Origin of the sequence: Planktothrix agardhii, from assembly GCF_904830935.1 — a bacterium.
In the GTDB taxonomy this organism is placed as follows: Bacteria; Cyanobacteriota; Cyanobacteriia; order Cyanobacteriales; family Microcoleaceae; genus Planktothrix; species Planktothrix agardhii.
Window position 1 is genome coordinate 1 of sequence record NZ_LR882956.1, and the last position, 57432, is coordinate 57432.

Annotated in this window: 60 protein-coding genes and 2 pseudogenes (1 of these 62 only partly in view); 28 read left to right on the forward strand and 34 right to left on the reverse strand. The window is 40.1% G+C overall.

Translation table 11 applies throughout. The annotated features are described in order from the left end of the window. The 7 genes from NMG88_RS22055 to NMG88_RS22085 form a co-directional block, all read right to left on the reverse strand. A partial coding sequence (locus NMG88_RS22055; protein ID WP_254035873.1) for a GIY-YIG nuclease family protein occupies positions 1 to 622 on the reverse strand: 622 nt, incomplete at its 3' end. Positions 623 to 649: 27 nt separating this feature from the next. After that, positions 650 to 2023, reverse strand: a complete 1374-nt coding sequence (locus NMG88_RS22060) for a hypothetical protein (RefSeq protein WP_254035874.1) — start codon at positions 2021 to 2023, stop codon at positions 650 to 652. Then, positions 2011 to 2283, reverse strand: coding sequence for a hypothetical protein (locus NMG88_RS22065; RefSeq protein WP_235758613.1), 273 nt, complete (start codon positions 2281 to 2283; stop codon positions 2011 to 2013). Before NMG88_RS22065 ends, NMG88_RS22060 begins: the two co-directional genes overlap by 13 nt. After that, on the reverse strand, positions 2283 to 2816 hold the full coding sequence (locus tag NMG88_RS22070; RefSeq protein WP_254035875.1) for a hypothetical protein: 534 nt from the start codon (positions 2814 to 2816) through the stop codon (positions 2283 to 2285). The genes NMG88_RS22065 and NMG88_RS22070 overlap by 1 nt, the downstream gene beginning before the upstream one ends. A 3-nt stretch (positions 2817 to 2819) precedes the next feature. Then, complete coding sequence (locus NMG88_RS22075) at positions 2820 to 3026, reverse strand: hypothetical protein (RefSeq protein ID WP_235758617.1); 207 nt, start codon at positions 3024 to 3026, stop codon at positions 2820 to 2822. Positions 3027 to 3198: 172 nt separating this feature from the next. Further along, complete coding sequence (locus NMG88_RS22080; RefSeq protein WP_227373526.1) at positions 3199 to 3981, reverse strand: hypothetical protein; 783 nt, start codon at positions 3979 to 3981, stop codon at positions 3199 to 3201. Beyond that, positions 3902 to 4369 (reverse strand): hypothetical protein, encoded by a 468-nt coding sequence (locus tag NMG88_RS22085; RefSeq protein WP_158442925.1) that lies wholly within the window; start codon positions 4367 to 4369, stop codon positions 3902 to 3904. The genes NMG88_RS22080 and NMG88_RS22085 overlap by 80 nt, the downstream gene beginning before the upstream one ends. 226 nt (positions 4370 to 4595) lie before the next feature. On the opposite strand from NMG88_RS22085, the gene NMG88_RS22090 reads away from it, so the two are divergent. Next, entirely contained in the window at positions 4596 to 4874 is a 279-nt protein-coding gene (locus NMG88_RS22090; protein WP_254035876.1) for a hypothetical protein, read from the forward strand. Positions 4875 to 4890: 16 nt separating this feature from the next. Here the strand turns inward: NMG88_RS22090 and NMG88_RS22095 are convergent, their stop codons facing one another. Then, positions 4891 to 5244: an excalibur calcium-binding domain-containing protein gene (locus tag NMG88_RS22095; protein WP_254035877.1), complete on the reverse strand. Its 354-nt coding sequence runs from the start codon at positions 5242 to 5244 to the stop codon at positions 4891 to 4893. 25 nt (positions 5245 to 5269) lie between these two features. On the opposite strand from NMG88_RS22095, the gene NMG88_RS22100 reads away from it, so the two are divergent. From NMG88_RS22100 to NMG88_RS22120, 5 genes are all read left to right on the forward strand, one after another. Beyond that, the gene (locus NMG88_RS22100; protein WP_254035878.1) at positions 5270 to 6247 is read left to right on the forward strand and encodes a hypothetical protein; all 978 of its coding nucleotides are present in this window, start codon (positions 5270 to 5272) and stop codon (positions 6245 to 6247) included. A gap of 157 nt (positions 6248 to 6404) precedes the next feature. Then, complete coding sequence (locus NMG88_RS22105; RefSeq protein WP_254035879.1) at positions 6405 to 8459, forward strand: class I SAM-dependent DNA methyltransferase; 2055 nt, start codon at positions 6405 to 6407, stop codon at positions 8457 to 8459. A 12-nt stretch (positions 8460 to 8471) separates the two neighbouring features. Further along, positions 8472 to 8696 carry a hypothetical protein gene (locus NMG88_RS22110; RefSeq protein ID WP_235759594.1) on the forward strand — a complete coding sequence of 75 codons (225 nt, stop codon included), beginning with the start codon at positions 8472 to 8474 and terminating at the stop codon, positions 8694 to 8696. Next, complete coding sequence (locus tag NMG88_RS22115) at positions 8693 to 9037, forward strand: type II toxin-antitoxin system PemK/MazF family toxin (RefSeq protein WP_235759596.1); 345 nt, start codon at positions 8693 to 8695, stop codon at positions 9035 to 9037. Before NMG88_RS22110 ends, NMG88_RS22115 begins: the two co-directional genes overlap by 4 nt. 2 nt (positions 9038 to 9039) lie before the next feature. Further along, positions 9040 to 10305: a restriction endonuclease subunit S gene (locus tag NMG88_RS22120; RefSeq protein ID WP_254035880.1), complete on the forward strand. Its 1266-nt coding sequence runs from the start codon at positions 9040 to 9042 to the stop codon at positions 10303 to 10305. A 49-nt stretch (positions 10306 to 10354) separates the two neighbouring features. Here the strand turns inward: NMG88_RS22120 and NMG88_RS22125 are convergent, their stop codons facing one another. Further along, the gene (locus tag NMG88_RS22125) at positions 10355 to 10573 is read right to left on the reverse strand and encodes a DUF2281 domain-containing protein (RefSeq protein ID WP_254035881.1); all 219 of its coding nucleotides are present in this window, start codon (positions 10571 to 10573) and stop codon (positions 10355 to 10357) included. 64 nt (positions 10574 to 10637) lie between these two features. Here NMG88_RS22125 and NMG88_RS22130 point away from each other — a divergent pair, with 64 nt between their 5' ends. Continuing rightward, positions 10638 to 13865, forward strand: coding sequence for a DEAD/DEAH box helicase family protein (locus tag NMG88_RS22130; protein ID WP_254035882.1), 3228 nt, complete (start codon positions 10638 to 10640; stop codon positions 13863 to 13865). A 194-nt stretch (positions 13866 to 14059) separates the two neighbouring features. On the opposite strand, the gene NMG88_RS22135 is transcribed toward NMG88_RS22130, so the two are convergent. From NMG88_RS22135 to NMG88_RS22150, 4 genes are all read right to left on the reverse strand, one after another. Next, positions 14060 to 15304, reverse strand: coding sequence for a tetratricopeptide repeat protein (locus tag NMG88_RS22135; RefSeq protein ID WP_254035883.1), 1245 nt, complete (start codon positions 15302 to 15304; stop codon positions 14060 to 14062). A 39-nt stretch (positions 15305 to 15343) separates the two neighbouring features. Continuing rightward, positions 15344 to 15595, reverse strand: coding sequence for a hypothetical protein (locus tag NMG88_RS22140; RefSeq protein ID WP_254035884.1), 252 nt, complete (start codon positions 15593 to 15595; stop codon positions 15344 to 15346). Beyond that, a complete protein-coding gene (locus tag NMG88_RS22145) occupies positions 15592 to 16185 on the reverse strand; it encodes a ParA family protein (protein WP_254035885.1) in 594 nt (197 codons plus the stop codon). Before NMG88_RS22145 ends, NMG88_RS22140 begins: the two co-directional genes overlap by 4 nt. Positions 16186 to 16398: 213 nt before the next feature. After that, positions 16399 to 17256 (reverse strand): tyrosine-type recombinase/integrase, encoded by an 858-nt coding sequence (locus NMG88_RS22150; RefSeq protein ID WP_254035886.1) that lies wholly within the window; start codon positions 17254 to 17256, stop codon positions 16399 to 16401. Positions 17257 to 18064: 808 nt separating this feature from the next. Between NMG88_RS22150 and NMG88_RS22155 the strand changes: the two genes are divergently transcribed. Continuing rightward, entirely contained in the window at positions 18065 to 19417 is a 1353-nt protein-coding gene (locus NMG88_RS22155) for a site-specific integrase (protein WP_254035887.1), read from the forward strand. A 171-nt stretch (positions 19418 to 19588) separates the two neighbouring features. Here NMG88_RS22155 and NMG88_RS22160 read toward each other — a convergent pair whose 3' ends face one another. The 4 genes from NMG88_RS22160 to NMG88_RS22175 form a co-directional block, all read right to left on the reverse strand. Further along, on the reverse strand, positions 19589 to 20302 hold the full coding sequence (locus NMG88_RS22160) for a hypothetical protein (protein WP_254035888.1): 714 nt from the start codon (positions 20300 to 20302) through the stop codon (positions 19589 to 19591). 74 nt (positions 20303 to 20376) lie between these two features. Then, entirely contained in the window at positions 20377 to 20880 is a 504-nt protein-coding gene (locus NMG88_RS22165) for a hypothetical protein (RefSeq protein ID WP_254035889.1), read from the reverse strand. A 69-nt stretch (positions 20881 to 20949) separates the two neighbouring features. Continuing rightward, positions 20950 to 21375, reverse strand: coding sequence for a hypothetical protein (locus tag NMG88_RS22170; RefSeq protein ID WP_254035890.1), 426 nt, complete (start codon positions 21373 to 21375; stop codon positions 20950 to 20952). 305 nt (positions 21376 to 21680) lie between these two features. Continuing rightward, the gene (locus tag NMG88_RS22175; protein WP_254035891.1) at positions 21681 to 22124 is read right to left on the reverse strand and encodes a hypothetical protein; all 444 of its coding nucleotides are present in this window, start codon (positions 22122 to 22124) and stop codon (positions 21681 to 21683) included. A gap of 240 nt (positions 22125 to 22364) precedes the next feature. Between NMG88_RS22175 and NMG88_RS22180 the strand changes: the two genes are divergently transcribed. The 3 genes from NMG88_RS22180 to NMG88_RS22190 all read left to right on the forward strand — a co-directional run bounded on the left by NMG88_RS22180 (position 22365) and on the right by NMG88_RS22190 (position 23975). Further along, the gene (locus NMG88_RS22180) at positions 22365 to 22709 is read left to right on the forward strand and encodes a hypothetical protein (protein WP_254035892.1); all 345 of its coding nucleotides are present in this window, start codon (positions 22365 to 22367) and stop codon (positions 22707 to 22709) included. A gap of 26 nt (positions 22710 to 22735) precedes the next feature. Continuing rightward, complete coding sequence (locus NMG88_RS22185) at positions 22736 to 23224, forward strand: hypothetical protein (RefSeq protein ID WP_254035893.1); 489 nt, start codon at positions 22736 to 22738, stop codon at positions 23222 to 23224. A 187-nt stretch (positions 23225 to 23411) separates the two neighbouring features. Continuing rightward, on the forward strand, positions 23412 to 23975 hold the full coding sequence (locus NMG88_RS22190; RefSeq protein WP_254035894.1) for a hypothetical protein: 564 nt from the start codon (positions 23412 to 23414) through the stop codon (positions 23973 to 23975). Between the two features lie 283 nt (positions 23976 to 24258). Here NMG88_RS22190 and NMG88_RS22195 read toward each other — a convergent pair whose 3' ends face one another. The 9 genes from NMG88_RS22195 to NMG88_RS22235 form a co-directional block, all read right to left on the reverse strand. After that, on the reverse strand, positions 24259 to 27435 hold the full coding sequence (locus NMG88_RS22195) for a DUF3987 domain-containing protein (protein ID WP_254035895.1): 3177 nt from the start codon (positions 27433 to 27435) through the stop codon (positions 24259 to 24261). 38 nt (positions 27436 to 27473) lie between these two features. Then, positions 27474 to 27737, reverse strand: a complete 264-nt coding sequence (locus tag NMG88_RS22200; protein WP_254035896.1) for a hypothetical protein — start codon at positions 27735 to 27737, stop codon at positions 27474 to 27476. A gap of 726 nt (positions 27738 to 28463) precedes the next feature. After that, positions 28464 to 28934 carry a hypothetical protein gene (locus NMG88_RS22205; protein ID WP_235759228.1) on the reverse strand — a complete coding sequence of 157 codons (471 nt, stop codon included), beginning with the start codon at positions 28932 to 28934 and terminating at the stop codon, positions 28464 to 28466. 109 nt (positions 28935 to 29043) lie between these two features. Continuing rightward, on the reverse strand, positions 29044 to 30492 hold the full coding sequence (locus NMG88_RS22210) for a hypothetical protein (RefSeq protein ID WP_254035897.1): 1449 nt from the start codon (positions 30490 to 30492) through the stop codon (positions 29044 to 29046). After that, positions 30480 to 30752 (reverse strand): hypothetical protein, encoded by a 273-nt coding sequence (locus NMG88_RS22215; RefSeq protein ID WP_235758613.1) that lies wholly within the window; start codon positions 30750 to 30752, stop codon positions 30480 to 30482. The genes NMG88_RS22210 and NMG88_RS22215 overlap by 13 nt, the downstream gene beginning before the upstream one ends. Beyond that, positions 30752 to 31285, reverse strand: coding sequence for a hypothetical protein (locus NMG88_RS22220; RefSeq protein WP_254035875.1), 534 nt, complete (start codon positions 31283 to 31285; stop codon positions 30752 to 30754). The genes NMG88_RS22215 and NMG88_RS22220 overlap by 1 nt, the downstream gene beginning before the upstream one ends. Before the next feature lie 3 nt (positions 31286 to 31288). Further along, positions 31289 to 31495 carry a hypothetical protein gene (locus NMG88_RS22225; RefSeq protein ID WP_235758617.1) on the reverse strand — a complete coding sequence of 69 codons (207 nt, stop codon included), beginning with the start codon at positions 31493 to 31495 and terminating at the stop codon, positions 31289 to 31291. A 172-nt stretch (positions 31496 to 31667) separates the two neighbouring features. Continuing rightward, positions 31668 to 32450: a hypothetical protein gene (locus tag NMG88_RS22230; RefSeq protein ID WP_227373526.1), complete on the reverse strand. Its 783-nt coding sequence runs from the start codon at positions 32448 to 32450 to the stop codon at positions 31668 to 31670. Next, positions 32371 to 32838: a hypothetical protein gene (locus tag NMG88_RS22235; protein WP_158442925.1), complete on the reverse strand. Its 468-nt coding sequence runs from the start codon at positions 32836 to 32838 to the stop codon at positions 32371 to 32373. The genes NMG88_RS22230 and NMG88_RS22235 overlap by 80 nt, the downstream gene beginning before the upstream one ends. A gap of 274 nt (positions 32839 to 33112) precedes the next feature. Here NMG88_RS22235 and NMG88_RS22240 point away from each other — a divergent pair, with 274 nt between their 5' ends. After that, the gene (locus NMG88_RS22240) at positions 33113 to 33382 is read left to right on the forward strand and encodes a hypothetical protein (protein WP_144018203.1); all 270 of its coding nucleotides are present in this window, start codon (positions 33113 to 33115) and stop codon (positions 33380 to 33382) included. Positions 33383 to 33463: 81 nt separating this feature from the next. Further along, positions 33464 to 34033: a hypothetical protein gene (locus tag NMG88_RS22245; protein WP_042158707.1), complete on the forward strand. Its 570-nt coding sequence runs from the start codon at positions 33464 to 33466 to the stop codon at positions 34031 to 34033. A 155-nt stretch (positions 34034 to 34188) separates the two neighbouring features. Here the strand turns inward: NMG88_RS22245 and NMG88_RS22250 are convergent, their stop codons facing one another. The 5 genes from NMG88_RS22250 to NMG88_RS22270 all read right to left on the reverse strand — a co-directional run bounded on the left by NMG88_RS22250 (position 34189) and on the right by NMG88_RS22270 (position 39960). Continuing rightward, positions 34189 to 34860 (reverse strand): hypothetical protein, encoded by a 672-nt coding sequence (locus tag NMG88_RS22250; protein WP_042158705.1) that lies wholly within the window; start codon positions 34858 to 34860, stop codon positions 34189 to 34191. Between the two features lie 187 nt (positions 34861 to 35047). Next, positions 35048 to 35413 carry a hypothetical protein gene (locus NMG88_RS22255; RefSeq protein WP_042158703.1) on the reverse strand — a complete coding sequence of 122 codons (366 nt, stop codon included), beginning with the start codon at positions 35411 to 35413 and terminating at the stop codon, positions 35048 to 35050. Between the two features lie 32 nt (positions 35414 to 35445). After that, complete coding sequence (locus NMG88_RS22260; RefSeq protein ID WP_227398366.1) at positions 35446 to 35622, reverse strand: hypothetical protein; 177 nt, start codon at positions 35620 to 35622, stop codon at positions 35446 to 35448. Between the two features lie 197 nt (positions 35623 to 35819). After that, on the reverse strand, positions 35820 to 36488 hold the full coding sequence (locus NMG88_RS22265) for a tyrosine-type recombinase/integrase (RefSeq protein WP_254035898.1): 669 nt from the start codon (positions 36486 to 36488) through the stop codon (positions 35820 to 35822). 61 nt (positions 36489 to 36549) lie between these two features. Then, on the reverse strand, positions 36550 to 39960 hold the full coding sequence (locus NMG88_RS22270; protein ID WP_254035899.1) for a hypothetical protein: 3411 nt from the start codon (positions 39958 to 39960) through the stop codon (positions 36550 to 36552). 1204 nt (positions 39961 to 41164) lie between these two features. Here NMG88_RS22270 and NMG88_RS22275 point away from each other — a divergent pair. Further along, positions 41165 to 41461, forward strand: coding sequence for an HNH endonuclease (locus tag NMG88_RS22275; protein ID WP_042158747.1), 297 nt, complete (start codon positions 41165 to 41167; stop codon positions 41459 to 41461). A gap of 57 nt (positions 41462 to 41518) precedes the next feature. On the opposite strand, the gene psb34 is transcribed toward NMG88_RS22275, so the two are convergent. Further along, a complete protein-coding gene (gene psb34 / locus NMG88_RS22280; RefSeq protein ID WP_042158745.1) occupies positions 41519 to 41683 on the reverse strand; it encodes a photosystem II assembly protein Psb34 in 165 nt (54 codons plus the stop codon). Positions 41684 to 42025: 342 nt separating this feature from the next. Here psb34 and NMG88_RS22285 point away from each other — a divergent pair, with 342 nt between their 5' ends. From NMG88_RS22285 to NMG88_RS22325, 9 genes are all read left to right on the forward strand, one after another. Beyond that, positions 42026 to 45508 (forward strand): helicase-related protein, encoded by a 3483-nt coding sequence (locus tag NMG88_RS22285; protein WP_254035900.1) that lies wholly within the window; start codon positions 42026 to 42028, stop codon positions 45506 to 45508. A gap of 40 nt (positions 45509 to 45548) precedes the next feature. Next, a complete protein-coding gene (locus tag NMG88_RS22290) occupies positions 45549 to 45779 on the forward strand; it encodes a hypothetical protein (protein ID WP_254035901.1) in 231 nt (76 codons plus the stop codon). After that, a complete protein-coding gene (locus tag NMG88_RS22295) occupies positions 45776 to 46012 on the forward strand; it encodes a PIN domain-containing protein (RefSeq protein ID WP_254035902.1) in 237 nt (78 codons plus the stop codon). The genes NMG88_RS22290 and NMG88_RS22295 overlap by 4 nt, the downstream gene beginning before the upstream one ends. Before the next feature lie 260 nt (positions 46013 to 46272). Continuing rightward, positions 46273 to 46455, forward strand: a complete 183-nt coding sequence (locus NMG88_RS22300; RefSeq protein ID WP_254035903.1) for a PIN domain-containing protein — start codon at positions 46273 to 46275, stop codon at positions 46453 to 46455. A 3-nt stretch (positions 46456 to 46458) separates the two neighbouring features. After that, complete coding sequence (locus tag NMG88_RS22305) at positions 46459 to 49461, forward strand: DUF1156 domain-containing protein (RefSeq protein ID WP_254035904.1); 3003 nt, start codon at positions 46459 to 46461, stop codon at positions 49459 to 49461. A gap of 24 nt (positions 49462 to 49485) precedes the next feature. Then, on the forward strand, positions 49486 to 50106 hold the full coding sequence (locus NMG88_RS22310; RefSeq protein WP_254035905.1) for a type I restriction enzyme HsdR N-terminal domain-containing protein: 621 nt from the start codon (positions 49486 to 49488) through the stop codon (positions 50104 to 50106). Positions 50107 to 50113: 7 nt separating this feature from the next. Beyond that, positions 50114 to 50719 carry a Uma2 family endonuclease gene (locus tag NMG88_RS22315; protein ID WP_254035906.1) on the forward strand — a complete coding sequence of 202 codons (606 nt, stop codon included), beginning with the start codon at positions 50114 to 50116 and terminating at the stop codon, positions 50717 to 50719. Continuing rightward, entirely contained in the window at positions 50709 to 51311 is a 603-nt protein-coding gene (locus NMG88_RS22320) for a hypothetical protein (protein ID WP_254035907.1), read from the forward strand. The genes NMG88_RS22315 and NMG88_RS22320 overlap by 11 nt, the downstream gene beginning before the upstream one ends. 47 nt (positions 51312 to 51358) lie before the next feature. Continuing rightward, complete coding sequence (locus NMG88_RS22325) at positions 51359 to 54358, forward strand: ATP-binding protein (protein WP_254035908.1); 3000 nt, start codon at positions 51359 to 51361, stop codon at positions 54356 to 54358. A gap of 274 nt (positions 54359 to 54632) precedes the next feature. Here the strand turns inward: NMG88_RS22325 and NMG88_RS22330 are convergent, their stop codons facing one another. Beyond that, positions 54633 to 54935 carry a fertility inhibition FinO-like protein gene (locus tag NMG88_RS22330; RefSeq protein WP_254035909.1) on the reverse strand — a complete coding sequence of 101 codons (303 nt, stop codon included), beginning with the start codon at positions 54933 to 54935 and terminating at the stop codon, positions 54633 to 54635. Between the two features lie 313 nt (positions 54936 to 55248). Here NMG88_RS22330 and NMG88_RS22335 point away from each other — a divergent pair, with 313 nt between their 5' ends. From NMG88_RS22335 to NMG88_RS22355, 5 genes and pseudogenes are all read left to right on the forward strand, one after another. Further along, positions 55249 to 55512, forward strand: a complete 264-nt coding sequence (locus NMG88_RS22335) for a hypothetical protein (protein ID WP_052369771.1) — start codon at positions 55249 to 55251, stop codon at positions 55510 to 55512. Continuing rightward, positions 55502 to 55849: a type II toxin-antitoxin system PemK/MazF family toxin gene (locus tag NMG88_RS22340; protein WP_081846502.1), complete on the forward strand. Its 348-nt coding sequence runs from the start codon at positions 55502 to 55504 to the stop codon at positions 55847 to 55849. The genes NMG88_RS22335 and NMG88_RS22340 overlap by 11 nt, the downstream gene beginning before the upstream one ends. Positions 55850 to 55852: 3 nt before the next feature. Next, positions 55853 to 56230: pseudogene (locus NMG88_RS22345) on the forward strand (transposase); the annotation flags it as partial. A gap of 187 nt (positions 56231 to 56417) precedes the next feature. Next, positions 56418 to 57078, forward strand: a pseudogene (locus NMG88_RS22350) (AAA family ATPase). Continuing rightward, positions 57075 to 57389, forward strand: coding sequence for a ribbon-helix-helix domain-containing protein (locus NMG88_RS22355; protein WP_087882304.1), 315 nt, complete (start codon positions 57075 to 57077; stop codon positions 57387 to 57389). Before NMG88_RS22350 ends, NMG88_RS22355 begins: the two are co-directional and overlap by 4 nt. Positions 57390 to 57392: 3 nt before the next feature. Here NMG88_RS22355 and NMG88_RS22360 read toward each other — a convergent pair whose 3' ends face one another. Beyond that, a protein-coding gene (locus tag NMG88_RS22360; protein WP_254035910.1) for a plasmid replication protein, CyRepA1 family crosses the window boundary here: on the reverse strand, positions 57393 to 57432 show its final stretch. Its footprint extends 1907 nt past the window's final position; the window shows 40 of its 1947 coding nt (coding positions 1908–1947); its start codon lies beyond the right edge, outside the window — the gene reads right to left on this strand; the stop codon is at positions 57393 to 57395.

Sequence of the window (57432 nt, forward strand, 5' to 3'; positions counted from 1 at the left end):
GCTCATCAAAGATCTGTTCCGTCATTTCCGCATTCAACCCGTACTGAGTTCTCAGTGAGGATTTCCGATAACATTCACGGGCGGGAATCGGAAATCCGGTGAAGGTTTCGCACACGAAACAATAGACGGCATAAGCTGCTTCTGATGGCTTTTTACCTGATGGGAATTGACCAATAATTTCATCCCCAAGTTTTTTAATTTTTGTTTGGAGTTCAGATTCTAAAAGCGTTCGTTCGTCCTTTTCCGGTTCATTAGGGTATTGTGATAGGTTGCTATCTTTATTCCATCGACTATTAACCTTAGTTGATAGCAATAGTTCTGTATTTTTAGCTACTAATTTAATTTCAAAAAACTCGTCAATCAATCCTTTTATATGTTCCACAGAATCGAAAAAAAACCACTCTCCGTGTACCCTTCGATGATTAAACATTTTATGTAGCTTTTGTTCGTCTCTATAAGCATCATCTGAAGGGTAGTAATGGATTAACTTAATAGGAAATGGCGACTGTTGATTGATATCTTGACACCTGTTTTGAGGCTTTGCCGAATATCCAATCTTAAAGCGATTAGTACCCTCGGCGTGTAGGATGTAAACGAAGCCAGATTGTTGAATATTGTTCATATTTTTAATGGTTATTTTTTTTCTAGTTTATGTTAAATTGAGATAATTTTGCTTAGTCCATCTCTCACCATCACTTGAAATTGTTAAACCTTTTAACATCTCGTTTAACTTAACCTTCCCCCCTTGCTTGATGACCCATCGAACTATTTTGGTTTGTTCTATAGATAGATTGGGATACTCAGGGTCTAAGGGTGCTTTCTCAAAATTAAAGCGGGGTAAATGTGGTTCAGGTTTTGAAGGTTGACGGGGTTGATAATCCTCATCAAAGTCTTCTGATTGTTCCACTGATTCAAAGACCGGAATTGATGATTTATCAAGGAATCTAGGCTGAATTAAATTAGCGGGAGCATTACCTTTTTTCTTGTATTGAACATGGTGCTTATGGGTGGTGGGATGTTCTGCTATCTGGAGAGGGTTTGAACCGCTAATTACAACCGGGTAAGCTGCATTTTTGATGTACTGAAACCCTGGAGTGTCGTGCTTCCAAACATTCTGAATTTCTCCCCTAGCAGAAGCACCACAGAGCACCAATAGAAAGTTATTCCTAAACTTCCCGTCAATGCCTATGGCTTCTGTGTTGTGGGACTGCATGAAGCCTATTAAACAGATGTCAAATTTACGGGCGTTGCTGAGTTTACGGATGGCATAAATAAAAGTATTTCTGCGTTTTTGTTTACCAGGCAAGGGGCTAATGGTATCCAGTTGTTCCAATTCGCTCAGAGTATCGTTGATTTCGTCAAGGCAGACAATCAGAGGGTGTCCATCCTCTTGCTTTCGGCGCTCTACCTCGTCAATTAACCAGCAGAGAACTTGATAAATTACCTCAACATCGGACTCGACACGGGGGAAATTCATCTGTTTCCAGATGATATTTTTTCGTTGGTGAATGTCAAGTACAATCACTTCCGCAGGGGTAACGGCCGTAAGTTTGCCAACAATAAACCCGGCTCCTAAACTTGTTTTAGCTGAACCGGAGTTACCCCCAACCAAGATTCCCGATGCCTCATCAGCAAGTCCATCCCAGTTGTAGAAATCGAGTTCACTGGGTAACTGGTTAAATGCCATCTGATAGTAGGTGTTCATTACCCCCGGCGGTGTTGGCATGGGAGAAGGGGGAAACAGAACATTTTGAACAGTTTGGATTTCCGCCGCTTGATAAAGTCCAAATATTTCCTCTTGAGTGTCCCGTCGGATAATTGACCTTTCCTCCTCCTTTAATCCTTTAATTGCAGTGGCGATCGCCCCCACCCCAAACAAACCCGCACAACCTGAAGCATAAAACCGACTGGGATTAATGCCGGGGTTTACAACTGACCAACTCAGGGCTACAACACCACCCCCGCAACAAATCAGGGAACTAACTGCCGATTCATGATCCTCTAGCCACGCTAAAAACCCCATCCCCAAATCACCCCCAGAAAGGAACTAATTAAAATAATTACGATTACGGTTAACCATGTTGGCGATGACGTTGCAAACTGTCCCGAATAAACCTGTCTAGCAACTGCGGTACAGGCAATAATTGACCCGACAATGATAATAAAAAAACCTGACCAATATAGCCAGGTAAAGTTAGGAACAGAGCGAGTTATCAAGGTAAGAAATTGCCAAACTCCAATACTTAATAAACCTGTCCCAAAGTAGAGACTAAATCGACTCATTAGCCACCTCTCAAGCGTTCCTTACGCTCTTGTATTCGTGCTTTTTGTTGTTCTAGTTGTTGTTGCAGTTGTTGGGCTTCTGCTTGTCTTAAAGCGATGTTTTTCTGATACTCAACAGCTATCTTGTCCATATCTGAATTAAGCCGTTGATTAGCTGCATATTGGGCAAAATTCCCCCCGGCAACCTTGGGAATAGTTTTAGTTACAGTCCCGACTAATTTGGCTTCTGTGCGGCTAAAAGCTCCTAATTCCTTGCCATATTCCTTGCTGATTTTTTCGTAACCTTCAAGGGTTTTGTGCATGGCTTTGAGCTTGTCTAAATCATCTTTAGAAATCATCCATCCCCTTGATTCCCACTCTCTTAAAATGTCGGCAGAAGTGCCAATATAAACCCCGTTCTGAGGTCTATAATCGGGGGTGATTAGGTTTTGTGGGATAGGACTGATATCACCCTTAACCGCTATTTTTGGGTCAATGGTAGAATCATTTTTACCACCGCCAAAAATTTTACCAATAGCATCAAATATTCCCATTATTTAACCTCTGTTATTACGGTCAAGAATTAATACCATTGATACCGATGCAGTAGAAGTGATTAGTCCGATTAATGCCCCATATCGTGCCATTTTAGTTTGGGATATTTCCGGTTCAAAAATTGATAGAAACACCCCACAAATAGCACCCAAGGCAGTGCCAAGTAAAATACAGTTAAGGGTTTGGGGTAGGTTTAGTTTTATATACACAACCCTAAACATTCCATACTTTGAACATCGTAGTGATTGGGTGATATGCCCTCAAGTTGTCTCAGAACACCCTTGAGTCGTGTTAAAATTGCTTTCATAATTAATCCTTCGTAATGGGTGGATTGATTGGAGAGACGGCTTTCTAGCAGGATGACCGTCTCTTTTAATTGGTTTATTTGCTGTTGGAGGCTTTCGATTTCAGTCCGACTAAATCCAGGGTTTTGTGCCGTACTGTTGTTGTTTTCTCGCTTGATTGCCGTTGGACAGTTGCCTTTTTTCCCAAGTCCTTTATCAGTTCGTTTGGGCGTTCCTTTCCCCGTTTTCCTAGTTCCTCAATCCGTTGGTGAATTAAGTTTTGGAAGTCACCCGCTAACAAATTTTGCAACCCTACAACTTGATTAATTCCCTCGATTTGACCCTGTAATAAAGTTTTTGCAAACTCGATATTTCCGGCATCTGCAAGGGCTTGAGCATTGTCTCGTTGTTGTCGGATATATTCATCAATCAAGCCACCGGATAAACCCCCAACGGCCCCAATATGGTTCACCATGTCTTCTGCCACAGGGTTACTGAGAGCGAGTTCCTTGAGCGCTGCAAAATCACTACGGGTCACAGCTTCTCGTTCTAGTCCCAACTCCTGAACAAGTGCTAAGGCGGTTTCTCCTAATTCATCCTCAATTTCATCCCAGTCCACAAAGTCTGAGTCCTCAATGCTGAATGATTCCGGTGTTTCGGATTTTGGGGATGTTCCGTTTAACTTTTGGGGCGCGGTTCCGGTTAGGTGGTTTGCGATCGCAGGTTCCCAAGACTCATGAATATCGTTAATATCATAGTCCATCTGTTTTATAGCAATTAAGATTTCTGATTCAGAAACATTAAGCGATTTTGACAAGTTTTTCAGAATCAAAAACTGTACTTTTTGCAGCGTTGGCTCGGACTTCTGTTTCGTATTCATTTTGCAGTTCCTCGGTGAATGTTTTGAAGGTGTAAAGTGTTGCGTTTAACTTAACGTAATCTTCTATGATTTCCGGTCTAGGTGCGCTGGCAGGTTCCGATAAATCATAAGAGTTGATTCGGGTTAGCCACTCTACTATATAGGGGTTGTAAGCCTTCTTAGGTCGATAATGTTGGAACATATCGGGAGAATAAATCAACAATAATTTAATCCATTCTCTTAGAGTTTGTGGCTTGCGTTTAAGCTGTTTTGCTAGTTTCCCAACGGGTGTATAGGTTGCCTTGCGTTCATCTAGTTTGAACAACTTAACCCGCCTCCCTTCTGGGATGATTTCAGGTTCAATAATCATTGTTTTCTGTTGATAAATATGGTTTATCGTGCTTTCCACAGTTGAGCCTCTGATTTTGAGGATGTGGCTAGGCTGTTTAGTTTTCAAGGTTCAGGGTTGGGAGAAGCTAAAAGCCGTCTTAGGGTAGGTGCTAGACCCTTTGAGAGAAGCATCAGGGGATGTTCTGGGGGTCTATTATTTGATAATAGCATCAACTAGCTGCAAATTGCAACAAATCTTAGCTAGGTTTTTCTGTTTGAATGGAAGTGATGCTATTGAAAAAACTATGGCTAAACGGATAAGTGTTGACGTTGAAGGGTTTGAGAATGCCCTTGAGGAGTTAGCGGAACATGAGGAGCGGAAAATCGCCCAACTTGCGCGGGTACTCTTAAAAGAGGCAGTCGAGGCAAAAATGCCTAAAAAGGACAATTCACCTGCGGCTGAATTTCTCAGAAGGCTCGAACAGAAAGATTTACCCAAAAATGATGAACTGGTGATAGTGGCTCATGAGATTGGGGTCAGTGTTGAACTACTCAAAAAGCTGTGTGACTGTCTGACTGTGTGACAAAGCGATCGCTGATTTACTTTTCACAGCCAATGCCGTCTTGATCTCGATCTAAACCGTGAGGATCTGAACCAATGACTTTGAAACGACGATAAGGAATATCTGAACAGTTTAAATCTGGGGGGGGTGGGGCGAGACAAATATCAGGATAGGAGGGGTGACATGGGGACGATTGGGGAGAATTATTGGATACTAAATCAGTATTTTCTGGGGTGATAATTGGGACAATGCGATTTTCAATCCTCTGGAGATCTGAGGGGCTTAAGGAGTGAGGGTTCGTGGGGAAGATCATTAAAACAGTTAAAATAAAACTGAGGATAATTTCTGGAATTCTTGCATGAAATCTTGAAGTAATTTTTAATGGGGTCATATTTTCAATTCAACGATAAACAATTATGAATAACAACGAGTCACAATCCTCAAGAGAATTATTAAAAGATTATCAAACCTCTAATATTAAGGATGTTTTTGATTCAAGTGTAAAAGCCGTGATATCCGTACTTCCTGGAGTATCCCTACTTCCTGCCGTATCACAATTCTATAATGATTTTGTTAGCTCTCCTTCGCAGAAACGATTAAATAAATTTTTAGAAGCTTTAGTTGCAGATTTAGAACGGTTAAAGGCGGAAACTGGGGGTCAGGTTAATTTAGATAACCCTTCATTTCAAACAACCTTAATGAATGCTCTCCAAATTGTCATGAAGAATCATCAAGAAGAAAAAATCCTTGCTCTCAAAAATGCTGTTCTTAATTCTAGTTTTATTCATCCAATAGATGATGATTTACAATTCATGTTTTTGCACTGGATTGATGAATTTACTCCTTCGCATTTAAAAGTATTAATTTCACTTAAAAGCCTTAATGACTATGCTGAAACAATAAATACTAGAATAAATAATGGATTTAATACACTAGAACAAAGTTCGGATAGCAATGAGGAAAGTAATGGAATTTGTTTTTTAGAAGAACTAAATTCTAATCCTAATTTTTATAATCAAATCTTAAAAGATTTAGAAGATAGGGGATTGGTAGATTTCGATGATTGTAGGACACTTATAAACGATCCTTTTTTCAAAGTAAAAGCTAACAAAAATATGAGTATGATAAGAACTAAATATCGTCCATCAAACAAAGAAATAAGCCAAAAAGATTTATCTCTTATATTGGAAAATTTTTATCAAATTTCACAAAATTTTGTGAATTGTTTTGAACGAGCAGAATTGGGAAAATTAAATTATGTATCTGAAATTAATGAAATTTATCCTATAAAGGATATTAAGATATTATTCTCCGTAAGTAAATTTTTAAAAAATAGAGTTACAGAAACAGGTGAATGTTTTTTGGGTTTTATAGAATCCCCCCTTGCTTCATAAGTTTAACAAAAATCTGTGATTGATTAATTGACCTTGATGCCTTAAAGTACAAATTGAGTCCCTACCACAAAAACAACTTAACAATTCCTCTGAAACCTCCCCTGCGGAATTCTGGGGGGTTTACTGGCGAGATCGCCAAACTCAGTTCTTTCACTGTATGACCACAAGCAACATCCTCCAATACGAATCAAAAATCTGGGCAACAGCCGACCTCCTGCGGGGTTGTGGCATCAAGGAATCGGAATGGCCATCCTATATGATGCCGTTTTTTGCCTTGGTAATGATTGAAAGCCGACTGCTGAGAATGTTGGATGAATATAAAGCGGAAATTGGCGAGGAAGATTGGGCGGAAATTGATAAAGAAGACCAAATTGAGTTAATTCGGGATAAAGGTCAAGGTTATAACACCTATATTTTTGAGAAAAACCAAACCCTAAAGGATATTTGCAGAAACGATAAATCTTTTAATATTGATTTTGAAGCCTATTTACACGGCTTTGACAGCGAAACTAAAGACCTTTTAGGGGTTGATGCGACGGACGGAGAGAAGTTTTTAGATATTAAAGGGGTAATAACTAAGCTCAATGCGAAAAAGGTTTTATTGGGCTATACAAAAGAATGGAGTGGCATTGATTTAAAACCCTTTAATAACTCAGATATTACTACCTTAGAAGAACATATTAAACGCCGTTGGGCAGATATTTCGGCAGAAACCGCAGGGGAACAATATACCCCCGATGATGTTATCGGGTTGATTGCAGAAATTATCACGTCTAAAATTAAAGAATCCGACCGCCTTTTGAAAATTTATGACTGCACCTGTGGCGGGGGGAATTTACTGTTTGGGGTGGAAGATAGGATTAATGAAAAGTTTAAACGCTTTACCCAAACCTACGGACAAGACTGGAACGATGCCCTTTATGCTTTAGCTAGAATTGAAAGTCGATTTCGTCCGGGTTCAAAGATTGAACACGGCAACACTTTAACCAATGACAAATTCTACAACGATGACTTTGATATCGTGGTGGCAAATCCCCCTTATGGGGTGAGTTGGAAGGGCTACCAAAAGGATATTGAAAATGATAAAACAGGGCGGTTTAAATATGAACCCTCGATTTCTGATGGTCAACTGTTATTTATGCAGCATTTGATCTCAAAAATGGATACAAACGGCATTGGAGTCGTGGTTCATAATGGTTCGGCGTTGTTTTCTGGGGATGCGGGTTCGGCTGAAAGTAATATCCGTAAATGGATGCTAGATTCAGATTTTGTAGAGGCAATTATTCAGTTACCAACAGATGAATTCTTTAATACCGGAATTTACACTTATCTTTGGGTTTTGAATCAGAATAAAGATGCTGACTGCCAAGATAAGGTGATGTTGATTAATGCCAGTGAAAAGTTTAAAGCGTTGAAAAAAAACAAGGGAGCTAAACGAAAAGAAATTGATGAAACTCAGCGTTTAGAAATTGTAGAAACTCTGCGTAATTTTACAGACAATGACTATGCACGGGTGTTTGATAAGGAATTTTTCTATTTTAATAAACAAGCCATCATGCTCACGAATATAGATGAGAATGGTAAAAGTTTTGTTGAGCAATTGAAACCGGGAGAAACGAGCAAAAAACTAACGGCGATTAAGTTGGAAAATGAAGAACGGACTTTAACAGAATTTACGATTACCGAGTATAATTCGGGGCAGTGTAATTCATTAATAGAGAGGTTTGAGCAGGATATTAAACCTTTTATTGATTCATTGGATTATAAGGATAAACCGTTAATTATTACCACAGAAAAGGCTGAGTATAAGTTTGATAGCGATAGGGAAACTATTGTTAAATTTGTCAAGGGCAAATATGAAGAATTAGGCTGTGGTAAAATTGTGGTGAAAGCGGCTTTTAAAAAGGTAACTAAAAAATCACCTGAACGGATTGAAATTACAGTGGAACTGACCCCAGATTATCAAAAGGATTATGAGATTATTCCGTTTCATCGGGATGGGGTAGAGAACCAAAAAGCAATCGAGGCTTTTATGGCAAAGTATATTACTAAGCCCTTTGAATATTTAGAAAATGTTGTCGGGGTGGAGATTAATTTTAATAAGGTGTTTTATAAGCCGGAGAAGTTGAGGAGTGTTGAGGAAATTTTAGAGGATATAGCCGTGATTGATGAACAGTTAAAGCAGCTTGAACAACTAATGATTAATAATTAATGAGGAGTTATTATGGCCCTGAGCATTGATGAAATTTACGATCAAATTATTGACAATTTTTTACCAGCAGAACGATTGCGGTTAGCGACCCTTATTCTTAATAATTTGGTAGAACAAAATGCTGGTGTTATAGATAAAGGTCATACCTGGACTGAGGAAGATATATCTGATTTAACAGATTTTTCTTTACAGTATGCTGCAACAGCTTACAATCATAACGAGGAATTAGCAGAATGACATTTAATGGTGGTGATGTTGTAACGGTTGATTTTCCAGGAGTAAAAGGAATAAAACGTCGTCCTGCTGTGGTTTTGTCTTCAGAGATTTACCATCAAAATCGCCCTGATGTGATTGTAGGGTTGATTACAAGTCAAACAGATGTTTTAGGAGTAACAGATTATCTCCTTCAGGATTGGCAGGCGGCTGGGTTGCGGGTTGCCTCTGTTTTCCGATGTTTTATTGTGACGTTACCCCCCTCTGCAAATTTGGTTCGCATTGGGCATTTATCAGAACGCGATTGGCAAGGCGTTTGCGCTTGTGTAAAGCTGTCTTTTGCCTCATTAATTGTGGAGAATTAATAATGAATAGAAAATTTTTAATTAGTCGTTATCCAGCTTATAAAGATAGTGGGATTGAGTGGTTAGGGGCAGTGCCTGAGCATTGGAGTATTGTTCGGAATAAGAAAATATTTAAGGAAAGAAATAGTCTAAGCACTACAGGCAAAGAAACATTACTTACAGTGTCTCATATTACAGGTGTTACTCCTCGTAGCGAAAAAAATGTAAATATGTTTATGGCAGAAACAATGGAAGGTTATAAAATCTGCCATCATGGTGATCTGATTATTAATACGATGTGGGCTTGGATGGGAGCTTTAGGGACGAGCAACGAACTCGGTATTTGCAGCCCATCTTATAACGTTTATATGCCAATTAAGGGAATTCAATATAATCATAGATACTTTGATTATCTTTTTAGAATTCCTAATGCAATTGTTGAGATGGCAAGAAACTCAAAAGGTATTGTTTCATCTCGTCTTCGTTTGTATGCAAAAGAATTTTTTCAAATTGAAACTGTTTTACCCTCTCTGGAAGAACAAAAAGCGATCGCCAACTACCTCGACAATAAAACCGCCCAAATAGACCGAAAAATTGACCTACTCACCGAGAAAGCGAAACTATACAACAACTTAAAACAATCTCTAATCAATGAAACTGTAACACGCGGACTTGATAAAACTGTACCGATGAAAGATAGCGGTATTGAGTGGATAGGTGAAATTCCTGAGCATTGGGAAGTTAGGAGGGTTAAAGATGAGCTTGTCAGCCTAGATTACAAACGAATTCCACTTAGTGGAGAAGTTAGAAGTCTGATGTTGAATCCTCTTTATGATTATTATGGAGCATCAGGAATTATAGACAAAGTTGACAACTATATATTTGACGAACCTCTAATTCTTATTGGTGAAGATGGTGCTAATTTATTAATGCGTGGAAGTCCTTTAGCTTTTATCGCTCGCGGAAAATATTGGGTTAATAATCATGCTCATATACTTAAACCCAAGAAAGGAAATTTAGAATATTTCTGCTATTTACTTGAGTCTTTTGACTATACAAAATTAGTGTCAGGTTCAGCACAGCCTAAATTAACTGCTGGAGAATTAAATAATTTCTTTTTAATGGTTGCTCCTCTGTCCGAACAAAAAGAAATCGCCGACTACCTCGACACCGAAACCAGCCAAATAGATAAAATTATCGAAACCATTAACACCAAAATCGAGAAACTAAAAGAATTGCGTAAAACCCTAATTAACGATGTTGTCACCGGAAAAATTAAAGTTGTGTAATTGCCATTTTTACCATAATCTTTCTAGGTCATAACCATCAAAATTCTCATCAATCTTCCCCCAACCAAAACTCATCAGATAAAGGAGCATTAAAATCATCGCTCATCCAGATTTCCCCTTGATGTAACCCCGGTGTTCGTGGCGAATTAGATAAATTAGATACTAACGTATTATCTTCTTTCGCAGACTGGATTAAATTGAACACCTGCAATAGCAAAGCTTCTGGTGCTGATGACAATTCGCGTATAATGGTTTCTAAGATAGTCATTTTCGTAACCCCTAAAACCTATGCTTCTAATTAGGCATAACTACATCCATTATCCATTAAAACCATGCACGAAACCCAACTACAAGATAAATTCATCATACCTTTCTTTCGGGATACCCTGGGCTATCAAGAAGTCAAAGCCAACACCGTCAGCAACTCCCTAATTATAGAAGAAGACTTAGAAACCTTTATCTCCACCACTGAACTCAATCAAAAACCCTACGAAACCCTCCTCAAGAAATATAACGGTAATAAACAACAATTACTCGCAGACCTGATCACATTAATTCAAGAACGCATCGCCAGCAGCCGCAACATGGCACTTTTCATTAATGCCAATAAATCTGTCACCTTAGAAGGCATTAAACTTTATTTATTCTATACCAGTGATAGTGTTATTCACGATAATAAACTCTTTGAGCAAAATATATTTTCAGTCGTTCAAGAACTCCCTTATCAATATAAATATCAACAAAAACAAATATTTTCCTTCCGTCCCGATATATGCTTATTTGTCAATGGAATTTACCTGGGATACAGCGAATTAAAAGCCAACTTCAGTAACCAAACTGCCCGGAAAAAAGGACGAAAAAAAGTAATAGGAGATTACTTTGAAGCAGTTCAATCTTATTACGAAACCTTTGATAACAACCAATTCCTGAGTGATAGAGAAAAAGACCAATACCGCAAAGACTTCTTAAAAATATTTGAAAAAGCCATTCATATCACCACCACCGACCTCGGCGAAACCTATATTATTCGCACCCTTTCCGACTTCTTTGAAGAAATCCTCACCACCTGTCGCGAAGGTAAATTTGACCGCCAAGACTATGAAAAAAACGTTACTCAAGTCTTTAAACCCTATCCCCTCCTCAACCCCAACGCCGAAAAAAAAGAAAAACTCAGAGAACTTTTTACCTATCACTACGGTAAAACCTTTATGGAAAAAGAAATCCTTTATTACAACTTTATTGAACGAGATGTTTATGCCATCAATGGTAAAAAAGAACTCAAGGACGAAAAAGGATACTTAATTTCACCACGACCTAAACAGAAATTTGGGACAGATAAAATTCTCGCTAAAATTGATGAGTTTTTAGCTCATGAAACCGATGATAACTACTTTGTTCAAAAACTAGAACAACAACTCGCAACCGTTTCCGAACCCAAACGTCAAGAATTAATTGAAAAACGCAAATCCTACGCCAATAATAAAAATATTTATTCCTTATTAATGCAGTATGCGGCTGGGTTTGGCAAATCTAATATTATCGGCTGGACTGCTTTACAATTAAAAGATTTACGTCGCCACGGTGAATACATTTACGACAAAATTATGATCGTCGTAGACCGCTTGCAACTTCGCAGTCAAATTGATTCCAAAATGCTCAACATGAATATTGATAACCGGATGTATGTTGAAGCATCTAACAAAAAAACCTTTCAAGATGCTCTCAAATCTGACACCCGCTTAGTTATTGTTAACCTGCAAAAATTTGGGTCAGTGAGAGAAATGTTAGACGCAGAAACCCTGCAAAAACTCGCTAAATTACGGATTGTTTTTTTAATTGATGAAATTCACCGTTCCAATAGTGGCGACCAACATGATGAAATGGTGAATATTTTTGACGAACTGCAAACCCCCTTTGACGAACAAAACCAATATAACCAAACTCGGACTAAAAAAAATCTAATTATCGGGTTTACGGCTACCCCAGACGACCACACCCTCGCCCGTTTTGGTGAATTTAGCGGCTATGCTGAAGGCGAAAAACTCTGGGTTCCCTTCGACTCCTACACCATGAAAGAAGCCATTGAAGACGGGTTTATTCTTAACCCCCTGAAAAATATTGTCCCTGTGGCTTCTAAAATGCTGTTTGACCTACCTAGTAACACCCTGGAGGGATTTACCGAACCTGACTACAAAGATGCCTCCAAAGACCAGATTTACGCAAATCGAGAGCGTATTCATGCCATTTCTAAATACATTGCAGATTTACTGGTAAAAGACGTATATCGGCAAATTCGCGGTACAGGTAAAGCCATGTTAGCTGTATATTCTATCAAAGCTGCAATTGCTTATAAACAAGCTATTAATCAACATTTTCAAGAAGTCATCAAACAACCCAAATATGCTAAATATGCCGAGGCTCCTATTCATGTTGTTTATTCTAGTAGTCAAGGAGAACAAAGCGCAACAGGTCTAAATGATGGATTAACGGAAGAAAAAGTATTAGAAAACTTTGCCCTCAAAAAAAATGGCTTAATTATTGTCGTTGCCAAATTACAAACCGGATTTGATGAGAAAAAACTTCATACTTTATTTTTAGATAAAGAGATCAAAGGCATTGGTGCAATTCAAGCGATTTCACGGGTTAATCGCACTGCTAAATATAAAAATGACTGTAAAATTGTTGATTTTTCCTATAACAATATTAACGTCCAAAATATTAAAGATGCCTTTGAGTATTTTTCCGATGTAGTGGTGAGTGATTTCGACCCCTTTAGCGATAAACGGGTTTTAGATATCCTGTTCAATGATTTAAAAAAATCCGATGTTTACGAGCAGTTTTTTGATGAATTTGTGGATATCTTCAACAATGAAGCCAAACGAGATGATCCAGAAAACTACCTTGACTTAGAAAGTAACATCGAAAGATATATTGATGCTAACCCCAAACCCGCCGCCGACACCAAAGCCAAAGCTGCCCAATATTTTACAATTCTAAACCGCATTGAATATGTAATTGCTATTGATGAAAAATACAGTGACCCCAGTTTTTTAACCTTCTTTCGTAAGTTCAATACCCTCTACAATATCCTGCACCGTTCTGATGAGGTCAAAGACGCGATTGAAGTTTATTTTGATGATCAAATTGGTATTATTGAGGTAGAAACCAAAGAACCAGAGCCGAATAAAAAGAAAGCCCCCAAAGTTGCACAGGGAAAAGAACCGGGCAAAGTACATCAATTTGATATTCTGGCAATTATTGAAGCCCGCAACGAGCAAGAAGATTTGGTAGGAACCCGGATTCAAGAATTTAAAGAAAAAATTGCCGATTTTTTTGAATATGTGCGAAATTCAACAGAAGGTAAACGCCTGATTGTCAAGATTAACTCCCATGTTTCAGAAGATGAAATTTACGACGAATTTGCTATAATCTATCGCAAGTATAAAGCCTTAAACCGGAAGAAAATTGGGGAGTATTTTTTCAAAGAAACAGAAGATCTCTTGGATAAACTCTGTGATGATTTTGAAGCCACGATCCAGAATTCGACTGAACCGGATTAAAATGGTAAAGGTGAAGTTTAATTTTGTTGAATGCAACCTCTCCCCAATTTATACTCCTAACTGTTCAAATAACAAAACAGTATTAAGTAGTTGCACAAAATAAATTACCTAGTTGTGAGAGGGAACAGGGAACAGGGAACAGGGTAGAGGATGTGTAATTAATTTTGTTTAGGTACTTAAGATGAGAACAATTTTTAATTTTCAGGCTGTTCTCGCAATTTCCAAAACTGGATCACCATTTTCAAAACAGGATCAATATTTGCTTGTTCCTTGTCTTCAGGATTAAGAAGTTTAATCGCTTGCTTCAAATTTTTCAGCGCCAAGGATAATTCTCCTTGTAATCCATAGATCCTGGCTTTTTTATACAAGGCACCATAATCATCAGGTTTATAATGTAAAACTTGATCGTAGGAAGCAAGTGCTTCTTCGTTTTTTCCTAATTCACTTAAAGCATTTCCTCTGTTTCTCCAGGCACTATAATCATCAGGTTTGTATTTTATAGCTTCATCGTAAGAAGAAATAGCTTCTTTATATTTTCCTAAATTATCAAGAACTAATCCTCGATTATAATATGCAATAGAATAACGAGAGTTCCTTTTTAGACATTCGTTTAAATCTTTTAGTGCGTTCTGGTTATCTTCTAAATAATAGAAAGCCAAACCTCTATTATTATAAGCAACATATTCTTGGTTTTTAACATCTAATTGAATAACTTTAGTAGAATCTTCAATTACTCCTTTATAATCCTTAACATAAGATTTTGCATATCCCCTTTGAGTGTAGGCATCTAAATATTGAGGATTCAAGCTGATGGCTTCAGAAAAATCTTTAATTGCCTCTTTATGTTTTTCCAAGTGTAAATAAACAGAACCTCTACTAAAATACGCATCATAATAATTTTTATTAACAGTAATTGCTAAATCAAAATCTCTAAGAGCAGATTCATTTTCACCTTGTTTAAAATAAAGATTTCCTCGTCCAATATAAGCATCTACTAAATTAGGATCAATTTCTATAGCCTGATTATAATCTTCAAAAGCTTTTTCTATCTGTTCTACTTGAGAACGAGCATAAGCTCTACTAACATAAGCTTTAGCAAAAACAGAATTAAACTGAAGGGCTTCTGTATAAAATTTTATAGCTTTCTCAAATTGTTTTTTGCTTGATTCTTCTAATCCTGCATTAAGAAGTTTGCTTGCGGGAGACAAGTCACTAGATTGATCGGTTTTATATTCATAAAGACGAGCTTCAATTCCTTTGTCAATTCTCAATATTGAATCTATTTTGACGACCGAATTATCGGAAAATATTTTGAAACTAAAATTTTGTGCATAAGCATTATCTATATTGAATAAATAGAAAGCTAAAAATACTAAGATTAATTCAATCAATAAAAAAGAATGAATTAATTTTCTGGATTTTTGTTGGAATCTGAACATAATGATTATACCTATTGACACAATTCTAAATGTAAAGTTCTACTCAGAAACCCAATTACTCAAAAGTTCCTCAATCACATCGGATAAATCCCGTTCTGAGTCTTCCTCTAATAACTTTCGTTTAGCTTGTCGATGGGTTTCCTTCCTAATATAAGCAGAAATTTGAACATATTCAGGATCTGAACGCTTCCCTGACCCTTTGGTTTTTATGGGTTTCGGTTCGGAGTGTTCTTCCCGTACTGACTCCGCCGCTTTTAATATCTGTTGAAACTTACTGGCTTTTTTGTTCATAGTCCCATCTCTTTAAAGGCTTTTTGATAATCTGACCATGCAGTCAGGGCTTTATTATCCTTAACCTCATAAACCGGAATACCCGCCAACGCAGCTTTTTGAAATGCTGCATACCTGCGTATGCAAGTACGCGAAACAGGTAAACCCGCCTCTGTCAGCATCGTGTAGGCTTCTTCTCCATCCTTAGAAGGTTTAGGGGGAATGATGGTCAGCAGAATTTTGAAGCGTTGCGTTCCGAGGGACTTCAAACTCGATATGGTCAGCATCAACGCATCTAAACTTAAAGCATCCGGTGTGGCAGGTAGAATCAGTAAATCGCACCCGTCCGCTAAAGCTTCCAAATCTTCCTGTTCCGGTCGTGCTTGGGTATCAATGACAATTTGCTTAAATTTGGGGACATATTTGGCGGCTTGCCTTTCATCAATGACCGTAAAGGGGAGTTGACCCCGTTTACTCCAGCCAGTTGCGGAACGATTCGGATCACCATCAATTAATAAGGTGTCGCCTTGGTTAGACAAATAGGCAGCCAGATGAACCGCCGTTGTGGTTTTGCCCACACCCCCCTTGAAGGATGCCACAGTGATAATCATCGGGATAGATTAAACGACATGACTCTATTATAAATACTTGCGTACTCAAATGTTCAAGTATTTAAGTATCTAAATATTCAATAATCCAATAAAGCCTGTAACCTTTATGCTGTAGGCATTTTACTGGCTACTTTGCGGTTCATAGCAGCTTCGCTACTTTGGGGGTGATCAAGATTATGATTAATAAAAGTTAAAACTCATCTTATCAATTCCTCAGAGATACAACCCACTGGATTCACTCGGATCACAATGCAGATACTTCGAGGTAATCGCCACATCGGAATGTCCTAACGTTTGACTCACCAATGCGATTGATGCTCCAGCTTTGAGGCTATGGCTGGCGTGGGCATGACGCAACCAATGGGCTGAAGCTTTTACCCCAATTCGTTTGGCAGCAGCATTAACGATTCGGGTTAAATGTTCTCTACTGATTCGTTTCCCGCTTCGCCCTGGAATCACATATTTATTGGGCTGCTGTCGTAAACTTTCGAGGTCACGACTTAGAGGCTCTGGGATGCGGATGTAGCGTGTCTTTCCCCCTTTGCCGAAAACGGTTAAAACGCCATGATTCAAGTCCTTCCATTGCAAAACCGCCAACTCCGAGGCTCGGATTCCGGTGTAGTAAAAAATTTTGAGGACTAACTGGTTGCGTGAATCGGGTTCTTCCTGAATCATTCGGATTACCGTTGGCTTATCTAAAATTCTGTGACTCAGTTCGTTTTTTGCTTGGGGGGATTTAATCACCAGTGCAATGTTGAAGTTAACGATTCCTAGTTTCGCCACAAAGGAAAATAGGCTTTTCAATCCGGCGATATATGTCCGTTGGCTGCTTTCTTTAAATTGACTCAGTTCTTCGTCGATAAACCCTTGCAAATCTTCTAATTTGAGCCATTGAATTGGTTTGTGATTGCAGTAAGTCATTAGCCTTTCCGCCACACGGCTATAGCTGGCTTTGGTTTCGGGACTTTTGCCATGCAACCACAGCGCCAGGATTTTCTCGTTGGCAATGGCATCAGTGGCTTTGACCACCGGGGGAACTGATTGACCTTTTGATGAAATTTTCTTGAGCATTTCATCGGGTTTGAGTTCAAGATGATGACATTATCCCATGAATCTAGTCACATTAGAAACCTAATGTGATGTGGAGTAGAACGATTGAACCCCGAACACTGCAACAGTCTATCCAAACCAATTTTAGGCGACCTCATGAAATAATTTTCAGAAGTATACAAGCTGAGTATTTTCCCTTGCCGTGCCTGTTAATCCGTCATCAGAAGCAATCCAGGGTTTGAGTGCGATCGCAAGTAGGACGAGAAAATCAACAGGGTTGGCATCTGACGAAGTGCGTTCGCTATCTAGATCCAATTTTAGAGACTTACGCTCTCTATTTTTTACACTTTCTATTTTTACGCTCTCTATTTTTTTTTAATTCAATCTAAAAATCTTTTTGTCGATTCCCATTTTACTCGAACGGTGAGCCTTAACCTCTACACCATAAGGCTTCTCTGGGTTTACTCTTTCTACTAACTGCTGAATTTTTCTCAGCTTATTTTAAAAAACTGAACATCAATAATACCACGGTTTTTTAATTAAATCCATTTTTACAAACTGAATTTGTTCAATAAAGTTACCTTAAAGTTTTTTTGGCTTGAAAAGTTTAATTTTTGGAGTTTAAACCCATGCCTAAAAGCCTAAAAACTGTTGATTTGGTAGTTAGGAAATCTGTCATCAGTTTCCTACAAGCCTCAAAAAATAATTCCATGAAAGCCTTACTCAGTAATGGTTTTAGCCAATTAAGCTTTTCCTCCCAAACTGAAGTCGGCTGCCCTACCGAAATCAGATATCTCAACTCAAACAATATAATTCAGGAGAAAAAAAAATGAATCATGAAAATATCAAAACAATTTCCGATGTTCTTTTCCTATTTCGGGAATCTGCACTCGTCAAACGGAATCCTCACCTCTGGGGTAATTTGAGAACCGTTTTGAAGCTTTATATTTTGCCAAGATTTGGATTCTCACCATCCGCTTTGGATCATCCCACGAAGCTCGATAAAGCATTAGGAAAAGTCCTAATTGGTGATTTTATCAAAAATGGCATCTCTTATTTTGAACAAACTGCCCAAGAATTAATGGAAAAGGGGGTGAAAAAAGCCACGGTGAGAAATTATCAATCGGTAATCCAGCGATCATTTAACTGGATGAAGGAAGAAATTTGGTATTCTGATGCGGCTGGATTAAATGATGGTAAATATACCCCTCGATTACGAGCCCAAGTCAGTTATCAAAAAAACCGCCGATACCAACGGTGCTATAACGAGTTTAGTTACTCCTTGAAACCTGCGGAATTCACCCCGAAAATTCAAAAACAAAAGACTCAATTTGAGAAATTCTGGACTGATAAAGAGCGACCTGACCGAAAAGATCCTCAAATTCGAGGCACAACTTTGGAATCTCGCTGGATTTCAATTGCTTCATTCTTAGGGTGGATACATCGGTTTGAAGATGTACCTGTTGAAGATCTCGATATCACCCAGATTACAAAGATTCCCAAGCTTTCCTACTTTATCGCTTGGGGAATCAATGAGCGCGGAAATGGCTACGCTTGGGCGATGAATATCGCTAAAGCCGCCTTGTGTGTGGCGAAGTGGAAATATGGGCCGGATTCGATCAAACCCCATTATCGAGATATTGAAGAAATTGAAGCCATTCGCTTGAAAATGAACGAGTTGGAAAGCAAACGAAAAACGGAACCTAAACGAACGGCTTCACGAGAAGCTTTGGAAGAAAAATTAGTCACGTTGGAACAATGTCTGGAAATCCGTCGATATTTAAAACTATGCTGTGCGCCCCGAACTAAGGGGTATGTCAAACGGTCAGAGATGGCTATTATCCAAAGTTGGCAACGGTATTTGTTAATTTCCATCCTAACTTTTTGCCGGGTTCGACAACGGGAATTACGGGAATTGGAAGTGGGACGAACCTTGTTTCGAGAACAGGATGGGTACTGGGTAAAATTATCCCCAGATGACCATAAAACGGGGTCTAAAACCGGAAAAGGACGGGAATATCCCCTGCCTGGGGAATTAACCGCAGACCTCGATGAATGGCTGGGAGTGTGGCGACCTAAAATTCCAACGGAACATAATTTAGTGTTCATTAGTTTGCCGAATGCGAAGGATAAAACGCCGGGTCAACCGTTAAATAAACATATATGCCCCAATCACCAATAACAAGTCCCTCGACTTCAATAAAATCAGTCGGTTTAGCTGGTTCGTATCGAGTAGCTTTTATGAAATTTGTGGCAATTTTAAAAGTAGATTTCTGCATTGTTTTGTCCTAAGTTGTTGAAGGGTAGGAGAGGGGTTTTAATTCCCTCTCAGTAATTGATTAGTTTTATAGAATTAAACAGCCTTAACTATTCCGATTCCTTGCTGTTCGTCGGGTCTGAAAGCATAATCTAAATTTGTCAATCGCTCCCATCGCTTCACCTCTGGCATAGAGCCGTACCACATAACACCTAAGCAGTGTTCAAAACCTTCTAATTTGTCGTTATTCTCTGAGATGTGAATTTGACCGCTCCACGATGACTTAAACCAATTTGACCAAACATTTAAAAGCCGCTTGTTAGAGAATCCGATTAATAAAGTATTTTCCCGTCGCCATGCCCTTGAGTTTATTTGGGTTAGCTCCGGTTTAGTGACATTTCCTGCATCTGTAATCGCTATATTACTCTCTGTGTCTGGTTTTGAGAGATGACAAACCGCTTTATTATCTATAATATATTCATGTATCGGTTTGTCATCGCTAGGGTGTATATCCTGTATTGTTTCTAGCGGTTGGGACTGCAAAAAAGCAAGTAACGGCGGCTCCGTTGTTGGTTCCGGTGTTGGTTCAGGTTCCACAACTTCAAATTCCTGGCCGTGAATCAATCCCTCTATTTCCATTAATAAATTAACGGGTTCTATCATTACATCTTCCATTGAATTGATAAGATTTTTAACCCGATTCACAACGTCTGAATACTCACCCATTATGGTGTCCAGTTGTTTTTTACGATAGGTTAAAAGTTCTAATTGAGAGTTAATAGAATCGAGTTCTGACTTTAAGCTGTTCATGGTTTTAGTCCCTGTGTTGTAGAGGTTTTGAAGCGGTGGAGAGGGGGTTTTAGTCCCTCTCAGTTGATTAATTTCTATCCTTTAATCCGTTTAACCAAGGCATTGCTGATTTCCTTATCGCGGAGGTAAGAACAGAATCCAAAATTAGACAAGGCACGGCGAAAAGCCTGGGATTCAGCATCTACAACAGGCCCCCCAAACTGTTCATCCAGTAGGGTATCTGACCCCGTTGCAGTCCGTTTAAAATTGCCGTCCGAACTGTGGATGGTTACAGTACATTCAACCGTTACGCGCTCCCCTATCTGGTTAAGATTGATTGACTTTTCCCAGCCGGGGGTAATGAAATCCATGCAACAACTTAATAGCTCCCAAGGTAAGAAAATAATCTGGGTGTTGCCTTTGGATTTGAATTGATAATAACTATCAGGAACTTTGCGGTACAAATCGCGCTGTATATCTAGGAAAGGTCGGTTAATCCCTAATGTTTCACCGGATGCTAGTGCTACTCTTAAATCCTTTGGTGTATTAGGTAGAATCGCATGGGGAATGGTTATTGTAGGGTTTTGAAGTGATTGCATGATTGATACCTTTTGAAGTGTTTGAAGTGTTAAGAGAGGGGGATTATTTCACCCCCCCGTTATTGTTGACTACCAACCAAGGGCGGCTCTGGCATCACTCAGAGTTTGCTGATATTGATCCTCTGTAATATCAAGGTCGGGCGTGTTGGGTTTGATGCGACCCGCGCTGGCAATTTTGCCAGCGAATGAAAGGATTTCAGGGATTCGCACGGGTCGGGGTTGGGTTGCAGGATTTAAGGTTTTGTAGGCGGTCATCCACTTATTAGTCCTGACTGTTGCCCAATTCCCATTCAAGATGCTCCCCTTCTCGGTTCGGATGAAGTGGATGGTTTCGCCATCGTCGTCTAATTCAGTCCATCCAGTGCGGGTTTCAACTGTTCCATCTGGGTAAACCATCTGGATTGTGTCGTAGGTTGTGCCGTCAAAATCGGATGTATAGGAGGCGACGATCTCGGTTGTGATTGTGGCCGTAATTTGAGATACCATGATATTCAATCCTTTAATTAGGGTTTGTAGGGAGGCAACCGGGAACCGTCGTAAAGTTAACCGGTTGTCTCTTGTTTTATGGACATCAGAGAGTTTTTTGAATCACCGCTACACTCATAGGCTTCACGGCTCCCAGCATCAGGGTTTGCTTTTCTCTCATCTGTCTATATTTATAATATATACGATAATCTAGGTTTTGTATACCCCTGATATATACCAATTATTTATAGGGTATATACTGGATATATAAGCTAAGGCTATACGTCAATATAGACAATGTTAGAATCCCCTCTGGGTGAGGGGTTCCGGTTTTATTAAGTTGTTAGGATTGCTAGGAGTTCAGGCTTTTTGAGGGGTGTCCGTTTACCATTAACAAGGGGTCGCCAATTAAGTTTACGTTTTTTAGCTTCGTCTCGGAGTTGCGTTGTAGTCCAGTTTGTATATACCGTATCCTCTGATGTTTGTATAGACTGTTTAAACTGTTGGGGTTCGGGTATAGACTCTGGTATAGTTTCCGGTTCGTGTGTTGGGACTGTTTGGGCGCTCGGTTCGGGTTCCGGTATTGTTTCCATAATCTCGATAATGGGTTCCGGTTCTGTTGGTGGCATTGGTTCGGGTTTATGTTCCGGTGTTGGTTCGGTTAAGCGGCATTGATTACGTTTAGCGGTTGCCAATTCTCGTTCCCATCGGGCTTGAGGTGCAAAAATCCAAAGCCCGATCGCGTAAGTAGTTGCAGCGATAACAGTTAATGCGTTCATGGTTGATTCTCCTAAGTTTTCGAGGTTCTGAAGTGTCCTAGGTGTTTGGGGTGTGTCGTTTTCCCTCTCACCTGTCTATATAAACTAATATATACGATTACTAGGGATTTGTATATAGGTGATATATACAGATAACTTATAGGGTATATATTGAGTATATAAGATATTTATATATACAGATATCTATATTTAATCTATATCTAAGCTATACTAGAGGGATAGATTTAGGATATATACGATATGGCTACTAAATACACACTGCCAGAAGGTCAAAAGTTAGCGACGTTTAAGGTTGACGAAAACAACTGGGAAGCATTTAAAGCTCTGTGTGAGAGGTCTGACCTGAGTGCGAGTAAAGCGTTAACCAATTTTATTCAGAGTAGTCTGGACGCTGGGGAGTTGGGCGCAGCTGCGTTTGCTCCTGTTGTTGAATCTAGCCAGAATATAGACATTGATATAGATGCACTGGAAACTAGGCTTCTGGCAAAAATTAGGGGTGAACTAGAATCACAACAACCCCCAACACTTGATCCTGACATCGAGGCTCGACTTGATGCGATGGAGGCGGCTTTATCGGGAAAGTAGAAGCCCTCACCTCTGAATTAGAGGGAGTGAGGGGTGAACTAGACAAAGCTAATGTAGGAATTATTGATAGGGACGTAGCGATCGCTAAACTCGAAAATCAATTAAGCGTCGCCGATGCAGAACTTGAGGATCAGGTTTTAACCATTGCAGAACTTGAAACCAAACTAAGCGGCGTAATCTCAGAACTTGAGGCTAGAGATATGGCGATCGCCACCCTAAAAACAGAATTAGAAGCGCGAGTCGAAAATGATAAGCAATTAAATTTGTTCCCCCCTGACCGTGAACCAACACCGGAACCCGAACCCATGCCAACACAAAAACCCCCCGCCGGAACTTTAAGCCGTGGTGAACTGGTTAAATATATTCTTGAAAAATTCCCAGGCTCCAAAATCAACGGTCAGAATATTACCGATGCGATCAATGGGAAAAGCAAAAATCTACCTAAATTTGAGGGGGAATATGGGTTTAAGTTTATAGGCAAAATCAAAGGCGAGAATCGGTTTAAGTTAGTTTAGTCGTACCAATACATTAAACACCCTTAGACCTCACCCTAGGGGTGTTTGGTGTGTTAATTTGGGGGTGTAGATAATTTTGCGGAGTTTTGCGGAAATTAGGAAAGTTAACCTTGATTTGATTCAGAAAGCTATCAGTATTTTGGCGTAAATAGATTTATAAGAGAGAAAACATTACAGGAGTTTTTCCATGCAAGGCATGATTGTTAGAACAGTCGTCGATGTTATCGTAATGTTGGCAGTCTACGGACTGTTCGCAGGGATTAAAAACCCATGGAACTTCATCCAAGGCAAAGAGAAAGTTATAGTTTTGACAAAGACCGATTGGTTTTGGGTTTGGGTGATTCGGATCATAACATTGAACCTAGTGAACGCCGCGTTCTTTCTGACGTACCTAGATCAATACCCATACCAAAGCCTTTTGTTCCTGTCCTACAGGGATTCAGTTACAATCTTGGTGTACTGGGGATTCTTCTCCTCAGTCCATCATCTGTACCGTTATCTAACGAGATATAAGCAATTAAATTGGTTCCCCCCTGACACTGAACCAACACCGGAACCCCCCGCCGGAACTTTAAGCCGTGGTGAACTGGTTAAATATATTCTTGAAAAATTCCCAGAAGCAAAAATCAATGGTCAGAATATTACCGACGCGATTAACGGGAAAAGCAAAAATCTACCTAAATTTGAGGGGGAATATGGGTTTAAGTTTATAGGTAAAATCAAAGGCGCGAATCGGTTTAAGTTACTTTAGTCGTAGGTTGTATTTTCACAACTTCTAAAACCCCAATCCCCCTAAAATCGGCGCTTTGAGGTGATTTTTGATTAGGGTGCAGTTCCGCGAAGTTATGCGATATTATGCACGTTGCGAGCTTTTGCGAGTTTTTTTAATTCCGCAATATGACGCAATATGTCTCTAGGGGGGTGCGATCTCGCCTGAATCCCCCCTGAATAAATCCCCCTAGATAGATTTAATTTGCTTGGTATTGTTGGTTGAAGTGAGGGAAATAGGTGTTAATTATTTCCTGTGTTTTTGTTTACGGCCAGCTTTGATAATCTTTGATTTGTTCCAGTTGACTATTTCGGGTTAAGGCAAGTGAAATTAATCCCTTAAGTTGCTCAGAAGCCTGCGTTAAAAGGAAGTCGGCGTTACTTTTGTTCCGATGAACAATCGTTATTTCCATCAGGGATTGGATCTTGTCGGCAGTCGCGGGGATGAATTTTTCTTCTCTGAGATCATTTCTCGATATCCTTTCCCCTGAATGAGCCAGCCACATTCCTTTAGTGATTTGGGTTAGTTGGTGCGGTTGCTTTGTTTCACAATCAATCAGAACGTCCCCCGGCTTGAGTGAATCAAAATCTGTAGACAACTGTAGACAATCTGTAGACAAAACTGTAGACAATGGAACTGTTACGGTGTCGCAGTTTTGGGAAACTGTAGACATTGTAGACAAATTTTCCACATCTACAGTTTTTTCTGGTTTGTCTACAGTCGGTTTACTTACTCCATCTTGCGGGTCATCCCAAGGAACAGTATCCAGTTTGTTAGTACGCTCTAATTTTTTTTGTTTTTTGTCTACAATGTCTACAATTGGCTGTAATCCATTATTCATAGTAGTTTCACTGTCTACAGTTTTGTCTACAGATTGTCTACAGTTGTCTACACTTGGGATTTTTTCGGAAAAATTATATTTGAGTCGGCAACCGGAGCCAACAACTGAACCATAACCCATGCTTACTAATTGGGTGAACATGGATCGAATTTCATCGGGTTTACCAAAACTTCTATCTGATTGCTTGACCTCACGGGCTGTTATTTCCGCGCCGCGCCGTTGGGCAAAATTCAAAATCTTAACCAGTTGGGGAGCTAACTCGTCCCCACAACCTGCATATAGGCTCTGGGATTCCTTAAAGTAAAATTTAGCTAGTTTGGCAGCCTTGTTTAAAGTCCCCCTCTCCACAATGGGTGTAATTTCTTGGCCAGAAGCTACCCGCTCTACAACATGGATCAGCGCTGCAAAACGTCCTATTTTGCCGGGCATTTTTCCCCATAATGCTGCTAGGGCTTGGCTTTTTGCTTTGACGCGGTAATTCTCGCATTTATTATTAAGATCGTGGAATTGCTTTTGGGCGTCAGGGGATAATCTCAAGTTCAATTGGGGAAGTTCTGATACTTTCTCATAGAGGCTAGTAATCAGGGGAAGTAAATCCAGACTCGCTTGAGGGTCATCGGGAATGATAAAAGGTTGGGTAGGTTGGTTGATAAAATTGAATCGTGAATGATTGCCGTTATCGTCGGAACCGTCGTTAAATTCCCGAATAACTTTGGGTTGAATCCCCCCTAGGATAGAAACTAAGCACTCCTCAAAATCAGAAGCTAGACCGCCCTTTAGGGCATCAATTTTCCCAAAGCCGTCGTAGTAAGAAAGTAGATCCTCTGTTTGTCCAACGTTATACGATTTTTTCTGGGATTTAAAATGACCCGACAGTTCATCCGATAAAATTGTCATCCCCCAACTATTTTTTGATTGGGCATTGATTAAATCTCTCATCCCAGCCCCCGAACCGCCGTTAATGTAATAGCGTCTCATTGTTGGCTTTATTGGCTCGGGTAGGGAATCATCATGCTCAAAATCCTTCATGTCAAGCTCATATTGCTTCATTTGCTCCTTGAATTCATCCTTGGCTTTTTTTTGGAGTTCTCGGAGCGGTTTGGTTGCGATCGCATTTATTAACGGTGATTTCCTCTGGGAAGGTTCGGCAACAATCGCGCTATATAATCCCATTGGTTGATCAAAATCCGTGTAATCGGACAAGCGGATTTTTGACCCAACTTTTAGTAGTGAACTAATTGTTGTATAGAAAATTGTTAGCCCCAACTCAGGCCGTAAACATAAGCGAGTCGCAAAATCAGAAATTTTGTTTAAGTTCCCTGGTAAATATTTGGAAGTATCAAGGGATTGATTTTGATTCTCCAATAATTCATCAAGCTCGGGTTTGATTGAATCATTATCTAGTTCCTGCTCCTGCTCCTGTTGGATTTTATTATAAATTTCCTGTAATTCTCTCGGTTGAACATTAGCCTTTGTAGCCAATTCATTGATTTTTAATTGCTGTTTGGACTTAGATAGGTTTTGTTCCAATAAATGCCTTAGTTCATCCTCAATACCCTCAATATTTAATTGGGGTTGTTGCACGCGGAAGGGAATTACATTTGATTGCTGTTCAGGTTTTAACGCTGCATCTCCTGATGTTTGATAGTTGGTTTTTGAGGTGTTTATTGATGATTTCTTACCCTGTTTGTTCAACCATGCTGTATAGCAATTTTCTAATTTGTCGCTACTTAAGCAAGGAGTGGGATTGCTATTACTCGCACTTTTCCAGATACGTTCATGGTCTTTTGGGGTGAAATCTTTGGAGTCACAATTGTTGCAATATTCCAAGAATAAATCTTTAGCAGAATCAGAATAATTAATATTATTTGATTTTGCCCATTCTTCGGCTGCGATTAAATCGCAAGCAATTTTGAATCCTGTATCGTCACGTCCACATTCAAAACCCAATCCGGATCTTATATTTGCTCGATATCCAACAGAGATCAATTGGATTAATGGGATATGTTCAATTAATTGATTTAATTGATTAAAATTAATCGGTAGTTGATCAGGTTTTGGTGATGGTTTATTTTCATTATTTAAAATTTGTTCAATCACCCAAATTGGGCATTCTGCAATGGGTGTATCTTCTGTTGAATTAATCCAGATATATCCTCCGGTTTCGGGATGAACAGAGGGTGGTAGAACGGATTGCATACTGTTGTATCGGAGTTCTAATTGTTCCTTGGTTCCCGTTTCCAGAACTTTTCGAGTGAAATTTTTTAATGTTTCCCGATACAGCTTAGGAATTGAATAGAGATATTGGGCGCGCCCTTCCTTTCCAGATGTAAAGGAAACGGTATAGGGCAATCCCCCCAATTTTTCTGCTAATTCGTGGGCTGTGGGGCCGTCGCAATCAATAGCTAGAACATAACCGCTTAATATTCCGGTGATTAATCCGATTCCGTTGGCTCTACCAGATTCGATTTCCTTGATTGTGGTTTCACGGCTAACCCCTTTCTGCCAATTCTTGATTTTTGGGGCTTTGTTGGATACCGGAGTTAATGCCAAGTTGTCGGGTAATTTATTGAGTGCTTCAATTAAATGTTGGGTTTTCATGTTATTATTGGAGGAGTTGGAAGGAGGATTTTGGTGATTCATAGTTTTCCTTTTGGCAAAAATTTTCGACCGACAAAAAGCTCAAGGGTTTGCCTGAACCCTTGAGCTTTAAAATAATTAGTTGGAATTTCCCCAGCGACAGCAGCAGCCACACCACTATGTAATAAATGGTTGACGCGACCTGAAGTCGTGGTTTGAGTTACCGGAATATTTTCGGTCAGAATCCACAACCAGAAATTCTCATCTTCAGAATCTAGCTCCGCGATAGGGGCTGGGATTCTATTTCTATAGGATTCAAGCACTCCTATATTTTCTGCAATCCTTAAACCACAGGCGTAAGGAACTATCAGGAAATAAATTGTAGTTATTCCCTCGTTCTTAGTGTTCCTAGTGCTGCTACGCCTTTTGTTACCAGGTTTGCGCTTCTTATTCTTGGTATTCACGCCGCACCCCCTTGAATCGTAAGGAGTTGCTGGCTCTTATTAGAATCTACAGTTGGCCGGTTTACATCCTGTAAATTCTCTATGATAGTGAAATGGTTCTTGAGCCATAAAACCAATTGATGATTGATGGATAGGAAAACCCATCGACATTTAGTCGAAAAACTTGTATGATTCATTGTTAATAGGGGCGTAACTGCCCAAACTGAATTTTCTTGACACCCGCTTTCCAGGCGGGTTTTTTGTTTCTGGAGTAGGGATAAGGAGAACTAGAACTTCCCCTAAGCCTAAAACTAAAACTAATAATAGAATAGCATAGGATCTCTTTTATCCCTTACAGCGCTAGAAGTCTAGCATCATAAGTCAGTGATTCTTTGAGGTTTTTCCCCAACAAAAAATCAAATCAAGTAATTATTTACTGTAATTCAACCTCAAGAAAAAAGGTACTTCGCTTTGGGTGAGGCTGTTTAATTATTCTATAGCAATTCCATATTTAGTGATAGGGATTGACAAAATTCTTATTTTTCACTATATTTAGTTTACTATGCCCTCTTTTTGTGTTTATTCCCTAAATTTAGCCCTAACCCCTCAACAATTCGGCTCCCCATTAAAATACCTCCCACAATATCCTTCACCCCTAACCCCATACTGGACTAGATAATCCTCATAAGTTTTGACCCGTAGAGGTGGTGAAACAACCTTATAGTTAGGAGCAAACCTATCACGGTCAAGACAACCGGAGCCGCCGTTATTCTTAATGCAAAACCAAGCCTCCGATCCTTCCTCAATAACAATAGGCTTCTCTGGTTTTTTCACAACAACTTTGGGCTGTTCCGATGGTTGGGTAGGTGTTATTAATTTCTGATTACTAATATCGGGTTTAGGCTGTTCCTTTGGGTCAGTTTTTGTGATAGTTTGACGACTATTAACTACATGAATAATTCCCCCAATCAAGCTAACGGTGATGGTAGCGATCGCCATCCCTTTTAGAAGTATCAATTTAGGCGGTTTATTCTCATCCAGTATTGAAGCTGTCGGAGTAATATTAATTGTTTGCATATTATCACCGGGTTAGTGTTAATAAAAGTGTCGTAGTGTCGTAGGTGTCGTAACGTTGTAGAAGCTTCCTATGTTACCCTTTACGACGGGTTACGACGGGGTTACGACGTTACGACGGGGTGGGAGCTTCTAACCAAATTGTTTCCCCCTCGGTTGTTATCAACAAATAATTTTTGTCAGCAATGAAACGGCAAGCATTGAGATAGTTTTGCTTAGTCCATCTCTCACCATCACAGGTAATTGTTAAGCCTTTTAACATCTCGTTTAACTTAACCTTCCCCCCTTGCTTGATGACCCATCGAACTATTTTGGTTTGTTCTATAGATAGATTGGGATACTCAGGGTCTAAGGGTGCTTTCTCAAAATTAAAGCGGGGTAAATGTGGTTCAGGTTTTGAAGGTTGACGGGGTTGATAATCCTCATCAAAGTCTTCTGATTGTTCCACTGATTCAAAGACCGGAATTGATGATTTATCAAGGAATCTAGGCTGAATTAAATTAGCGGGAGCATTACCTTTTTTCTTGTATTGAACATGGTGCTTATGGGTGGGATGTTCTGCTATCTGGAGAGGGTTTGAACCGCTAATTACAACCGGGTAAGCTGCATTTTTGATGTACTGAAACCCTGGAGTGTCGTGCTTCCAAACATTCTGAATTTCTCCCCTAGCAGAAGCACCACAGAGCACCAATAGAAAGTTATTCCTAAACTTCCCGTCAATGCCTATGGCTTCTGTGTTGTGGGACTGCATGAAGCCTATTAAACAGATGTCAAATTTACGGGCGTTGCTGAGTTTACGGATGGCATAAATAAAAGTATTTCTGCGTTTTTGTTTACCAGGCAAGGGGCTAATGGTATCCAGTTGTTCCAATTCGCTCAGAGTATCGTTGATTTCGTCAAGGCAGACAATCAGAGGGTGTCCATCCTCTTGCTTTCGGCGCTCTACCTCGTCAATTAACCAGCAGAGAACTTGATAAATTACCTCAACATCGGACTCGACACGGGGGAAATTCATCTGTTTCCAGATGATATTTTTTCGTTGGTGAATGTCAAGTACAATCACTTCCGCAGGGGTAACGGCCGTAAGTTTGCCAACAATAAACCCGGCTCCTAAACTTGTTTTAGCTGAACCGGAGTTACCCCCAACCAAGATTCCCGATGCCTCATCAGCAAGTCCATCCCAGTTGTAGAAATCGAGTTCACTGGGTAACTGGTTAAATGCCATCTGATAGTAGGTGTTCATTACCCCCGGCGGTGTTGGCATGGGAGAAGGGGGAAACAGAACATTTTGAACAGTTTGGATTTCCGCCGCTTGATAAAGTCCAAATATTTCCTCTTGAGTGTCCCGTCGGATAATTGACCTTTCCTCCTCCTTTAATCCTTTAATTGCAGTGGCGATCGCCCCCACCCCAAACAAACCCGCACAACCTGAAGCATAAAACCGACTGGGATTAATGCCGGGGTTTACAACTGACCAACTCAGGGCTACAACACCACCCCCGCAACAAATCAGGGAACTAACTGCCGATTCATGATCCTCTAGCCACGCTAAAAACCCCATCCCCAAATCACCCCCAGAAAGGAACTAATTAAAATAATTACGATTACGGTTAACCATGTTGGCGATGACGTTGCAAACTGTCCCGAATAAACCTGTCTAGCAACTGCGGTACAGGCAATAATTGACCCGACAATGATAATAAAAAAACCTGACCAATATAGCCAGGTAAAGTTAGGAACAGAGCGAGTTATCAAGGTAAGAAATTGCCAAACTCCAATACTTAATAAACCTGTCCCAAAGTAGAGACTAAATCGACTCATTAGCCACCTCTCAAGCGTTCCTTACGCTCTTGTATTCGTGCTTTTTGTTGTTCTAGTTGTTGTTGCAGTTGTTGGGCTTCTGCTTGTCTTAAAGCGATGTTTTTCTGATACTCAACAGCTATCTTGTCCATATCTGAATTAAGCCGTTGATTAGCTGCATATTGGGCAAAATTCCCCCCGGCAACCTTGGGAATAGTTTTAGTTACAGTCCCGACTAATTTGGCTTCTGTGCGGCTAAAAGCTCCTAATTCCTTGCCATATTCCTTGCTGATTTTTTCGTAACCTTCAAGGGTTTTGTGCATGGCTTTGAGCTTGTCTAAATCATCTTTAGAAATCATCCATCCCCTTGATTCCCACTCTCTTAAAATGTCGGCAGAAGTGCCAATATAAACCCCGTTCTGAGGTCTATAATCGGGGGTGATTAGGTTTTGTGGGATAGGACTGATATCACCCTTAACCGCTATTTTTGGGTCAATGGTAGAATCATTTTTACCACCGCCAAAAATTTTACCAATAGCATCAAATATTCCCATTATTTAACCTCTGTTATTACGGTCAAGAATTAATACCATTGATACCGATGCAGTAGAAGTGATTAGTCCGATTAATGCCCCATATCGTGCCATTTTAGTTTGGGATATTTCCGGTTCAAAAATTGATAGAAACACCCCACAAATAGCACCCAAGGCAGTGCCAAGTAAAATACAGTTAAGGGTTTGGGGTAGGTTTAGTTTTATATACACAACCCTAAACATTCCATACTTTGAACATCGTAGTGATTGGGTGATATGCCCTCAAGTTGTCTCAGAACACCCTTGAGTCGTGTTAAAATTGCTTTCATAATTAATCCTTCGTAATGGGTGGATTGATTGGAGAGACGGCTTTCTAGCAGGATGACCGTCTCTTTTAATTGGTTTATTTGCTGTTGGAGGCTTTCGATTTCAGTCCGACTAAATCCAGGGTTTTGTGCCGTACTGTTGTTGTTTTCTCGCTTGATTGCCGTTGGACAGTTGCCTTTTTTCCCAAGTCCTTTATCAGTTCGTTTGGGCGTTCCTTTCCCCGTTTTCCTAGTTCCTCAATCCGTTGGTGAATTAAGTTTTGGAAGTCACCCGCTAACAAATTTTGCAACCCTACAACTTGATTAATTCCCTCGATTTGACCCTGTAATAAAGTTTTTGCAAACTCGATATTTCCGGCATCTGCAAGGGCTTGAGCATTGTCTCGTTGTTGTCGGATATATTCATCAATCAAGCCACCGGATAAACCCCCAACGGCCCCAATATGGTTCACCATGTCTTCTGCCACAGGGTTACTGAGAGCGAGTTCCTTGAGCGCTGCAAAATCACTACGGGTCACAGCTTCTCGTTCTAGTCCCAACTCCTGAACAAGTGCTAAGGCGGTTTCTCCTAATTCATCCTCAATTTCATCCCAGTCCACAAAGTCTGAGTCCTCAATGCTGAATGATTCCGGTGTTTCGGATTTTGGGGATGTTCCGTTTAACTTTTGGGGCGCGGTTCCGGTTAGGTGGTTTGCGATCGCAGGTTCCCAAGACTCATGAATATCGTTAATATCATAGTCCATCTGTTTTATAGCAATTAAGATTTCTGATTCAGAAACATTAAGCGATTTTGACAAGTTTTTCAGAATCAAAAACTGTACTTTTTGCAGCGTTGGCTCGGACTTCTGTTTCGTATTCATTTTGCAGTTCCTCGGTGAATGTTTTGAAGGTGTAAAGTGTTGCGTTTAACTTAACGTAATCTTCTATGATTTCCGGTCTAGGTGCGCTGGCAGGTTCCGATAAATCATAAGAGTTGATTCGGGTTAGCCACTCTACTATATAGGGGTTGTAAGCCTTCTTAGGTCGATAATGTTGGAACATATCGGGAGAATAAATCAACAATAATTTAATCCATTCTCTTAGAGTTTGTGGCTTGCGTTTAAGCTGTTTTGCTAGTTTCCCAACGGGTGTATAGGTTGCCTTGCGTTCATCTAGTTTGAACAACTTAACCCGCCTCCCTTCTGGGATGATTTCAGGTTCAATAATCATTGTTTTCTGTTGATAAATATGGTTTATCGTGCTTTCCACAGTTGAGCCTCTGATTTTGAGGATGTGGCTAGGCTGTTTAGTTTTCAAGGTTCAGGGTTGGGAGAAGGTGGTAAAGCCTCTCAGGGGAGGTAATAGCTTCCTTTGGGTATCTTCTGAGTCCTATCTAGGGTTCTGCGAGGGGATGTTCTAGGGCGCTATAGAATCAATAATACATCAAAATTAAACAGAATGAATCATTTTGTTTATATTAGAATATCTTATGAGTCTCTAAGTGCTGATATAATGAGATTTGATGCTGATACGGGGTAAAAATATGGTTGAACGGATCACAATTGATATAGAAGGGTTGCGAGGGCCGTTAGACAGGGTATGCGCTAGATATGAAAGGAGTCTCAGTCAGCAGATCAGGTATTTCATCCGTCAGGGGCTTGAGTCTGTGGGGGAACATGATGATGATGATGAAAATGCAAAAATATCACCGCCGGAGGACATTCAGGTGATTATCAGAAAAGTTTTAACTGGGAAAAAATTAAATAATATTGAATCTGATAAATTAAAGAATTATTTTAATATTGATGACTAATGAAGCGGGACTCTTAACTGCCAATTACTGCCAATTTCAACGAATAAAAATCATGATTTTCTGTTTAAATAAATGTGAGTGATGACACCCGTTAAATCATTTCAGGTATCCGTTCTGGCGCAAACTGGGACTCAACAAACAGCTTTACTAACTCCAGCAACAGAGGAAGATATGCCGACGGACTGGACATTTAACTGGCTATTGTTGTGGCAAGCAACGGACTTTGATTGTCAAAACATCATCAAACTAATTTACGATAAACAGCTTTGGGGATTAGTTCGATATGGTGTTTATCCTTATTCTGATTCTACCTCCCCAGAATTTCTGGAGATAGAACATCTGGAGACTAACCCAGCCAGTAGAGGACAACTCTCAGAACGTTTGATTGTACCCATAGGCAAATGGTTAATCTGGTACGCTGTACAGGTGGGATTGCAGTGTTGCTCAGGAACCGACACACTGATTGTGTTAGTGTCATTGGAAGATGCTATCAACTACTATAGAGATGTAATCCAAATGCAGTGTTTGGGGCCGACAACTATCGCTCCGGGAGAAGATGGATATGCGTTCAAATTTTCTAAGAAAGAAGCAAAAGCCTTCTGTTACAGACAAGAAAATGAATGGGGAGTCCCAACCCAGCTTAACCTCTAATCAGGTTAGAGCAGGTACAACAAAAGTGATGACGCATTCTCAGCGACAAGATTTTTGGAAAAATTCCAACTTAGGAAAATCTTTAGGTTTTTCTCATTCGGATGAACAAAATTAATCTAATTCAAGCATTTGGCCTATGGTAATACAATTTAGGATCATTTTTGAGCGTGAGTTTTTTTTAAAACAATACAAGTAACCGAAATATCTCTAAATAACCATAAACTATAACGCAGGGAATTAAGCCATCGTAGCGGCTGATAAATTGGTAACAATAGTCGAAGCATCATTACTATTAAATAGAGAAAAGGTGGTACAGATGTACACTGAATTAACTTGCCACCTTCAATAATTTCGCCGTGAACCATTTCCAATTCAGGAAAAAGTTGACACAATTGATTAATATTAGGACGAAATAGAGTATCAATAGGGTCTAAATGTAAAGGGAATTTATATGGAACTGTCACAAATAAATAGCCATTAATGGGAATAATAGAGCTAATCTTATGACAAATTTCCTCTTGATTTAAAATGTGTTCCAATAAATTAGAACAAAGAACCGATTTGATTTTCATTTCTGCAATTTTTTCCAAAAAAACGAGATCATTTAAGTCTCCTACTAAATCAACGCCGCAGTCTTGTTTTAGATCAGCGTGGATCACCAAATTACCCTTTTCTCTAGGATATCTGAATAAATATTGATCTATCCAAGGTTGTTCTTTTTCTCGAAAATTTTTGCTAGAACTCCCAAGATTTAAAAGAGGAAAAACGGTTTTTTCATCAAGAGAATTAATCATTTTACCTAACCATTGTGCTTCTTCTCGTAACATAATATTTTTTGACGGTTTGTGTTTGGGCTAATTCAGGTTACTCAATCAATAACATTAAATATTTAGCTAATTGTTGTTTTATCTGTTAAATCGTTACAGCGTTCCCTATTGTTAGGGTATCTCGGCTTTACCCTATTTCGAGCTTGTGTTGGAAGTTGTCTATGTAGTCTGGTAGGGGCATAAGTGTCTAAGTCTCGCCATCCTTATCATCTCTTGTTATCATATCCTCTACAACAAATTTTTTAACAATATCAATAGAATCCCCTTGACCAATATTTTTATCGAGAAAATTAGCTAAATTCTCAATCGCATTAATAGCTAGCTGAAGTCGCTTAATTTTTATTTCATTCTTCTTTCCTGCTTCAATAAAAAAATCAATTAAACTGTACCACCACTCTTGAATTTTATCATTCAATAACATTTCACAAAATTCTCGGTAAGTCATTAACCTTTGTTCTTCTTTTAGCCAGATATCTTGGGCAATACTCAACTGAATTATGAAACTTACTCCGCCTCCTTTACTATGAGCAAAAGCTAAATTTATCTGATCCATATATTGTAAGAGTACGGCATCTTTATTTTTTCCTATTTTAATAAAAGCAATGTTATCCCTAATTCTTTTATGCGTTCTTCTTGTTGCTTCTGTTTATTGTGATACTGTGAAACTTGAGTTTCTAAAAATTTTTGAATTAACGGAAAAAGCAATACTGTATAGGTAAGAATTATTCCTTTGATCATAACGGAAAAAACGGTTTCTACCATGACTTTTACTCCCCCCTAATAATCTTCATATCTTCATCAGTCAGCCCATACTAATGAGCAACCCTATCATCTATCTCAATATACTCAGATAACCGTTGATGCAAAAATACAGGGATTCTAGCCCCCACATAAACCTTAGACTTTACAGCGTATCCTATTTGGCGTGTATTTCGGCTTTACCCGAAAGACTGATTTTCCTAAACCTGTGGAATATCAAGGTTTTTCGGGGTGGGTGTGTCGGGAAATAAGAGTATATTCACAGGGGTATCGTCAATAGGGGAAAGCAGAGAAAGGATGGAAACAGCCCCTCTAACCTGTTCGGGTTGAATTTCCAGATATTGCTGTAGTTGCTCAAGGTTGCGATGCCCTGAGACTTCCTGAATGGTTCGGAGTGGGATACCAGCATTACTCATCAAGGTTAAAGCGGTGCGACGCATTGAATGGGTACTAGCCCCATCAATCTCAACCCGGTCAAAAGCTTTTTTAAGAACCCGACTGGCAGAACGAGGGTTCAAATGAGTGGCTGGGTTGTCTCGGAACACACCACCGGGAAACAACCATTTTCTACCCGCTTCTGGTCTGTACTTTTCTAAATACCCCCTCAACTCATCAATCACTGGGATGGTTCGGGTCGCTAGTTTTCCCTTGGTGTTGGACTTCCGAAAGGTTAACTCAACTCTAACGTTGCCTCTCCTGTCGTAAACATCCAAGGTGTGAAGGGTGCAAGCTTCATTAATCCTTGCCGCCGTAAACAAACAGACAGCAAAAATTACCCGATCTCTGAGGTTGTGCAAACCTTCATTAAATAGGATCTGGATTTCATCATGGCTGAGTATTTTGGCTTTCCCGTGTCTGTTTACTTTCATATAAGCACCCATACCCGTTAACAGGATTGTTAGGGCGTGGGTAGTGCCTTTGCAAGTGGGATTAAAAAATCAACTTATCGGGTAAACCAATCAACTCCTGTCTGATCTTCAACGGTAAGAAAGTTAGAACAGCGCCCAATAACTTACAAAGTATTGGGATAGGCGTTACGGATAAAATTTGACTAAATTGCCGATGTCCGTAGGCTTTAGCGGTATTTACAACCTCAACCACTACATCGGCAGGCGTGATTTGACCATTTTCAAAGTCTCGGACGACATTAGGTAGGTATTCCAACGCGATGTAGAGCGCATCCGAATCGAGTTCAGAAAGTTTACTTTTGTTATTAATAGCCCTATATAACAAAAGTAAACTTTTTTTTACCTCCCTGAAACCTATCCCTAATCGGTCTTTGAGGTTTTTACTTACCCCCCCCTTAGTGATTCCTAATTGTTCAGCGATATCGTCAATGGTTGCGACTACACCGGACTTAACCGATGACCATAAAGCCTCAATAATCCCCCGCTCGGTTTGGACACCTTTTGAAGCCGCGCCGGGTGCTATATCGTAAATATCCTCGATGATTACTGTTGCAGTTGGGTAGGCGAGTCTAAGGGCGCTGATGGTGTCATCATCGAAGTCAGCGACTAAATAGCTGTGCAACTGTTCATCGGGTCTGAGATGCGCTCGGAGCCGTCCCACATCTTGAATTAATTCGGCTTTGATTTTCCGATTGACCCATCCCCCGTAACGTCCCGTGCGTTTATCCGGTGTAGGGGAATAACCCGTTAAAGTTTGGTATTCTGCGGCGACTTGTCCTAAGTTTGGGCACGGGCGACCAATGCTAATCATGGCTTGAGTATCTAGGAATTGATTAGATCCGCGAGTGTCCCGATACCAATAACCTAATTTGTGCCCTAAGTCCTGGTAGCTATCTATTGCGCTTTTATGGTCAATTACCCCGATGTTTTGCCCTGGGTGACGCTGCGCGATCGCATTAATCGCAACATTGTATTTGTCCTGTTTACCATCCCTACGTTGTTTCCCCCCCTGACCCATTCCTTTAATAATGTGAATAGTTAGGTTAGAAGTGGCTTGCTTAACCTCGGATACCTCTAGGATTTCATCTGGACTAATCCCTAAAGATAGAGCGTAATCCTGCTTAGATTTTGTGGCATCTAAAGCGATTGAAAATCCTGCACCTTTAATAATGTTCCGATGACGTTTTGATAATTTAGTGATGATTAATTTACCGTTATCAATCCTTAAATTAATCCGTTTATTTCCGATTAAGCAATCAATTAAACTAGGCAACCAAGACGGAATTATATTATCTTTAATTGCTTGCTGTTTTTCTTCAGGTGTCTGTAATCCGTTGATAAATTTAGCGTAATTCTCAAGGATTTTATAGCATTCATTTTTTAGATCGTTTAATGAAGGAGCGATAAAATCTTCACCGATTACCTTAGTAGCAGTAGGCTCCCCATCAATCATCTCATAATGATAGATTGGTGTACCCCAAACATTGTCACAAGCTAACCAATCATCAGAATAGTGCTCCCAAATTAATTGATTTATTTCGTCATCAGAAGGCATTAATTTCATCACTTCCTGATGGCTGATTCCGTATTTATGTTTTTCTGTTGTAACTGCCAATAATCCTTTGTAAATCTCAACTAGGATAGGTCTTAATATCTTAAAAAGACGATGATCAGCCCTTAACTGAAGTTTACCAACCATCATCAAGACATCATTAATCTCAACAGTTATTTGATGAGTGTTTTCGATAGATAGGTCATCAAGAATTAAAATGTCATCTGAGGATGGATGGATTGAATTAATATCGGCACGAATCAACCTTTCATTAGTTAATGTGTACCGTCTGTTTTCCAAAAATAAACAACCTTGATTAAGTAATGGACACGATTGACAGATAGGAGAATCTTTACCACCAAAAGCAGATAATCCCATTTCTGCAACTGTTAAGAATGTTTGGTTTTCTGGACAATTCGAGGGGATATCAGGATTTTGATTTTTAGCTCGGATAACGTGAGATTTTCCTAAAGCAGTAGTGCGGTCAGTGTCGTAATTTAATCCATTGTGCCTTGCTTCAAGGTCAACATAATTGGCTTCTACAGTCGCATTGGTAGGGTTTCTATGGTCAGGGGATAGATAGAATATTCTGGCTTTATTCTCCTTGTCATCGGGGTCAATTGCAAAGGTTTCAAGTGTAGCTAACCCAGAATCAAACGATTTTCCGTGACCCGTTGCAGTTGTGTCTAAAGTAAATTTAAAACCCTTCTCGCACGCTTCACCATAGCAAGCCAACCTTTCCCCATTATTAAAAATGATTTTAGGGCATCCCATCTGTTGCCATTCGTCAATCGTTGGCAATTGTCCGGGGGTGTAGGTTATTGAGATTAAAGGCTGTGGTTTCCATAGTACAATCGCGCTACATTCTATTTTTTGTTCTGGGATTATTACGGGTTTTGGTTCGGGGTTTTGTTCGGGTGTAACAGGTTTATTTTTCTGGTTTACCCGACTGTAAAAACGTTTAACAATCCGTGCTAAATCGTTTTGTAATTCCGGTAATTTAAAGCGATTAAACCATTGTTCCTCACTCAATTCTCCCTTATCAATAACCTGATTATCCCATTCTATATAAGAGATAATCCGAGCATTGTTAAAGGTTTCTGTGGTAATCTCATCAACATCAACTTTATCTGATTTTGGTCTATCACCTTGTCCCCAATCTCTTATATAAAGGCTAATTTCGAGCTTTTTAAGGAATAGATATAAAGCTCGATATCCCCCCATCACATGATGATTAGCTTTAGATCCTGCGTCGGGGTTTAGGATATAGCGACTGAACAAGCCACTATTAATAATTGCAGCGAGTTCATTGGGGGAGCCATGCCAATTCACACCCCCTGCACCCAACACATTAATATTGTGTAAATGCGCTGCGGGTAAGGGTTTTTGTGTTCCCTCTATAATGTTTAAATCCGGGGAACTATTTAATTTTAAAAACTGTAATGGTAGTTCACCGGACACGCGGCGATCGCTACTTCCCCAAAGCCATTGATATTTAGGATTCCGATCATCCCTAGCAAGCTGAAACCCAATGATTAATCCTTTGATATTCCAAATAGGAATCAGAATTCCTGATCCGCTATTGGCTAGAGTTCCCTTGTCTCCCATCCCTGGAAAATTAGGATTAATAGGAATTAAATTAAATTCTTGATAGCGGTCAACCGACTTAAACCCGATTGAATCAATTTGAGCATCGGTTAAGCCGCGGCCGCGCAACTGCTCCCGATGTTTGGCAGTAAGTCCCAATTGCTTGAGAATTTTTCTGGCTTCATTATTTAATTGTTCATCTGTCAACGGGGTAATGTTTGAAGGTTTGGCGGCTTTAGGTTCGGGTCGGTACTCTTGACGCTCCCCTGAATCGGCCCCAAATAATCCCCCCATACCTCCCCTGAGAGGTTTGAGATATTTCCATCCGGGTATGCTCCAATTGCTATCACCCCGTAGGCACATTATTAAATTGTCTGAAATTTTGCAACCGTGCGTTTTTTCACAGATTGGGCATGGGTTACGCTTGCTTGAGGCGATTGCCTTTCCTTTTAATGCGGTGTCGGTGGTAATCATGCCGCACCCCCTTGAGTCGCCGGGGCGGGAGAATAATCTACATTGATCTGTTGTGCATTCTGTAGATTGTGTGCTATACTTAAATAGTTGTTGAACAATCTAACTGTATTAGGATCTAAGGAAGTTGAATTAACTCCTAGACTTTGAGACCAAAAAATGTTATATTTCATTTTATCTAAGGGCTAAATGCCCTGTTGTTTTATTGGACTCCCGCCTGTCAAGCGGGCTTTTTTTTATCTTGGATATTTTTTTCTTCAAGGTGGGAATAATGTAGCATATTTTACTTTGATAGATCAATAGAAAGATTGGAATATATACGATTAGAATTTACGTCGTCGTCCCCGCAAATCAATACAGTCACAGTTTTACCGCCCGCCGTTGTATGTAAAGAATTGATTCTTTAACCAATCAAATCTCTATGTAACAGTTCTGATGAATATGTGACAGTTCTTAGGATTCCCCCCATTAACAGCCTCAATCATGTATTTAGTCCTCCGATGCCAACCTAACCCATTTAAAATCAGATTCCAGTACCCGTGATTCAGGATATGGCCATCTATCAGTACCTCAACAATTTGGACGGCTGTTGAGATAGCCCAATTCCCTAATTCCATATTGAAGTGAATAATCTGGATAGTTTTTTCAGGAATTTCTTGAGGTGTTTCTTGAGGTTTCGGTGTGCAATTCAGATAATTAGCTAACAATCCTCAGTAATGGGATTGCAAATTGAAGCAACAAACAAAACTGATTTAGCGATCCGCCAGAAATCCCCTAGCCCCCAAGTTAGGGGGTTTTTATGAATGTTTCCCTTTAACAATTAGTCCAGACATATTGATTCATTTGCTATTCCTGTTATTCGTTATGTTATTCGTTATGTTATCTGTTATTTGTTATGTTATTTGTTATGTTATCCGTTATGTTATTCATTACCTCAACGGGTCAATAAAAAACTAGACTGTAAGAAGTGCTTGAGGGGAAACATCAATAAATATCAGAGGATTAATAAAAATTAATAAATCTGTTTATGAGTTTAAATCGTTATCCTGATAATTGGACGGAACTAGCTTTAGCGGTTAAGGAATCAGCGAACTGGCAATGTCAACGATGTGGTCGTTTATGTCTGAAACCTGGAGAAACTTTACCCGATACCCTAAAACGTCGAGCTTATGTGTTGCAAGTGCATCATTGGAATCTTGACCCTGGGGATAATAGGTTAGAAAATTTAGTGGCATTGTGTAGTAGTTGCCATTTAGCTTACCATCGTAGAAGTCGTGGAAATATCTCACCTGGCCAGTTGTCTCTTAATTTAAAGCTATCCTAAAATACGGAAAAACCACCCCGGATGAGGCAGTTCAAAGAATTGTGATAGCCCATGATTTTAGGCAGCAAAAGCAATCAGGAGCAGGGAAGTCAACAGAAGGACAGCAGCAGAGGCTTGAAGGGCATAGCGATTTTGCTGTTCGGGTGAGGGGTATTCGGCAAAATAAAGTTTGGGTTCGGTGGCGTAGTTATTTAGGATGCCGTTTTCGTTGGTGGTTCTCATGGTGTTTTTCCTTGAATTTAATTTGCTTGTGTATGTAAATTAATGTAACGGAATGTTAAGGATTGTTACAGTGACTTGACTCAATAACCGAGGGTGATGTTCGTCACAGGGAATTTTTGAATAATTTTTTGGTAAAGGGGAGTTGACTGCAAAAATCAAGGCAGTGTTTAATTAAAACCTAGCTGTAAGTACCAGAATAAGAGAAACCTCACTTATAAGTTTAATTAAAGTTAAGTTACTCTGCTAAACTCTATTTAATTCCCAAAATCCTGCTAATTTACCTGCGATCGCATTTTTAGGCAATAGTAATCTTCCTTTTATTTTGTGAAGTAGAGCGAGATAGTGAAACCAGAACAACTGAAGCAAGGTATGATCATTCGCGGTTCGATCTTCTCTGAACCAGTAAAAGTGATAACTGTCCAACCGATGATGGATGGAGTCAAACTGTTTGGGCAAGGAATTAATACAAATCAAGTACACCAACCATTCTTAACCTCTGAACAGATTGCCCAGCTTGAAGCTACCCCAGAACAAGAACCCTTTGATGGCGATGCCCAAAAGTTTCGCTATGGGATTGAGGCAATGCGATTAGGTTTAGCTTATGAATACGATCCATTTTTCGCCCTTACCGTTGCACGAGTTGATCCCCTACCCCACCAACTTGAAGCCGTTTACGACTATTTTTTGAAGCAACCGCGAATCCGTTTTTTATTGGCCGATGATCCAGGTGCGGGTAAAACGATTATGGCAGGTTTACTACTTAAAGAATTGAAGGCTAGAGGATTAGTTAAGCGCGTCCTGATTGTTACACCTGCAAACCTGACATTTCAGTGGCAACGCGAAATGAAAGACAAGTTTCGTGAAGATTTTGAAGTAGTGCGCGGTGATATTCTCCGTGCTAATTATGGTGCAAATCCCTGGCAAGATAAAAATCAAGTTGTTACTTCAGTTTCATGGATATCGCGGGTTGATGATGCTAAGGAAAGCCTGTTGCGTAGCCATTGGGATTTAATCATTGTTGATGAAGCCCATAAGATGAGTGCCTATAGTTCTGATCAAAAAACACTAGCTTATCAACTCGGTGAGAAGTTGTCAGAAATGACCGATCACTATTTACTGATGACTGCTACCCCCCACAAGGGCGATCCGAAAAACTTTTGTTTGTTTTTAGCCTTACTGGATCGTGATGTTTATGGGGATGTAAGCAGCTTAGAAGAGGCGATGAAACGTAATCATGCTCCTTTCTATCTACGTCGAACTAAGGAAGCACTGGTCACATTTCCTGACCCGGAAACTGGAGAAGTAAAAAAGCTTTTTACTCGTCGCATTGTCCAAACTGCCGATTTTCAAATTAATAACGATGAGCTAGATTTTTATGATGAATTGACACGCTATGTTGAAGATCAGTCAATTAAGGCAGCAATGGATGACTCCAATCGTGGACGGGCTTTAGGGTTTACGATGGCTATGTTACAGAGGCGTTTTGCCTCAAGTGTTTATGCTGTGCGCCGCAGTCTGGAACGGATGTGTGAAAAGCGTAAGTATATCCTCGAAAATCCAGCAGCATACCGTCAGGAATTAATTGACCGGAAATTACCTGATGATTTTGACGAACTAACGGAAGAAGCTCAAGAAAAAATTTTAGGTGATCTCGAAAATGTAGTAGCCAATATTGATCCGATTGCCTTACAAGATGAAATCAGAATACTTAATAAGCTGATTAAATTAGCGAAAGATTTAGAACATCGTGAAATTGAATCAAAATTACAACGACTGAAGCAGTTATTGGTAGAAAAAGGCTTTTTTAACGATCCCAAAATGAAGCTGCTGATTTTTACTGAACATAAGGATACCCTTGACTTTTTAGCAGGTGATGGTAAAAATGAACGTCCTCTAGGCAAGCTTAAACAGTGGGGTTTGAGTGTTACCCAAATTCATGGAGGGATGAATATAGGCGATCGCAATACCCCTAATACCCGCATTTATGCCGAGCGTGAGTTTAAAGAAGATTGTCAAGTATTAGTAGCAACGGAAGCGGCGGGTGAGGGGATTAACCTTCAGTTTTGCTGGCTAATGATTAACTATGACATTCCTTGGAATCCTGTTCGTTTAGAACAACGGATGGGCAGGATTCATCGTTATGGACAGGAAAAAGACTGTTTGATTTTTAATTTTGTTTCTACAAATACCCGTGAAGGGAGCGTATTTTGGAAACTATTTGAACGTCTTCAAAAAATTGAGGCTGATCTTGATCCTGAAAATACGGGCAAAGTTTTCAATGTTTTAGGCGATGTTTTTCCAGCCAATCAAATTGAAAAAATGCTCAGGGAGATGTATGCTCGTAATCTCACCGAAGATGTAATTAAAGATCGGATTGTCAGTCAGGTAGATACGGAACATTTTCGCAGAATTACCAAATCGGCATTAGAGGGACTAGCAAAACGCGAACTAAATTTATCTAATTTGATTGGCAGATCTACTGATGCTAAGGAAAAGCGATTAGTGCCTGAAGTAGTCGAAAATTTCTTTGTTGAAGCATCTTCTATTGTTGGTATTCATCCTAAAGCTATCACCTCCAACCCGAATCCCAAAGGACGAGGGGGGGAGATGGGCAAAATCTATCGCATTGGACGTATCCCGCGCCATCTTTGGGCAACTGGAGATGAGCAAGAATCGCGTTTTGGTAAACTGGGACGGGAATATAAACAGATTGCTTTTGACAAAAAAGTTCTCGATCTAGATCCAACAGTGGAATGGGTGACACCAGGACATCCCCTGTTTGAGTGTGTGCGAAAAGAGGTACTAAAACAAACAGAACAAGACTTGCAACATGGCGCAGTATTTTATGACTTGCAGCGCACCCAACCCGCAAGGTTAGATATTTATTTAGTGGTATTTCAAGATGGGCGTGGCAATAAACTCCATGAACGTTTATATGTGGTGCAAACTGAATTAGACCAAACTTTATCGCTCAAACAACCAACGATTTTTCTTGACTTAATACCTGCAACGGAAACAAGTGAATTTCCTGATCATCTTAATTTACCAGATAGTCTACAGCTTGAACAGTTTTTGATTGAATCTGAGTTAAACGGATTTCTGTTAGAAATGCAGCGCGAAAGAGAGCGAGAAATTAAAATAATCTCTGACCATACGGAAATTAGTTTATTGGCAATTATTGATCGTTTACAGATTCAATATGGTGAATTATTTGATAAAAAGGAATCAGGGTCAGAAGAAACGGGTTTAGATGGGCGTTTGAAACAAGCGGAAGATCGTCTGGATGAATTAAATACAAGATTGGATCGGCGCAGGATAGAATTAAAACAGGAGCGTAATTGTATGATTGCTGCCATTGAACCAAAGGGTAGGGCATGGGTATTACCTCATCCTGAGCGTTACGCGCCTGATATTGCACCAATGGTTAGTAATGCTGAAATTGAGCGAATTGCAGTTAATGCGGTGATCTCGTATGAAGAAGCACAGGGTTGGCAAGTTGAAACTGTAGAATCTGAAAATCGTGGTTTTGACTTGATTTCGCGCCAACTTCACCCTGAAGATACTAAGACGGCGATCTCAGTCAAGTTTATTGAGGTTAAAGGGCGATCTCAGGTTGGACGGGTCGCTTTAAGTGATAATGAATATCGTACCGCCGAGCGTCTTAAACAAGATTATTGGTTGTATGTGGTGTTTAACTGTGCAACCAAGCCAGAAGTTCACCCCATTCAAGATCCAGCTAAACTAGATTGGGAGGCAATTGTTAAAGTAAAACATTACCAGGTGGATGCCGATCAGGTTTTAAATATCAAAAATCAGGATATTTAATGCCTATTTTGGCGAAAAATTTACAGGAGGTTAACGAATTATGACTCTTAAAGATTCATTAGTTGCTGTCTTAGAAGACTTGTCAGTAGAGGAACAAATGGAATTGTTGAGCTATGCCAAGCTCTTGAAATCTAAGAACCCTGTTAAGCGTCCTAGAAAAAGCTTAAAGGGGATGTGGGTAGACTTGGACATTCATATTACTGAAGAAAATATCAAAGAAGTGAGGCGTGAGATGTGGGGAAATTTAGATAAGAAATTTGCAGATCTATGAGTGCGATTGTTGCTGATACCCATGCCATTGTTTGGTATTTTCGTAGTCCAGAAAAATTAGCCTATGATGCGTCGATTGCCTTTGATCATGCCGTTAATAATGGCTATCCAGTTCATATATCGGCAATCTCGATTGTAGAAATAACTTACCTAGTTGAAAAAAATAGACTTCGGGGTTTGAGTAGCAACTGTGCGAAAAGTGCCGTTAAGCCAAAAACTCAGTTGTATCAGTAGTTTCAGATGTTAACATTTCTAACGTTTTGTATCTTGAAAAATGTTCCAGTTTAACTAAGGTTTCATTGGTACAGAAATTTAGTACCGTATCTCAAGGGTTTCAGCCTGGGTTTTTCAGGAAAGTTCAACTGGTACAGCGATTTCAAAATCCTTAACGGCACTTTTAACATGGTTGCTACTCAATCCCCACTTCCTCAAGTTGCTTTAGATCAGCTTATGAGAATCTCGCCGATCCTGATGTTGGGTTAGTAGTTGTACCGATGGATATTTTAGTTGCTAGGACTTTGGCGAAAATATCACGCGAAACTGTCCCTGAGATGGGCGATCGTATTATTGCCGCTACTGCTCTCTATCTAGGCTTGCCTTTAGTAACGAAAGACCACAGGATTAGAGAACTGTCCGTTATTAAGACTATTTGGGACAACCCCAATCCTAACGCCTAAACCATGATCTATCCCAAACGCCTAATCGAAGTTGACCTACCTATTAAACGTATTTCTGCCCATGCCAGACGGGAGAAATCCATTAGACATGGACATATTTCAACTCTACATATATGGTGGGCGCGGCGACCATTAGCAGCTTGTCGGGCGGTGATTTGTGCTTCATTGTGGATTGATCCGGTTGATGAATTATGTCCCCAAATATTTCGAGATCAAGCGGTAGAAATTATTACTAAGTTTGCTCAGAAAGCAGCCGCAGATGGATGCTGTTCACCAGAAAATTGGAGTAAATGGAAAATATTAGTTAAACCTGAAAATAAGCTAGATTCACAAAACCCAAGTCATTTAAACATATTGCGCTATCGTTTATTAGATTTTATTGCGGATTTTGCTAATTGGGATAATTCAACTCAACCTGATTATCTGGAAACAGCGAGGGCTTTGACTCAAGCAGCCCATGAAGCATTAGGTGGGGAAGTGGGGACACGCCCCCTTGTGGTTGACCCGTTTGCGGGTGGTGGGTCGATACCCTTAGAGGCTTTACGAGTGGGGGCGGATGCTTTTGCTAGTGACCTAAATCCGGTGGCGGTGTTGTTAAATAAGGTGGTTTTGGAATATATCCCCAAATATGGGCAACGTTTGGCGGATGAGGTGAGAAAATGGGGACAATGGGTGAAGGAGGATGCTGAGAAGGAGTTAGCAGAATTTTATCCTAAAGATGAGGATGGTAGTACGCCTATTGCTTATTTATGGGCGAGGACGATTATTTGTGAAGGGCCTAACTGTGGATATCAAGTTCCTGTTTTAGGTACTTTTTTACTTCGCAAGAAGGTAGGTAATTATGTGTCCATAAAACTAATTAAAGATCAAACTAATCGAAGTTTTAAAACTATATTAGTTACAAATTCAAATGATACAAGCGGGACGGCTCGTAGAAGTTCTGTAACCTGTCCAAATTGTGGCTATACAACACCAAGATCTCAGGTTGAAGCCCAGATGATTAAGAAAGAAGGTGGAGCGGCAACAGCCCAAATGGTTGCAGTTGTGACCACTAGAAAAGGTCAGACAGGAAGATTTTATCGGATTCCTAATGAAACGGATTTGAATGCTGTAAAAGATGCACAAAATCACTTACTTTTTAAAATTAGGGAACATAACTCAAAGCCTTCATTTATTCCAGATGAAGACTTGCCTTACCTTCGTAGTATTTTCAATGTTCATGTTTATGGAATTAGAAAGTGGGAAAAATTATTCTCACCTAGACAACAACTAGCAATTGGAATCTTATGCGAAATAATGCAAAAACTGCAAATCATCCTCAAAGAAGAAAATTCAATAACTAATGAATTCGCTTCCGCTATTCTTGTCTGTATTGCTTTTGCGATAGATAAACATATAGATTTTAATTCATCTATCTCACGATGGGCAAATCATATGGAGAAAAGTGTTGCTACATTTGGAAGACAAGCTCTAGGAATGCTCTGGGACTGGGGCGAAATGATTCCCATTGGAGATTCTACAGGAGCATATATTGTTGCTCTTAATTGGTGTATTAAGGCAATTGAAGGAGTTGTTAGAGCAGAGCTACACCAAGGTTGTGCAAATATTAATTCTGCTACTGAGCATCCACTTCCTAACGATTCTGCTGCTTGTTTAATAACTGATCCACCCTATTATGATGCTGTTCCTTATGCGGATTTGTCAGATTACTTTTATGTTTGGCTTAAACGCTCATTAAATGGTCTTTCAATAGAAGGATTTTCTGATGTATTGACACCAAAAGAGAAAGAAATCGTTCAGCTATCAGAAAGAAATAAAGAATATGCTTATAAAACTAAGGATAGATTTGAAGAATTGATATCTATTTCCCTCAGTCAGAGTAGGAGATATGTCTCTGCTGCTGGAATTGGTGTAGTAGTTTTTGCCCACAAAACAACTGAAGGTTGGGAAGCTATGTTAGAAGGACTTATTCGATCTGGATGGATAGTTACAGCATCTTGGACAATAGATACAGAAAAACCTGACAGACTTCGCGCCCAAAATTCAGCCGCCCTTGCCTCATCTGTTCACCTAGTCTGCCGCCCCAGAGAAAACCCAGATGGTACATTACGCGAAGAAATTGGCGATTGGCGCGATGTATTACAAGAACTCCCCAAACGGATCAAAGAATGGATGCCCCGACTCACCGAACAAGGCGTAGTAGGTGCAGATGCCATCTTTGCTTGTTTAGGCCCCGCCCTGGAAATCTTCTCCCGTTATTCCAGTGTTGAAAAAGCAAGCGGTGAAATTGTCCCCTTGCGTGAATATCTCGAATATGTCTGGGCAGCCATTTCCAAAGAAGCCCTCAGCACCATCTTTAAAGACGCAGATACCTCCAACTTTGAAGAAGATGCCCGTTTAACTGCCATGTGGCTCTGGACACTTTCAGCCGGAGAACCCTCACCCCCAGCCCCTCTCCCAGATGGCGAGGGGAGCGAAGATGATGATGATGACGAAAATACTAGCAAAAAACCCAAAATAACAGGTTTTAGCCTTGAATATGATACCGCCCGTAAAATCGCTCAGGGACTCGGCGCCCATCTGGAAAACCTGACTCATCTTGTCGAAGTTAAAGGCGATAAAGCCCGACTGTTACCTGTTAAAGAACGTGCTGCTTACCTATTTGGTAAAGAAGGCATTATTCCCGATATTCCCAAGAAAAAAGCCAAAGGTGATAAACAACTTATTATTATAGGCGTACTTGATGAACTTCCCGAAGACGAACATGGGGAAGTCAAAATTTCCCGTATTGGTGAAACCATTTGCGATAAAGTACATCAAGCAATGCTGTTATTTAACTCAGGACGTAGTGAAGCACTCAAACGCTTTTTAGTTGATGAAGCCATTGGTAAAGATATTAAATTCTGGCAACTAGCACAATCATTTTCAGCCCTTTATCCGGCGGGTACAGACGAAAAACGCTGGGTTGATGGCTTATTAGCTCGTAAAAAAGGTTTAGGACTTTAGAACTATTATAGGAGAAAAAAGATTATGCAAGCCAATGAAATCACACTTTATGAACTAGAAGAACGATTAAATCTACAAGTCGCTACCGATAGCAACTTCTTTACGGAATGGCTAGAACCGATCTCACTCTCTGAAGAAGAAAAAGCCAAGTGCGATCGCATCCGCAACCAATTTATGCGACAAGTGTTATATCGCCGTAAAACCATCGAAGTATTAGTAAAAATGCTAGTTTTATCGCCCTTGTTAGATATAGCAGGTTTTTATCAAGACCCCTTTGATATTTCTGCTGAAGATCCTGTTATCATTGACGAAGAAGATAATAGCGAGCCTGTGCGTGGTCGGTTAGATGTCTTGGTATTTAATAGCGAATTATGGATAGCTGTTATCGAAGCCAAAGGCTTAAAATTCAGCACATATTCCGCCATTCCTCAGACCCTTGCCTATATGTATGCCAGCCCCAACCAACCTACTCATCCTACCTTCGGCATGGTGACAAATGGGAATAACTTTTTATTCCTGAAAATGGAAAAATCGAGACAACCAGAATACGCATGGTCAGCCGAGTTTTCGCTACTAGATCCGCGTGAAAACCCACTGTATGAAGTGCTAGGCATTCTCAAACGTCTATCTACCAAAATTTCATGAGGTATATATGATTGCTAACCTTCAATCACTCACCATGTCCCCCGCAGAATATCTCGTATGGGAAGCCGATCAAGATACTAAATATGAATACGAAAACGGCAAAATTATCGCCATGACAGGCGGCACAATTCCCCATAGCCAAATTTCCGCCAATCTTGCTGCCCTGCTAATTCCCCACTTGCGCGGTAAAGGTTGCAAAGTCGCCATCAGCGATGCCAAAGTCACTACCCCATCAGGCAAATATTACTATCCCGATCTCATTGTTACCTGTGACGAGCGCGATCGCTTTGCCCGTGACTTTTTGCAATACCCCACGATCATTGTCGAAGTGCTGTCACCCGCCACCGAAGCCCGCGATCGCGGTATCAAACAGCAACACTATATGCTGATCGATACCCTGCAAACCTATATCCTAATCACACCAGAGCGACCCAGAATCGAGATCTACCAACGCCGTAGCGACTTAGCTTGGGAATATCTATCCCTTGCGATCGAGCCCCCAGACTTGGTAGAAAACAATCCAGAAATTCACATCACCAGCCTAAACCTAACCTTTTCCCTCTCAATTCTTTACGAAAATATTAACTTCCCATCCGAAACCAATGTCCTATAGTAATTTCACCCTAAGACAAGTAGAAAAAGACTTTCATTTGCAAATTGAAGAAAAAATCGATCTGTTTGCCCATGTCGAAGCGATCGCTCCCAGTGACGACCTCAAACGCATTCTTGCCGAAAATATTCCCTTAGCCCTAGCTATTAATACTGAAAAAGCGCGATCAGAATTTCTAATTGCTCCCACCTTACTCGAACTCAGACGGCGATCGCCTATTCCCATCAGTCTATTTTCTGGCACAGAATTTAGCATCAGTCCCGAACAAGGATTATCAGGTTATTGCGACTATTTAATCAGCCTATCTAAACAGCAACTAATGATTAGTGCGCCAGTAGTTGCCATTGTCGAAGCAAAAAACGAAGATATTAAATCTGGGCTAGGACAATGTATCGCTGAAATGATCGCCGCCCAATTATTTAACGAACAAGAAGACAACGATATTAAGACAATTTATGGCATTGTTACTTCGGGCGAAATCTGGAAATTTCTGCAAATATCTGAGCAAACCGTAGTGATTGATCTGACTGACTACTACATTACTAACATCGACAAAATTCTCGGCATTCTCCTACAATTAATCCCCGCGCATTAAAAAACTAAATTCAACTAAATTCAAAATCAACAAACCAGATTAAACAAATGCTCCTAAAACCTTGGTACAAAATTGAAGGACTTACCCCACGGGAAGACTTACGGAATAACCGACCCCTTGATGCTTCAGAATTTGCTGTAAACCTTGATCATGTCCGGGAAAATCGCGCCCCCATTGACTACCAAGACCCGGAAAAATTCTTGAGCCGTACCTATCTCACCCATTGGCTGGCTGAATTTGCCGGACAAGTAATGCGCCGTTTATCGGGTGTGAAAACAGAAGCTAATGCAGTCTATAACCTGGCGACTCAGTTTGGTGGAGGGAAAACCCACGCCCTCGCCCTGCTTTACCATCTAGCAAAAAATGGACAGGCCGCAGAATCATGGTCTGGTGTTCGCAAGATTATTACCCAAGCCGATATTAAAACCTTACCTACTGCGAATGTAGCTGTCTTTGTTGGTACAGAATTTGACTCCTTAACTGGTCGCGGCGGCAATGATGGTACACCCTTACGCAAAACTCCCTGGGGGGAAATCGCCTTTCAGTTAGGGGGTGAGGAAGCTTTTAAAATTGTTGCCCAACACGATGCCGAATTTACCGAACCCAAGGGGGATGTGATTCGGGCTTTTCTACCTAAAGATAAACCCTGTTTGATTTTGATGGATGAAATCCTTAATTATGTTTCCAGCTATCGCAAATATGGCTATCATGATCGCCTTTATAACTTTATGCAGGCACTTTCAGAAACTGCTAGAGGTGAAGATCATATTGTTTTGATTGCTTCAATTCCGGCTTCAGTTATGGAATATACCGCCGCCGATGAAGCTGATGAACAACGTTTCAAGAAAATGCTAGATCGTGTTGGTAAAGCTGTTGTCATGTCTGCGGAAGCAGAAGCTTCAGAAATTATTCGCAGAAGGTTATTTGAATGGGATGAACGAGCGGTAACTACTGATGGTAAAATTATATTACCCAAAGACGCGATCGATACCTGTAATAAATATGCAGATTGGGCTGTGGAAAATCGCTCCTTACTTCCTAGCTGGTTTCCCATTGATAATGCCAGTGAAGCCTTTGCCGCCACCTATCCCTTTCATCCTACTGTAATTTCAGTCTTTGAACGTAAATGGGCAGCATTACCCCGATTTCAGCGTACAAGGGGTATTTTACGCTTACTAGCCCTCTGGGTATCTCACGCCTATCAAGAGGGTTACAAAGGCAACCACAAAGATGCACTGATTACATTAGGTACAGCCCCTCTTAACGATCCCATATTTCGATCAGCCGTGTTTGAGCAAATGGGTGAAGGTCGTCTCGAAACCGCAGTGACAACCGATATCTGTGGCAAAAAAGACTCTCATGCGTTTCGACTGGATCTCGAAGCAACTGAAACGATTAAAAAGGCAAGATTACATGGTAAAGCCGCAACTACGATTTTCTTTGAGTCAAATGGTGGTGTAGTTCGTGCTGAAGCAACCTTACCCGAAGTTCGTTTAGCGATCGCCGATTCTAGTATTAATATTGGTGATGTGGAAACAGTCTTAGATACGCTCAAAACAGACTGTTATTACCTGATAGTTGAAAGCACTAAATATCATTTCAGCCTTTCGCCTAACTTAAATAAGATTTTAGCAGATCGCCTAGCCAGTGTGCAAACGGAAGATATTAGTAAGCGGATTGAAAATGAAATCAAAAAAGCCTTCCCTTCTGTATCTGGTGTAGATGTTAAGTATCCCAAACAATCGGGCGATATTCCTAACGTACCTAAATTAACTTTGGCAGTATTATCTATTGATCGTCCGATGAGCGATGCTAACACATTGTCATTTGTAGAAAAGCTGATTCGTGAGTCGGGTACATCTGATCGCACCTATAAAAGTGCCGTGATTTTGGCGATCGCTGACTCGGAAAACCTACTCAGAGATGAAGCGCGTAAAGTGTTAGCTTGGGAAAATATTCGTGACCAAGAATGGGATACATTAAATGATGTGCAGCAAAAACAACTGAGTGTGAATCTCAAAAAAGCCGAACGTGACGTTCAAGAAGCAGTATGGCGTTCCTATAAATATACTGTTTTACTAGATAAAAACAATCAACTACGCACGGTTGATATGGGAGCAGGTTCATCTAGTAGTGCCGATAGTTCTAAATCAATTACAGCACTTATCCTTAACCGACTTAAAACAGAGGATATTCTCCAAGATGCGATCGCCCCGCGCTTTTTAGTGCGTAACTGGTCACTCGTTTTTAAAGAATGGAGTACAAAAGCAGTCCGTGATGTCTTTTTCTCGTCACCTAGCTTGCCTCGTCTTCTCAATGGTAATGCGATCAAAGAAACCATCGTCAAAGGTGTAAAAGAGGGCAGTTTTGCCTATGTTGGTAAAACATCTGATAGCAAATATCAACCCTTTTATTTTAAAGATTCGCCACTAGACATTGACAGCGTTGAAATTTCTGATGATATTTATTTGATTAAAGGTGAAGATGCCGAAAAGTACCAAAAAGAACAGGAAGATCCATCTCGACTAACCACTTTAGAGATCACCCCAACAGATGTCACCCTAAAACCCAATCAAGGACAAACATTTACTGTCAAAGGAGTTGATCAACGTCATCAGAATATTGCGATCGCTAATGTCCTCTGGACAGCCACAGGCGGCAATATTGACGCGCAAGGAATGTTAATTGCGGGCGAAATCACCGGAAACTTTACAGTTAATGCTACCGTTGGTGCGATCGCTAATACCGTTAGTTTCACCATTGAAAAAGAAACTGTTCCTAGCAATGACACTCCTGCTCCAGATGGGGATGAGAAAAAAGTCGTACCAACGCCACCCAATCAATTAAAATGGTCTGGAGAAGTTACGCCCCAAAAATGGACACAGTTTTATACAAAGGTGTTATCCAAATTCTCAGCCACTAAGGACTTGAAACTAAAACTCAAGGTTGAGGTTGTTGTGGATGGTGAAATTTCAGAACAGAAAATTGAAGAAACAAAAGTTGCATTGCAAGAACTTGGTTTAGATAGCGACATTCAAACACATTAAGTTCAGTGGTGATTTTTGTCTAAAGTAGAAAAATGATAGATTTAGGACTATGTTTTCCCTCAAGGTGCTTGTTCATAATTTTGAATTTCGGGTTTGAGTAGCAACTGTGCAGAAAGTGCCGTTAAGGATTTGGCTTTGACTGTACCCGTTAAACCTTAGTTGAATTGGTACAAAACGGATTGAGATTTGTTAAGAAAAGTCAACTTCTAAAACCTATGCTGTAATTGATTTTAGTCTTAGCGTAAGTTTCTGTACGATTGCTACTCAAACCTTTCTACTCAGGTACAGCTTCCTTGGGGTCTTTCGGTTTTTTCTCAAACACTTGAATTGCGGGGTCAGCCAAAACAAAACCATCGGGAGTAGCTTCTCCCATCTTCCCAGCAATCGCTGCCACCCACATCGGAAAATTTGCTTGCGCTTCCTCTAGTTTTTTGAACATTTTCGGCTTCACTGTTATTGTGAAGATTCTGCCATCACAGTCAACAGCAAATTGCTTCCAGTTATTCTCAACGGTCTGAACATCCGTCGGAAATTCCGTAATTTTCAGGGTTAATTCCAGCTTTCCTATAACTGCCATATCTTAATGAGGATGATTTCAACACCATCCAGATTATATTCTATGTCTTAACCGCCAAGGCGGTTGCTGTAATCCGCTATTTGAATGGGGCAAAAAGGGCGCTGATTGCCTTGGTTGAGAAGCTTTGGGATAAGTATGCGGTTTCTAGTCGGGAATTGGAGGCGGAGCGATCGCAAACTTTAGGAGAGTTGAATGAATTTTTGGTTAAACTAGGATATGTCAGTTAGGCATAGGAGTTGATGGTGATTACTCTCTAGGTCAGAATCTGGATCGAAGTCTGGATCGAATTTAAACAATTTAGGAGCTAACTAAAATGCCAGCTATAAAAAAGCAAATTGTGACAGATGAGGATTTTAACCCTGTGGCGGTGATTATTAATTACCATGATTGGAAAAGGATTGAGGCGTTGTTGTTTGAACATGAACAGAATTTATTAGTTGATAAACAAGCGGTTTCTTTGTTCGCAAAATCACTCACAGATGAGGAGTTAAATGTCTTTCCAATTATGCAACTAGCCGAAACAGGTTTTGCTGAATGGAACGATCCAGAAGAGGATATTTATAATGATGTTGCCTAAAACCAATGAAATTTGGCTAGTTAGATTCCCTTTCAGCGATTTAACGTCTTCTAAGCTCAGACCTGCTTTAATTATTTCTGTTCATAGAGAAGAAGTTATTCTTGTTGGTATATTCTCCAAAATACCCGATATCGCTTTACAAGATAATTGGGTACTGATTTCTGAGCAATATCTCAATTTTCAGCAAACAGGTCTGAAAAAGAGTTCTTTGATTCGGACTGACAAAATAGCAACGGTGAGCAAAGAGCTATTTGTAAAACAATTAGGTTTTCTACCTGTTGATTTAATTTCTTTGGTTCATAATGCCCTTAAAAAATCTCTGAATTTATCAGATTAAAATATCCTTATCAAAAATTTCCCTAAATCTCATAAAGTCAAGCTATTTCGGGTTATTGTTTCTACCAACAGAACGGAATATGTAGCAACTAATGACTTAACTCAAGCATCCACATTGGATACGAAAAAAACCTGTGCTATTCGCTGGAAAATAGAGGAGTTTCACCGAGAAATTAAGCAGTTAACTGGGATTGAATCTTGCCAGTGTCGTAAAGCTAGTATTCAAAGAAATCATATTGCTTGTGCCCTTTTAGTTTGGAATCAATTGAAAAGATTAGCTCATCTGACAAAGAAAACAGTCTATCAGTTAAAAGCTGAATCTTTGTCCAGTTATTTAATCAAAGAACTGAATTGTCCTTCGATAAAAATGGAACTTGTTTGATTCTTTTGGGTTTATTTTTAAATAAATAATCAGGACTTTTTAGGGTGATTGCTATTATCATTGGTATGCGATCGCCTACTTTTAGTATGCTATATATAGCGTGCTTGCGTAAGTCCTGTCAGAATCTGACTGAATCCTGCAAACTGTAATAAAATACTTAATTAATGCAGTAAGTAAGTAAATCAGTATGGGAATAATTGCCTTAATCAATCAGAAGGGGGGGGCGGGGAAATCTACCTCGTCAGTGCATTTAGCCTATTGGCTTCAGTTCAAACAGAACTATCGGGTGTTGCTGGTAGATGCCGATGCTCAACGGTCAAGTTCCCAATGGGTAGCCGGGATGGGGATTGAACTTGCTTGTCAGGTGATTCAATCCCCAGATGACATCCTAGAAAAGATTCCAGAGTTAATCAAAGATTACGATTACCTAGTTATTGACGGCCCGGCGAGTCTTTCCGAGGAAACCAGAGCTATTTTATTCCGATGTGATTTAGCCGTAATTCCGGTGCAACCGACGGGTGTTGATTTACGGTCTGCCAGCGATGCCATGCGATTACTCAAACAGGCTACAGGCTCAGTCTGTGCGGGGGGGATTGCCCAAAGGTTTAGTTTTCCTAAGTCGGGCGGTGAAGAATACCAAACTCAAACAGGAGGCGATCGCCCTTTTATCTCAAATCCCCGATGCTAAATTTTTAAAACCCATCATTCACCAAAAACAAGCCATCGCCGATACTTCCGGTCAATCACTAACTGTTTGGGACTTACCAGGACAAGCCGCCAGTGAAGCTGCTATCGAATATGACCGATTATTTAAAGCCATCCTCAAACAATTGCCAGAGGGAGTATGACCAATAAAAAACAAACCCGTAAACCCTTGAGTGATGCTTTAGCCCAAGAATTTGTCTATGGAGAAAATTCAACACCGGCGGTAACTCCCAAACCGATTGAAATTTCCGAACCCCAACCCATTCCCCAACCAGAAACAACATTTATGGACAGATTACAAGTTCAACCCAAAGAAGGGACAAAACGGTTCACCGTCGATTTACCCGAATCCACCCATCGAAAATTATCAATGTTGGCGGCCAGGACAGGACGAACCAAAGCGGAAATCGTCAGACTCCTATTAGATGAAGCATTAGAGAACGTTCAGGATTAATTGTCATAAAACTTTACAGCGTGTCTGCCAAGTCGCATCCGGG

Bases quoted from the DNA above. Each gene is read 5' to 3' on its own strand.
- NMG88_RS22145 (WP_254035885.1), bottom strand. From the start codon at position 16,185: ATGATTATCACTGTGGCATCCTTCAAGGGGGGTGTGGGCAAAACCACA.
- NMG88_RS22155 (WP_254035887.1), top strand. From the start codon at position 18,065: ATGAATCATGAAAATATCAAAACAATTTCCGATGTTCTTTTCCTATTT.
- NMG88_RS22195 (WP_254035895.1), bottom strand. From the start codon at position 27,435: ATGAAAACCCAACATTTAATTGAAGCACTCAATAAATTACCCGACAAC.
- NMG88_RS22150 (WP_254035886.1), bottom strand. From the start codon at position 17,256: ATGCTCAAGAAAATTTCATCAAAAGGTCAATCAGTTCCCCCGGTGGTC.
- NMG88_RS22090 (WP_254035876.1), top strand. From the start codon at position 4,596: ATGGCTAAACGGATAAGTGTTGACGTTGAAGGGTTTGAGAATGCCCTT.
- NMG88_RS22125 (WP_254035881.1), bottom strand. From the start codon at position 10,573: ATGACTATCTTAGAAACCATTATACGCGAATTGTCATCAGCACCAGAA.
- NMG88_RS22230 (WP_227373526.1), bottom strand. From the start codon at position 32,450: ATGAATACGAAACAGAAGTCCGAGCCAACGCTGCAAAAAGTACAGTTT.
- NMG88_RS22355 (WP_087882304.1), top strand. From the start codon at position 57,075: ATGACCAATAAAAAACAAACCCGTAAACCCTTGAGTGATGCTTTAGCC.
- NMG88_RS22220 (WP_254035875.1), bottom strand. From the start codon at position 31,285: ATGGGAATATTTGATGCTATTGGTAAAATTTTTGGCGGTGGTAAAAAT.
- NMG88_RS22325 (WP_254035908.1), top strand. From the start codon at position 51,359: ATGCTCCTAAAACCTTGGTACAAAATTGAAGGACTTACCCCACGGGAA.
- NMG88_RS22295 (WP_254035902.1), top strand. From the start codon at position 45,776: ATGAGTGCGATTGTTGCTGATACCCATGCCATTGTTTGGTATTTTCGT.
- NMG88_RS22190 (WP_254035894.1), top strand. From the start codon at position 23,412: ATGCAAGGCATGATTGTTAGAACAGTCGTCGATGTTATCGTAATGTTG.
- NMG88_RS22180 (WP_254035892.1), top strand. From the start codon at position 22,365: ATGGCTACTAAATACACACTGCCAGAAGGTCAAAAGTTAGCGACGTTT.
- NMG88_RS22140 (WP_254035884.1), bottom strand. From the start codon at position 15,595: ATGAACAAAAAAGCCAGTAAGTTTCAACAGATATTAAAAGCGGCGGAG.
- NMG88_RS22080 (WP_227373526.1), bottom strand. From the start codon at position 3,981: ATGAATACGAAACAGAAGTCCGAGCCAACGCTGCAAAAAGTACAGTTT.
- NMG88_RS22300 (WP_254035903.1), top strand. From the start codon at position 46,273: ATGGATATTTTAGTTGCTAGGACTTTGGCGAAAATATCACGCGAAACT.
- NMG88_RS22110 (WP_235759594.1), top strand. From the start codon at position 8,472: ATGGCCCTGAGCATTGATGAAATTTACGATCAAATTATTGACAATTTT.
- NMG88_RS22135 (WP_254035883.1), bottom strand. From the start codon at position 15,304: ATGTTCAGATTCCAACAAAAATCCAGAAAATTAATTCATTCTTTTTTA.
- NMG88_RS22250 (WP_042158705.1), bottom strand. From the start codon at position 34,860: ATGTTACGAGAAGAAGCACAATGGTTAGGTAAAATGATTAATTCTCTT.
- NMG88_RS22340 (WP_081846502.1), top strand. From the start codon at position 55,502: ATGTTGCCTAAAACCAATGAAATTTGGCTAGTTAGATTCCCTTTCAGC.
- NMG88_RS22210 (WP_254035897.1), bottom strand. From the start codon at position 30,492: ATGGGGTTTTTAGCGTGGCTAGAGGATCATGAATCGGCAGTTAGTTCC.
- NMG88_RS22215 (WP_235758613.1), bottom strand. From the start codon at position 30,752: ATGAGTCGATTTAGTCTCTACTTTGGGACAGGTTTATTAAGTATTGGA.
- NMG88_RS22305 (WP_254035904.1), top strand. From the start codon at position 46,459: ATGATCTATCCCAAACGCCTAATCGAAGTTGACCTACCTATTAAACGT.
- NMG88_RS22270 (WP_254035899.1), bottom strand. From the start codon at position 39,960: ATGGGGGGATTATTTGGGGCCGATTCAGGGGAGCGTCAAGAGTACCGA.
- NMG88_RS22335 (WP_052369771.1), top strand. From the start codon at position 55,249: ATGCCAGCTATAAAAAAGCAAATTGTGACAGATGAGGATTTTAACCCT.
- NMG88_RS22105 (WP_254035879.1), top strand. From the start codon at position 6,405: ATGACCACAAGCAACATCCTCCAATACGAATCAAAAATCTGGGCAACA.
- NMG88_RS22060 (WP_254035874.1), bottom strand. From the start codon at position 2,023: ATGGGGTTTTTAGCGTGGCTAGAGGATCATGAATCGGCAGTTAGTTCC.
- NMG88_RS22310 (WP_254035905.1), top strand. From the start codon at position 49,486: ATGCAAGCCAATGAAATCACACTTTATGAACTAGAAGAACGATTAAAT.
- NMG88_RS22130 (WP_254035882.1), top strand. From the start codon at position 10,638: ATGCACGAAACCCAACTACAAGATAAATTCATCATACCTTTCTTTCGG.
- NMG88_RS22205 (WP_235759228.1), bottom strand. From the start codon at position 28,934: ATGCAAACAATTAATATTACTCCGACAGCTTCAATACTGGATGAGAAT.
- NMG88_RS22160 (WP_254035888.1), bottom strand. From the start codon at position 20,302: ATGAACAGCTTAAAGTCAGAACTCGATTCTATTAACTCTCAATTAGAA.
- psb34 (WP_042158745.1), bottom strand. From the start codon at position 41,683: ATGAGAACCACCAACGAAAACGGCATCCTAAATAACTACGCCACCGAA.
- NMG88_RS22120 (WP_254035880.1), top strand. From the start codon at position 9,040: ATGAATAGAAAATTTTTAATTAGTCGTTATCCAGCTTATAAAGATAGT.
- NMG88_RS22165 (WP_254035889.1), bottom strand. From the start codon at position 20,880: ATGCAATCACTTCAAAACCCTACAATAACCATTCCCCATGCGATTCTA.
- NMG88_RS22175 (WP_254035891.1), bottom strand. From the start codon at position 22,124: ATGAACGCATTAACTGTTATCGCTGCAACTACTTACGCGATCGGGCTT.
- NMG88_RS22265 (WP_254035898.1), bottom strand. From the start codon at position 36,488: ATGAAAGTAAACAGACACGGGAAAGCCAAAATACTCAGCCATGATGAA.
- NMG88_RS22275 (WP_042158747.1), top strand. From the start codon at position 41,165: ATGAGTTTAAATCGTTATCCTGATAATTGGACGGAACTAGCTTTAGCG.
- NMG88_RS22290 (WP_254035901.1), top strand. From the start codon at position 45,549: ATGACTCTTAAAGATTCATTAGTTGCTGTCTTAGAAGACTTGTCAGTA.
- NMG88_RS22255 (WP_042158703.1), bottom strand. From the start codon at position 35,413: ATGGATCAGATAAATTTAGCTTTTGCTCATAGTAAAGGAGGCGGAGTA.
- NMG88_RS22330 (WP_254035909.1), bottom strand. From the start codon at position 54,935: ATGGCAGTTATAGGAAAGCTGGAATTAACCCTGAAAATTACGGAATTT.
- NMG88_RS22070 (WP_254035875.1), bottom strand. From the start codon at position 2,816: ATGGGAATATTTGATGCTATTGGTAAAATTTTTGGCGGTGGTAAAAAT.
- NMG88_RS22320 (WP_254035907.1), top strand. From the start codon at position 50,709: ATGTCCTATAGTAATTTCACCCTAAGACAAGTAGAAAAAGACTTTCAT.
- NMG88_RS22260 (WP_227398366.1), bottom strand. From the start codon at position 35,622: ATGGTAGAAACCGTTTTTTCCGTTATGATCAAAGGAATAATTCTTACC.
- NMG88_RS22095 (WP_254035877.1), bottom strand. From the start codon at position 5,244: ATGACCCCATTAAAAATTACTTCAAGATTTCATGCAAGAATTCCAGAA.
- NMG88_RS22115 (WP_235759596.1), top strand. From the start codon at position 8,693: ATGACATTTAATGGTGGTGATGTTGTAACGGTTGATTTTCCAGGAGTA.
- NMG88_RS22245 (WP_042158707.1), top strand. From the start codon at position 33,464: ATGACACCCGTTAAATCATTTCAGGTATCCGTTCTGGCGCAAACTGGG.
- NMG88_RS22065 (WP_235758613.1), bottom strand. From the start codon at position 2,283: ATGAGTCGATTTAGTCTCTACTTTGGGACAGGTTTATTAAGTATTGGA.
- NMG88_RS22100 (WP_254035878.1), top strand. From the start codon at position 5,270: ATGAATAACAACGAGTCACAATCCTCAAGAGAATTATTAAAAGATTAT.
- NMG88_RS22315 (WP_254035906.1), top strand. From the start codon at position 50,114: ATGATTGCTAACCTTCAATCACTCACCATGTCCCCCGCAGAATATCTC.
- NMG88_RS22240 (WP_144018203.1), top strand. From the start codon at position 33,113: ATGGTTGAACGGATCACAATTGATATAGAAGGGTTGCGAGGGCCGTTA.